Annotated in this window: 53 protein-coding genes and 4 pseudogenes (1 of these 57 running past the window's edge); 16 read left to right on the top strand and 41 right to left on the bottom strand. The window is 34.7% G+C overall.

Features of this window, described 5'->3' with window-relative positions:
- Positions 1–897: the 3' portion of an AI-2E family transporter gene (locus SPD89_RS13085; RefSeq protein WP_336262395.1), read on the top strand. The gene continues 195 nt to the left of window position 1, outside the view; only the last 897 of its 1,092 coding nucleotides appear in the window; its start codon lies off the left edge, out of view; its stop codon occupies positions 895–897.
- Between the two features lie 275 nt (positions 898–1,172).
- Here the strand turns inward: SPD89_RS13085 and SPD89_RS13080 are convergent, their stop codons facing one another.
- From SPD89_RS13080 to SPD89_RS13055, 7 genes are all read right to left on the bottom strand, one after another.
- Positions 1,173–1,622 (bottom strand): YndM family protein, encoded by a 450-nt coding sequence (locus SPD89_RS13080; protein ID WP_336262394.1) that lies wholly within the window; start codon positions 1,620–1,622, stop codon positions 1,173–1,175.
- 267 nt (positions 1,623–1,889) lie between these two features.
- A complete protein-coding gene (locus SPD89_RS13075) occupies positions 1,890–2,390 on the bottom strand; it encodes a superoxide dismutase family protein (RefSeq protein WP_336262393.1) in 501 nt (166 codons plus the stop codon).
- A 171-nt stretch (positions 2,391–2,561) separates the two neighbouring features.
- Positions 2,562–2,756 carry a hypothetical protein gene (locus SPD89_RS23090; RefSeq protein ID WP_442961150.1) on the bottom strand — a complete coding sequence of 65 codons (195 nt, stop codon included), beginning with the start codon at positions 2,754–2,756 and terminating at the stop codon, positions 2,562–2,564.
- A gap of 9 nt (positions 2,757–2,765) precedes the next feature.
- Entirely contained in the window at positions 2,766–3,356 is a 591-nt protein-coding gene (locus SPD89_RS13070; RefSeq protein ID WP_442961149.1) for a DUF4097 family beta strand repeat-containing protein, read from the bottom strand.
- Positions 3,353–3,910 (bottom strand): DUF1700 domain-containing protein, encoded by a 558-nt coding sequence (locus SPD89_RS13065; RefSeq protein WP_336262392.1) that lies wholly within the window; start codon positions 3,908–3,910, stop codon positions 3,353–3,355. Before SPD89_RS13065 ends, SPD89_RS13070 begins: the two co-directional genes overlap by 4 nt.
- Positions 3,903–4,226, bottom strand: coding sequence for a PadR family transcriptional regulator (locus SPD89_RS13060; protein WP_336262391.1), 324 nt, complete (start codon positions 4,224–4,226; stop codon positions 3,903–3,905). The genes SPD89_RS13065 and SPD89_RS13060 overlap by 8 nt, the downstream gene beginning before the upstream one ends.
- A 327-nt stretch (positions 4,227–4,553) precedes the next feature.
- Positions 4,554–5,078, bottom strand: a complete 525-nt coding sequence (locus SPD89_RS13055) for a YceI family protein (protein ID WP_336262390.1) — start codon at positions 5,076–5,078, stop codon at positions 4,554–4,556.
- A 272-nt stretch (positions 5,079–5,350) separates the two neighbouring features.
- Between SPD89_RS13055 and SPD89_RS13050 the strand changes: the two genes are divergently transcribed.
- A complete protein-coding gene (locus SPD89_RS13050; RefSeq protein WP_336262388.1) occupies positions 5,351–6,052 on the top strand; it encodes a YwaF family protein in 702 nt (233 codons plus the stop codon).
- Positions 6,053–6,303: 251 nt separating this feature from the next.
- Positions 6,304–6,441 (top strand): hypothetical protein, encoded by a 138-nt coding sequence (locus SPD89_RS13045; RefSeq protein ID WP_336262387.1) that lies wholly within the window; start codon positions 6,304–6,306, stop codon positions 6,439–6,441.
- Positions 6,442–6,657: 216 nt separating this feature from the next.
- Here the strand turns inward: SPD89_RS13045 and SPD89_RS13040 are convergent, their stop codons facing one another.
- The 3 genes from SPD89_RS13040 to SPD89_RS13030 form a co-directional block, all read right to left on the bottom strand.
- Positions 6,658–7,542: a DMT family transporter gene (locus SPD89_RS13040; RefSeq protein WP_336262386.1), complete on the bottom strand. Its 885-nt coding sequence runs from the start codon at positions 7,540–7,542 to the stop codon at positions 6,658–6,660.
- A 423-nt stretch (positions 7,543–7,965) separates the two neighbouring features.
- Positions 7,966–8,448 carry a DUF4871 domain-containing protein gene (locus SPD89_RS13035; RefSeq protein ID WP_336262385.1) on the bottom strand — a complete coding sequence of 161 codons (483 nt, stop codon included), beginning with the start codon at positions 8,446–8,448 and terminating at the stop codon, positions 7,966–7,968.
- A 483-nt stretch (positions 8,449–8,931) separates the two neighbouring features.
- Positions 8,932–10,029, bottom strand: a complete 1,098-nt coding sequence (locus SPD89_RS13030; protein WP_336262384.1) for a transposase — start codon at positions 10,027–10,029, stop codon at positions 8,932–8,934.
- A gap of 80 nt (positions 10,030–10,109) precedes the next feature.
- Here SPD89_RS13030 and tnpA point away from each other — a divergent pair, with 80 nt between their 5' ends.
- Positions 10,110–10,514, top strand: a complete 405-nt coding sequence (tnpA, locus tag SPD89_RS13025; RefSeq protein WP_336262383.1) for an IS200/IS605 family transposase — start codon at positions 10,110–10,112, stop codon at positions 10,512–10,514.
- Between the two features lie 127 nt (positions 10,515–10,641).
- On the opposite strand, the gene SPD89_RS13020 is transcribed toward tnpA, so the two are convergent.
- Positions 10,642–12,036 carry an L-cystine transporter gene (locus SPD89_RS13020; RefSeq protein WP_336262382.1) on the bottom strand — a complete coding sequence of 465 codons (1,395 nt, stop codon included), beginning with the start codon at positions 12,034–12,036 and terminating at the stop codon, positions 10,642–10,644.
- 315 nt (positions 12,037–12,351) lie between these two features.
- Between SPD89_RS13020 and SPD89_RS13015 the strand changes: the two are divergent.
- The 3 genes and pseudogenes from SPD89_RS13015 to SPD89_RS13005 all read left to right on the top strand — a co-directional run bounded on the left by SPD89_RS13015 (position 12,352) and on the right by SPD89_RS13005 (position 15,106).
- Positions 12,352–13,704: pseudogene (locus SPD89_RS13015) on the top strand (sodium-dependent transporter).
- A gap of 82 nt (positions 13,705–13,786) precedes the next feature.
- The gene (locus tag SPD89_RS13010; RefSeq protein WP_336262381.1) at positions 13,787–14,029 is read left to right on the top strand and encodes a YkuS family protein; all 243 of its coding nucleotides are present in this window, start codon (positions 13,787–13,789) and stop codon (positions 14,027–14,029) included.
- A gap of 183 nt (positions 14,030–14,212) precedes the next feature.
- Entirely contained in the window at positions 14,213–15,106 is an 894-nt protein-coding gene (locus SPD89_RS13005) for a hypothetical protein (RefSeq protein ID WP_336262380.1), read from the top strand.
- Positions 15,107–15,216: 110 nt separating this feature from the next.
- Here SPD89_RS13005 and SPD89_RS13000 read toward each other — a convergent pair whose 3' ends face one another.
- The 4 genes from SPD89_RS13000 to SPD89_RS12985 form a co-directional block, all read right to left on the bottom strand.
- Positions 15,217–15,603, bottom strand: coding sequence for a DUF3887 domain-containing protein (locus tag SPD89_RS13000; RefSeq protein WP_336262379.1), 387 nt, complete (start codon positions 15,601–15,603; stop codon positions 15,217–15,219).
- A complete protein-coding gene (locus SPD89_RS12995) occupies positions 15,600–16,283 on the bottom strand; it encodes a YhfC family glutamic-type intramembrane protease (RefSeq protein WP_336262378.1) in 684 nt (227 codons plus the stop codon). Before SPD89_RS12995 ends, SPD89_RS13000 begins: the two co-directional genes overlap by 4 nt.
- A gap of 87 nt (positions 16,284–16,370) precedes the next feature.
- Positions 16,371–17,690, bottom strand: coding sequence for a GHKL domain-containing protein (locus SPD89_RS12990; protein ID WP_336262377.1), 1,320 nt, complete (start codon positions 17,688–17,690; stop codon positions 16,371–16,373).
- On the bottom strand, positions 17,690–18,424 hold the full coding sequence (locus SPD89_RS12985; RefSeq protein WP_336262376.1) for a response regulator transcription factor: 735 nt from the start codon (positions 18,422–18,424) through the stop codon (positions 17,690–17,692). The genes SPD89_RS12990 and SPD89_RS12985 overlap by 1 nt, the downstream gene beginning before the upstream one ends.
- Before the next feature lie 171 nt (positions 18,425–18,595).
- Here SPD89_RS12985 and SPD89_RS12980 point away from each other — a divergent pair, with 171 nt between their 5' ends.
- Positions 18,596–18,787 carry an SHOCT domain-containing protein gene (locus SPD89_RS12980; RefSeq protein ID WP_336262375.1) on the top strand — a complete coding sequence of 64 codons (192 nt, stop codon included), beginning with the start codon at positions 18,596–18,598 and terminating at the stop codon, positions 18,785–18,787.
- Between the two features lie 442 nt (positions 18,788–19,229).
- A complete protein-coding gene (locus SPD89_RS12975; RefSeq protein WP_336262374.1) occupies positions 19,230–20,384 on the top strand; it encodes an MFS transporter in 1,155 nt (384 codons plus the stop codon).
- A gap of 168 nt (positions 20,385–20,552) precedes the next feature.
- Here SPD89_RS12975 and SPD89_RS12970 read toward each other — a convergent pair whose 3' ends face one another.
- The 8 genes from SPD89_RS12970 to SPD89_RS12935 all read right to left on the bottom strand — a co-directional run bounded on the left by SPD89_RS12970 (position 20,553) and on the right by SPD89_RS12935 (position 30,334).
- Positions 20,553–20,696 (bottom strand): hypothetical protein, encoded by a 144-nt coding sequence (locus SPD89_RS12970; RefSeq protein ID WP_336262373.1) that lies wholly within the window; start codon positions 20,694–20,696, stop codon positions 20,553–20,555.
- 198 nt (positions 20,697–20,894) lie between these two features.
- A complete protein-coding gene (gene srtB / locus SPD89_RS12965; RefSeq protein ID WP_336262372.1) occupies positions 20,895–21,665 on the bottom strand; it encodes a class B sortase in 771 nt (256 codons plus the stop codon).
- Positions 21,666–21,688: 23 nt separating this feature from the next.
- Positions 21,689–22,459: an ABC transporter ATP-binding protein gene (locus SPD89_RS12960; RefSeq protein ID WP_336262371.1), complete on the bottom strand. Its 771-nt coding sequence runs from the start codon at positions 22,457–22,459 to the stop codon at positions 21,689–21,691.
- On the bottom strand, positions 22,449–23,435 hold the full coding sequence (locus SPD89_RS12955; RefSeq protein WP_336262370.1) for a FecCD family ABC transporter permease: 987 nt from the start codon (positions 23,433–23,435) through the stop codon (positions 22,449–22,451). The genes SPD89_RS12960 and SPD89_RS12955 overlap by 11 nt, the downstream gene beginning before the upstream one ends.
- A gap of 33 nt (positions 23,436–23,468) precedes the next feature.
- Positions 23,469–24,359 carry a heme ABC transporter substrate-binding protein IsdE gene (gene isdE, locus SPD89_RS12950; protein WP_336262369.1) on the bottom strand — a complete coding sequence of 297 codons (891 nt, stop codon included), beginning with the start codon at positions 24,357–24,359 and terminating at the stop codon, positions 23,469–23,471.
- Between the two features lie 86 nt (positions 24,360–24,445).
- The gene (locus SPD89_RS12945; RefSeq protein ID WP_336262368.1) at positions 24,446–28,918 is read right to left on the bottom strand and encodes an NEAT domain-containing protein; all 4,473 of its coding nucleotides are present in this window, start codon (positions 28,916–28,918) and stop codon (positions 24,446–24,448) included.
- A gap of 30 nt (positions 28,919–28,948) precedes the next feature.
- Positions 28,949–29,587, bottom strand: a complete 639-nt coding sequence (gene isdC / locus SPD89_RS12940) for a heme uptake protein IsdC (protein WP_336262367.1) — start codon at positions 29,585–29,587, stop codon at positions 28,949–28,951.
- Positions 29,588–29,611: 24 nt separating this feature from the next.
- Positions 29,612–30,334, bottom strand: a complete 723-nt coding sequence (locus tag SPD89_RS12935) for an NEAT domain-containing protein (RefSeq protein ID WP_336262366.1) — start codon at positions 30,332–30,334, stop codon at positions 29,612–29,614.
- 408 nt (positions 30,335–30,742) lie between these two features.
- Between SPD89_RS12935 and SPD89_RS12930 the strand changes: the two genes are divergently transcribed.
- The 4 genes from SPD89_RS12930 to isdG are packed head-to-tail and all read left to right on the top strand — an operon-like array spanning position 30,743 to position 33,801.
- The gene (locus SPD89_RS12930) at positions 30,743–31,696 is read left to right on the top strand and encodes an ABC transporter substrate-binding protein (RefSeq protein WP_336262365.1); all 954 of its coding nucleotides are present in this window, start codon (positions 30,743–30,745) and stop codon (positions 31,694–31,696) included.
- Between the two features lie 2 nt (positions 31,697–31,698).
- Positions 31,699–32,694 (top strand): FecCD family ABC transporter permease, encoded by a 996-nt coding sequence (locus tag SPD89_RS12925; protein ID WP_336262364.1) that lies wholly within the window; start codon positions 31,699–31,701, stop codon positions 32,692–32,694.
- A complete protein-coding gene (locus SPD89_RS12920; RefSeq protein ID WP_336262363.1) occupies positions 32,694–33,473 on the top strand; it encodes an ABC transporter ATP-binding protein in 780 nt (259 codons plus the stop codon). Before SPD89_RS12925 ends, SPD89_RS12920 begins: the two co-directional genes overlap by 1 nt.
- Position 33,474: 1 nt before the next feature.
- On the top strand, positions 33,475–33,801 hold the full coding sequence (isdG, locus tag SPD89_RS12915) for a heme oxygenase (RefSeq protein WP_336262362.1): 327 nt from the start codon (positions 33,475–33,477) through the stop codon (positions 33,799–33,801).
- A 105-nt stretch (positions 33,802–33,906) separates the two neighbouring features.
- On the opposite strand, the pseudogene SPD89_RS12910 reads toward isdG, so the two are convergent.
- The 15 genes and pseudogenes from SPD89_RS12910 to SPD89_RS12840 form a co-directional block, all read right to left on the bottom strand.
- A pseudogene (locus tag SPD89_RS12910) lies at positions 33,907–34,244 on the bottom strand (O-methyltransferase); the annotation flags it as partial.
- 470 nt (positions 34,245–34,714) lie between these two features.
- Positions 34,715–35,596 carry a helix-turn-helix transcriptional regulator gene (locus SPD89_RS12905; RefSeq protein ID WP_336262361.1) on the bottom strand — a complete coding sequence of 294 codons (882 nt, stop codon included), beginning with the start codon at positions 35,594–35,596 and terminating at the stop codon, positions 34,715–34,717.
- A 317-nt stretch (positions 35,597–35,913) separates the two neighbouring features.
- The gene (locus SPD89_RS12900; RefSeq protein WP_336262360.1) at positions 35,914–36,522 is read right to left on the bottom strand and encodes a protein kinase family protein; all 609 of its coding nucleotides are present in this window, start codon (positions 36,520–36,522) and stop codon (positions 35,914–35,916) included.
- A gap of 608 nt (positions 36,523–37,130) precedes the next feature.
- Positions 37,131–37,907 carry an alpha/beta fold hydrolase gene (locus SPD89_RS12895; protein ID WP_336262359.1) on the bottom strand — a complete coding sequence of 259 codons (777 nt, stop codon included), beginning with the start codon at positions 37,905–37,907 and terminating at the stop codon, positions 37,131–37,133.
- 124 nt (positions 37,908–38,031) lie between these two features.
- Positions 38,032–38,589, bottom strand: a complete 558-nt coding sequence (locus SPD89_RS12890) for a DUF5085 family protein (protein WP_336262358.1) — start codon at positions 38,587–38,589, stop codon at positions 38,032–38,034.
- A gap of 33 nt (positions 38,590–38,622) precedes the next feature.
- On the bottom strand, positions 38,623–38,850 hold the full coding sequence (locus SPD89_RS12885) for a hypothetical protein (RefSeq protein ID WP_336262357.1): 228 nt from the start codon (positions 38,848–38,850) through the stop codon (positions 38,623–38,625).
- A gap of 29 nt (positions 38,851–38,879) precedes the next feature.
- On the bottom strand, positions 38,880–39,701 hold the full coding sequence (locus SPD89_RS12880) for a hypothetical protein (protein WP_336262356.1): 822 nt from the start codon (positions 39,699–39,701) through the stop codon (positions 38,880–38,882).
- A gap of 711 nt (positions 39,702–40,412) precedes the next feature.
- Positions 40,413–41,687, bottom strand: coding sequence for an amidohydrolase (locus tag SPD89_RS12875; protein ID WP_336262355.1), 1,275 nt, complete (start codon positions 41,685–41,687; stop codon positions 40,413–40,415).
- A 93-nt stretch (positions 41,688–41,780) separates the two neighbouring features.
- Positions 41,781–43,292 (bottom strand): AbgT family transporter, encoded by a 1,512-nt coding sequence (locus SPD89_RS12870; protein ID WP_336262354.1) that lies wholly within the window; start codon positions 43,290–43,292, stop codon positions 41,781–41,783.
- A gap of 281 nt (positions 43,293–43,573) precedes the next feature.
- Positions 43,574–44,986 (bottom strand): amidohydrolase, encoded by a 1,413-nt coding sequence (locus SPD89_RS12865; protein WP_442961152.1) that lies wholly within the window; start codon positions 44,984–44,986, stop codon positions 43,574–43,576.
- Positions 44,987–45,076: 90 nt separating this feature from the next.
- A complete protein-coding gene (locus SPD89_RS12860; protein WP_336262352.1) occupies positions 45,077–46,327 on the bottom strand; it encodes a M20 family metallo-hydrolase in 1,251 nt (416 codons plus the stop codon).
- Entirely contained in the window at positions 46,320–47,657 is a 1,338-nt protein-coding gene (locus tag SPD89_RS12855; protein ID WP_336262351.1) for a hypothetical protein, read from the bottom strand. The genes SPD89_RS12860 and SPD89_RS12855 overlap by 8 nt, the downstream gene beginning before the upstream one ends.
- A gap of 988 nt (positions 47,658–48,645) precedes the next feature.
- Positions 48,646–48,794 (bottom strand): annotated as a pseudogene (rpsI, locus tag SPD89_RS12850) (30S ribosomal protein S9); the annotation flags it as partial.
- Positions 48,795–48,960: 166 nt separating this feature from the next.
- Positions 48,961–49,638 (bottom strand): ABC transporter ATP-binding protein, encoded by a 678-nt coding sequence (locus SPD89_RS12845; protein WP_336262350.1) that lies wholly within the window; start codon positions 49,636–49,638, stop codon positions 48,961–48,963.
- A gap of 94 nt (positions 49,639–49,732) precedes the next feature.
- Positions 49,733–52,276 (bottom strand): ABC transporter permease, encoded by a 2,544-nt coding sequence (locus tag SPD89_RS12840; protein WP_336262349.1) that lies wholly within the window; start codon positions 52,274–52,276, stop codon positions 49,733–49,735.
- A 165-nt stretch (positions 52,277–52,441) separates the two neighbouring features.
- Here SPD89_RS12840 and SPD89_RS23085 point away from each other — a divergent pair, with 165 nt between their 5' ends.
- A complete protein-coding gene (locus tag SPD89_RS23085) occupies positions 52,442–52,543 on the top strand; it encodes an AAA family ATPase (RefSeq protein ID WP_442961147.1) in 102 nt (33 codons plus the stop codon).
- Positions 52,544–52,682: 139 nt separating this feature from the next.
- On the opposite strand, the pseudogene SPD89_RS12835 reads toward SPD89_RS23085, so the two are convergent.
- Positions 52,683–53,794 (bottom strand): annotated as a pseudogene (locus SPD89_RS12835) (IS4 family transposase).
- A gap of 503 nt (positions 53,795–54,297) precedes the next feature.
- Here SPD89_RS12835 and SPD89_RS12830 point away from each other — a divergent pair.
- Positions 54,298–54,858: a MarR family winged helix-turn-helix transcriptional regulator gene (locus tag SPD89_RS12830; protein ID WP_336262348.1), complete on the top strand. Its 561-nt coding sequence runs from the start codon at positions 54,298–54,300 to the stop codon at positions 54,856–54,858.
- A gap of 143 nt (positions 54,859–55,001) precedes the next feature.
- Positions 55,002–55,877, top strand: a complete 876-nt coding sequence (locus tag SPD89_RS12825; protein ID WP_336262347.1) for a phosphotransferase family protein — start codon at positions 55,002–55,004, stop codon at positions 55,875–55,877.
- A gap of 791 nt (positions 55,878–56,668) precedes the next feature.
- Here SPD89_RS12825 and rpsI (SPD89_RS12820) read toward each other — a convergent pair.
- Positions 56,669–57,061, bottom strand: a complete 393-nt coding sequence (gene rpsI, locus SPD89_RS12820) for a 30S ribosomal protein S9 (protein ID WP_336262346.1) — start codon at positions 57,059–57,061, stop codon at positions 56,669–56,671.
- An 18-nt stretch (positions 57,062–57,079) separates the two neighbouring features.
- Entirely contained in the window at positions 57,080–57,517 is a 438-nt protein-coding gene (rplM, locus tag SPD89_RS12815) for a 50S ribosomal protein L13 (protein WP_336262345.1), read from the bottom strand.
- Between the last annotated feature and the right edge of the window lie 154 nt (positions 57,518–57,671).

The following is a 57,671-nucleotide window of genomic DNA, read 5'->3' as shown; positions in this document are numbered from 1 at the left end:
ATTCCACGATGGGGCACTATTATATTTATCTTCCTACTATTAATCGCTTTCATTTGGGCTGCTATCTCTATTGTAGGTCCGTCCATTACAAAACAAGTAAACAATTTGATAGAAAACGTACCGATGATTGTTCAAGAAGCAAATCAATTCATTATTCAACTATTCCAACAGACTGGAAGCTTACCGAGTCGGTTAAATGATTCCATCGATAGTGCAACCGATAGTGCAACCGAATCCCTAAATAATATTACTGTCCAGCTTGGAATGTGGATTGTCACCTTTCTTCAGTCAATTTTCAGGGGAACTCTCGTTTTAGTTCTCGTTCCTTTTTTCTTATTTTTTATGTTGAAAGATCATGAAAAGTTTTTACCTTTTATTCAGCAATTTTTCTCTGGGGAAACGAAAAAGTGGATTACAAAAACGTTAAAGGATATCGATGAGGTATTAAGTCTATATATTCGAGGTCAAATATTAATTAGTGCAATTCTTGCTACACTTCTTTATATTGGCTATGCAATCATTGGCTTAAATTTCGCATTACTTTTATCTGTATTTGCATTCTTTATGAATGTTATTCCATTTATTGGGCCATGGATCGCATTTATTCCGGCTTTAATCATAGGATTTTTCCAAGATCCAATGATGGTAGTTTGGGTATCCTTAACGACTCTCATTGCTCAACAAACAGACTCTAACTTAATTACACCTAACATTATGGGGAAAACATTAAAAATTCACCCATTAACAATTATTACTATCCTATTCGCCGCAGGAAGTCTCGCAGGATTTTTAGGAATCCTTCTTGCTGTACCTGGATATGCAGTCGGAAAGGCTATTGTTTCCAATATTTATGGCAAAAGAAAAGAGATTAAAGAAACGGCGAATAAAACGGTTTAATAAAAGATACTTCCATTCATAAATAAATCCACTCCTGTAAAAACAACAAAAAGGAGTGATTTTTTAAGGAGGAATATGTTTTGATTCAATTAGAAGCGAACACGCACTGATTAAAAGTGCGATTAATAGTACTGTAATCATAAAAAAGTACTTACGCAAAATAAGCACTCCCTTATACTATTCTCTTCATATCATATATTATCATGAAAATATGATCATTTTTTGACAAAGAAAAAGTTCAGAAGTAAAAACCTCTGAACCTTTTTCGTAAACCATTAAAGCTTGTCCTTATCTACTGGTGGTGGGTCAATTTCTTCTCCAAATTCCGTTTGTAAATTTCGATCGCCCCGTCTACCTCGATCCCTCGTATCATCTTCCACATGTAAAATATGGTTATCGACATATCTATGAAAGAATATTTCACCCACGGAAATAATAAGTGCAGATAGAGCAGCTGCTGTTATAACTGGAAATGTTACGTTAATGAAGTACGCACCATAAAACCAAACTATAGCGAATACCATCAAAAAATCTGCTATCGTTGCACCCCAATTTTCGAATCTGCGTAAAATAAACAAATCTCCCAATATAAATGAAACAGGTGTAAGAATGATACTTAATGTTAAAATATGACCAAAACTGACATTATAAAAAACACCTAGAACTAACCAAAGAACAGCTAAACACATAACAAATTTAATGACCAATGCTTTAACATAATCCAACTATACGTTCCTCCTTTCTGCTTATGCAGTTATTATTTTTATAATGTCCATTTCTTTACATTTCATTCAAAAAGTTAAAAAAGCCTCTCACTTTCTGAAAAAAGCAAGAGACTTGAACAATAATGTTCTCATGGTTTTTTGACATTTTAAGCGGATAAACCGAGAAAATAATAGTTAAATCATATTTTGGCAGTCATTGCCTACGTGGTTGGTACTCGTTTCCGTGATTAAATCACGAATTAACTGAATAATGCATGCTCTGTTAAATCAATATGGATACATCTGTATCACACCGCACCCAATCCTCTTTCCCGAATCTCCTGCTGGCTGAGTCCGGTAATCATCCGGATTTTCATGAATTATCACTGTTTTCCCAATTACTTCTTGGACATTAAATCTGTCTGTAAAAAAAGACATTCTTGCATATCCATTATTAGAAAAAAGTACTGGGAAATCACTAGCATGATGACCATGCGGCTGGTTATCAGGATTCCAATGTTCACCTGCTTCTTTAAAAGGATCATTGGGATCTCCCATTTCACACGTACCATGTTGGTGTATATGGAAGCCATGTGGACCAATAGGATTCCTACCTGCTTCTGCAGGCTTATAGTTTGGCAACCCTTCGACTTCGACAAATACCTCTGACCCGTAAGGTACATCAGTAAAAATTACATATCCCCTTAAATTTGGAGCCAAATTACTTCCTCTTATTTCAGCTAAAGCTCTCATTCCCATTTGGCTATTTTCCGAGTTCATATAATACATTATATTCGAAGACCTCCTCGTATCCTAAAATAATATATGCCATAGCATATGCCTAAAAAGAAATTTTTGTTCTTAATCTGCATAAGTAGCTCCTCAGTTAAAATTAGAACATTTACTTAAAACCGAAAAAACGACCTAAACAGTAAATTACCGTAAAAGTCGCTTTAAATATTAATGTGAATGTGATATCGTAATACTTCCATTATCGGTTGTTAATTTAATTATATTTTCCCCATTGCCAATAACTGTAACCCAATTACTCTCTCCGAAAACACGTACCTTCCCATTATCTGTTTTCAAGTCCAAGATAGCATTCGTTGGCTCTTTATTTGACTGTACATCAATTCGCCCGTTGTCTGTGTTCAATTCAATTGATTAATCTAAATCTTCTGTCATAAATGAAATTTTGCCATTATCCGATTCACCAACTATTTCTCCGTCAATATTTTTCATTTCAATTCGCCCATTACTTGTTTTAGCTTTCACAAGATCAGCAGCAATATTTTTTAATTCAATACGACCGTTATCTGTTTGTACTCCAATTTCTTCTCCATCTATATCTTCTAGTTGGATACGACCATTATTACTTTCAATTTTAATATTCTCATATACTTTTTTGGGGACGTGGACAGTTAGTGATTGAACACTGGAAAATAAATTAAAAGCAAATATTTTTTCCCGTTTTAGTTTTAAATGTACTTTCAGCGTATTATCCGTAACATCTGATGTCAGTTCATATCTCGAATGATTACCTAGTAATTCTACCTTAGCTGTTTCTTCTTTAGTAGGCAGTACAATTATTTCAGCATTATTTGTATAAATATCAATATTGGTAAAGTTTGTTTTTTCTACTACTTCTTCTTTTAGCGTTTCTGCTTGGTTATATTGTGTTTTCATCGTAAAAAGGCTGCCTATAATACCAACAAGCAATAAAATTAGCGCTAAAATCGATAATCTCTTCATCATGCCTTTAACCCACCTTTCACAAGGGTAACATTAAATTTTAAGTAACGTACAAAACCGTAAATGATTGCTCTTGTAGCAAAATACATTCCTATTGCAATAAAAAGCCCTAGACCACATAAACCGATTGCAAAGAAGAGATCAAATAACTTAAATGTTCCCGGATATATAAGCACATTAATGAAAACTAATAATGGCGAAACAGTAAAGGAAATACTAGCAATCCAACCACCAACGAGCACACTAAGAAGTGCAATGAAAGGCCCGAGTACTATAACTAAGTTAAAAATTCCTAACCCAATAACTGCCCACGTTGCGCGTAAGATATTTCCAGCCGATACGTCTGTTTCAATTTTCTCTACATGGTAAGTTGCAACCATTTCTCTAGCTATGTGCTGTGGAGAGCCTAAAGAAGCAGTAATTTCTTCTTCACTCTTTCCTTCTTCCCGACCAATTTCAAAATGCTCAATAAAATCTTGAACAATATCATCCCGCTCATCTTGAGGTATTTTACGTAGGGCTACTTCAAGTTCCTTTAAAAATTGCTCCTTATTCATCTTTAACACCTTCTTTTATTAATTGATTAACTCCTTTAGTGAAATCTTTCCATTCTTGCAGTAAATCATGAAGGTAAGATCTACCGACTTCTGTTAATTGATAATATTTTCGCGAAGGACCTTCTGTCGATTCTTTTAAATATGTTGTAAAATACCCTTCTTTTGTCAGTCGTCTTAACAACGGATAAACCGAACCTTCTGAAATGGAAATTTGATCTGATATTTTCTGTACGAGCTCATACCCATAACGGTCTTGCTTATCAAGTAGTACGAGTACACATAACTCTAAAACGCCTTTTTTAAATTGAACATTCACTTTTGACCACACCACTTTCTTTAGCTTTCGCTACTATATATTATATAGTACTGGACTAAAAATAATACCACATAAATATAATTTAACATATGGTACTGTTTATTGCAAGGTACTAGATATTAATTTTCACTACCGGATTCTGTATAATAACCCAAGCAGTTTTTATCTATAATTATAGTAAAAATCCCCTTAATAATATACAAAAAAACGTGATTCGCATCGATTGCGAGCCACGCTACAAAGAAAGCGGTCATTCATCTCCCCATTGAAATACGGAGGATTCTGACCGCTTTAACTTAAAAACATTAAAGAAATCGCCTTTATTTTTTATGCTGGGTTAACTTGAAGTTCCGCTGTAATTGTAATTTCGTCTCCTACTAATACGCCACCAGTTTCTAATGCTTGGTTCCAAGTTAAACCAAATTCTTTTCTTGAAATTTTTGTTTCTGCTTCAAATCCTACTACATCCACACCCCATGGGTTTTTACCGGCACCAGTTCGGGTTACCTTAAATGTTGCTTTTTTCGTTGTATCTTTTATTGTAAGATCGCCCGTAACATCATACTCATCTTCACCAGTTTCAACAATTTCAGTTGAGTTAAATGTAATTTCAGGATACTTTTCTGCATCGAAAAAGTCTTCTGACCGAAGATGATTATCGCGATCTTCATTATTAGTATTAATCGTTGATGCATCGATGTTAAATGTGATCTTGGCATCCGTTAAATCATTTGGATCGCCTTCAACAGATCCCTCTACTCCTGTAAAATTACCTCTTACATTTGTAACCATCATATGTTTTACTTTAAAACCTACTTCAGTATGCGCTATATCTACTTTCCAATTTGCCATAATAAAATTCTCCCTCCAAATTATCGTTTGTATTTATACTATAATCTATGATTATCTCGAATTCAAGATATTTCACTTAAATATATTTCAATTTTTAAATCTATTTTAGATAAAAGCTCTATTTAAGTACGTATTAACAACTGATACAATAACAATATGCCCAAAATAATAATAATTAAACCAATACAATTAACAAACAGACTGTTTCCTTTTTAGTTAGTTATACTTACAATAGTTATTTATAAAGGTGATCCAATTAAGGATGGGATTTCATGTACAATTGGTTTTATAATCCTGAGATCCAATTTAATATGTGGGGTCTTACTCATATTTTAACTATTATTATTGGTTGCGGATTGATTATTTTTATATTTTTATTCAGAACACCACTTCTACCATATCGTCGCGCTATTCGGCTCACAACAGGCATGTTACTCGTCCTTAGTCGCATTAGTTTAGATATTTGGTATATTAATACGGGAATGTGGGACATAAAGTCTTCTCTACCGTTTGAACTTTGTAGCATTTCGTCTCTAGCCTGTGCGATGATGCTTTTTACAAAAAGTCAGCGGTTATTTGAGGTGTTTTACTTTCTTGCTATTGGCGGTGCTATACAAGCAATTATTACACCCGATTTATCTTTCGGATTTCCTCAATTCCGATATATCCAGTTTTTTGTCGATCATTTTATGCTTCTACTCGCTCCGTTACTAATGATTTGGTTATATCATTTTACGATTCCTTTAAAATCTCTTTTAAAAGCGTTCATAACAATCAATGTCATTGCTGCTATTGTATTCGTCATCGATCACCTTTTATCGGCAAATTATATGTTTTTAAGAAACAAACCTAGTGGTGGAAGTTTGTTAGACTTTTTAGGACCATATCCTTGGTATCTATTATCACTTGAAGCAATTACGCTAGGGATATTTTTTCTTTTATATTTGCCCTTTATGGCTAAAAAATTGGGATGAAAAAAATTGTTTTCTTAGAAAACTTGGCATTCGCCAAGCTTTTAATGGGAATGCCTTAGTTGCACTTACGACGCACTGGACGGGCTAGTACTGGCGTTGCGACAGGACGTCGCGCTTTAGCCAGTGAGCAGTAGGAAGGTTTTATACTTTCCTATCTGCCAAGTAAGAATACGGGTATTTTCTATATAAAGATGTGAAATACTAACCTTTGTAGACATACAGGTTTCAATTCTAAAAGGGAGGAACTGCTAATGAGGGATAATGAAAAGCACAGAGAATTTGAAGTCAATGAAGAAATTATAAATCAAGAAGAGGATTCTGAACAAGGGTCTCAACTGCAATCTAATCAAATGGAACAATCCATGGGGAATAAAAAGGAAAATGATTAATTGAAGTGAACCTCCCCAGCCGAATCCGATAATTTGGAAGGGCTTCCCTTGACTTAACTCAAGACTACGAAGGCTAACTCCCCACTTATTGCCCCCCGCAATTTGAAGGGGACTTGCGCCTTCATCTTTATTTGTTCAGCCTAATAGACTGAAAATACAGCAATTCCAAAAGCTTTCAGAGGATTCATCGTTCATTAGTTTGCCGAACTTCATTTTTCAAGACACATCTTTAAGTTCAGCTTTTCTTTTGATAACAGGCTTTATTTCAGCTATTAAAATTGCCGTCATGATCAGAGCTGCTCCAATTATCATCCGAACAGTCAAAAGTTCATGTAAAAATAGAACCGACAACACCATGCCAAAAAATGCTTCTGTTGATAAAATAATTGCTGCTCTTGTAGCAGTAGTAAATTTAAACGCGATATTTTGCGACAGATACGCAATGGTTGTAGAAAAAATCGCTAAGTATATTAAGGAATATATTGCTCCTTTATCCATTGTCATCAGGATATCTCCTTGAATTAATAAGACAACAACTCCGATAAAAGAAGCCGTCATAAATTGCACTACCGTAAGAGAAATCGCATCTTCTTTTTGTACAAATAAATTCGTATAAAAAATATCAAATGCGAATCCAACCGCACAAGCGAGTGATAATGCATCACCTATATTAATCGTCATGGAACCTTGCAAGGATAAAAAGCCAATCCCAATTATCGCCATAACGGAACCAATCACTTCATGGCGATCAATTCTTCGTTTATAAATAAAGTAAGCAATAATTGGCACAATAACCACATTAACAGCAGTTAAAAAAGCATTTTTAGAAGGGGTCGTATATTCTAAGCCAACCGTTTGGAGAGCAAAAGCAACATATAAAATAGTACCTAGAACTGCTCCCTTCCAAATGACTGAAAAAGTAAATGTCTTAAATTTATAACTAAAAATTAAAGCCAGAATTATTGATGCTAGAACAAATCTACCCGCCATTAACTGATATGCAGATAAATACTTTAATCCAATTGCTGTTACAACAAAACCGCTTCCCCAAACGAATGCTGTAAGTAGGAGCATCCCATCTCCAATATGTTGTTTCTTCATCTTGCTTCACCCTCCACATAAATATTAGGATAGCATAAGGGTAGAAGCAATTATATATCTATTCTTCCAAAGTTTCTTGTTTTTTTGATAAATTCCTAATAAGTAGTAAATTTTTTTATCGCTCGATCCAACAAATATAGTTTGATTGTCATCGATATATGCTCATAAAAAACATGATTTATACCCGTTTTATATGAATTCATGATATCACCGGCATAAACGCTGCAATAATAACAACTAAAACGGTAATTATGTCCACCTTAATGTGTGTAATCTTTTGTAATCATTAGGTTTGCTTTTATTAAACCACAAGTCATGTATAATCTACACCTTAAATTTCCCTGATTTCAGAGGTTTTAGATTTTCGAATATTACTTAATTTTCCCAACAAACGCACCCGTTTACTTAATGAGAATAATTTTATCAATCTTCAACATTCACAATAACATTTCCAAATAACTCTTCCCCAAAATATACCTTTAACTTCCATAAACCTGCATTTGGTAACATCATCATAGAAGGAATATGGTGGTCTGCCCCATTGTTAGGTGCAAGGGAATTGCTCGCTGAATTCTCAAAAACTGTTATTTCTTCATCTGTTTCTTTATTTATTCCTATTACTGTAAAAGGTTGTGTTAATATTTCTTGTTCTCCCCAAAAATGCCACATATGTTTTTGGGACTCTCCTGCTATAAAAGGACCATATTGCCCAATTCCAAGTTTCCCGTTATCTCCGATACGGAAAACAGAATCCTCCGTTTGTCCATCATCAGTAACTACGACTTCTCTTACAAGCGTTGGGCTCTCTTCCCAGTTTTCTTCAGTCTTATTAATTGTCTTTTTTGAACAACCAATGCTACTTATAACAACCAAAAATACAATTACAATAAATAAAGTTTTTTTCACTTAGACCCTCTCCAATCCGTTTATCTATTTGGTCACATTTCTGATCTAAAATCTGCCAGTTTGTTGAAGTGAATGAGCCTATTTAACCAAATTAAGTTGTATGTTTCTTTTTTTATTGAAGTTTCTTGAAATATTGGTTACTTTTAAATCAGCTTGTGAGTACAGCTTAGTGAACCTCTCCACCTAAATCGAAGATTTGGTGGAGCTTCCCTTGACTTAAATACAGCTATACGTCACGCAACTTTAGTATCATTGATACGAAGCGCCTGATGTAAGTTAATTAATGAAGCCAAGGTCTGCTGTGTTCTGGCTAGGAGCTCAGGAACTTTTGCCTGAACTGCTAACCTTTTCTTTTCAGAAAAGGATTAAAGGATTTCTCTAATAAAGTACCTTGCACCGATATTATAGCATGCATTTAAATCTGCATGATAGATCTTACCGCTTTGGAAAGTGGCGAGGTCTCTACTGTTGTTTCGCTGCCCTTCACCGGATCCATCGAAAGCTAGAGCAGAAGTGATTTATTTTTCTGATGCGCATACCGCGGTAATGAGCCATTTCTTCTACCTTGGATTGAATGCCTAATTGACACCAGTGGTGTAGTATGTGACGAAGCTTTTTTGCACCATAAACTCCCTTCGGAAGTTTCATTTTCCCAAGGTATTCGAATACAATGATGTCTGCGTTGTATTCTTCTGCAAATTTTATAATCTCTACTGCGGTATTTACTTTTATATGATTCTGTAGACCATTGATTCTTCTCCAGTAGTTCGGAGCTTCAATGTAACCGGAATTGCGTTGCGCTTTCCTCAATCTGTTCGTTAGAGCTTTCAGTCGGTCTTTTTCTATTGATTGGTTCATAAACTTTCTACCAATGACAGCGCCATCTGAAGTCATTGCTGAACAAGCTGTGGAGTTTGTTAATCCCAAATCTACAGAAATATTCATTTGATCTTTGATTTTAGTTTTGTTTAACTTTATATTTTTTGTATATGAAAAGTTAATAAAATACTTTTTACCTATCTTAACTAAAGTTGGATTATTTTCCTTCCAATCATCGATACCTCTATGCTTAAGGTTTTTATCGTTGAAAGTGACAGTTACCCAAACCCAATCATTAACTTTAATTTTCGCTTGGTTACTTGATAGCCTTTCAAACATATTTTCACGATAAAACACAGGGAAAGCTTCGTGTTCGATGCTTAAAGTAGGAGGTTTTTTCTTAAAGCGTTTGCCTTCTGATTTTGCTTGATGTTTTTCCGCTAACCAATTCTCAAGGTTAGATTTGTAACTTTTTACAATGCCAAACGCTTTAGAAATAGCGGATCTTCTAAAGTAGCTTGGAAACTTATAAAACTTAGTTGTGAAATTATATTTAGGAGAAGGATTTTTCTTTGTTCGATGGATAAAACGCTCGACAAGTCGAGTAACTTCTTTGGTTATAAGACCATCGATGTCTTCCCACTCTTCGTTGATAACATCAACGATAAAACCCAAAGCTTCGCAGAAAATATCTAATGTCGCATCAAACGTTTTACTTCCGTGAGTTACAATTTTTGCATCGATTGTTTTCGTTTGCTCCATCAAATAACCCTCCCTTGATTTTTGTCTTTTTACATACTATAGTTAAATTAGTTGAAATAGTCAATAAGAAGGTGAGTTAAATGCAATATAATAGGAATAGACACGCTGCTTATAAACTAACTTATCATTTAGTTGTCGTAACAAAACATCGTCATCCTGTTATCAATAACCAAATAAAAAAGCGACTCGAAGAAATCGCTCATGACTTGTTTGCAAGATGGAAATGTGAGATTTTAGAAATTAACAGTGAAGAGGATTATCTCCATATATTATTTGATGCACCACCACAAATTAATCTAGCTAATACAATTAATAGTTTTAAAACTGTAACCTCTAGATACATTCGAAAGGAGTTCGAAAAATTCCTTCAGGCTTATTATTGGGAACCTTATTTTTGGAGTAGGAGTTATTTAATTTTAACATCCGGGGAAGCACCTAGATCCGTAATTAAGGAATACATCAAAAATCAAGACCGTGAAAGTTAACCCCTACTAATTGCAGTTGCAATTTGAAGGGGACTTCACCTTCACTTATTGTTCAAAACAACTTCCTAGCTTGTTAGTCATTCTTATTTGGAGTGGAACGTTTTTGTTGTTATCTCAACCTCCATTATTACAGAGAACCTTTAGCTTCAATTGCATTTTTATCATGAAACGTTTTTAGATTCAGTTTGTTTAAAATTCGTGAAGTCAATGTCCCAGTTACCATTGCTCCGTTTACATTGACTACCGTGCGTCCCATGTCAATCAATGCTTCAACCGAGATTAGTAATCCGGCCAATGCAACGGGCATGTTCATTGAGGACAGTACAATTAGCGCTGCAAAAGTTGCTCCTCCACCAACACCGGCCACACCGAATGAACTAATTCCAACGATTAATACCAATTGAACGATAAAGGCTGGTGATAATGGATCAATACCAACTGTAGGTGCAATCATCACAGCAAGCATCGCCGGATAAATTCCCGCACAACCATTTTGCCCCATCGTTGCTCCAAATGATGCTGACATGTTTGCAATTCCTTCATCAACACCAAGCGATTGTCGTTGTGCTTGAATGTTCAACGGAATTGCACCCGCACTTGACCTTGACGTAAAAGCAAAGCCAAGAACCGGAAAGACTTTTTTCAAATATATAAACGGGTTTAAACCAAAAATTGCTACAAGTACTAAATGGATGATAAACATAACTGCAAGAGCTACATAAGATGCGAGTACAAATTTTCCAAGCTGCAAAATTCCTGCAACATCCGTGTTTGCCACTGTGTTTGCCATTAAAGCCAAAATTCCAAATGGTGTAAGTCGTAAAACTAATGTTACTACACGCATAACTACTGCGTAAATAGAGTTTATTATTTTAGTAAACATTTCCGCTTGTTCAGGATTTTTTCTACGCAATCCGAGAACAGCAATCCCAATAATAATGGAGAAGATAACTACTGCAATAACCGATGTAGGTCTTTCTCCAGTCATATCTAGAAAAATATTTGATGGAATGAAATTCAAAATGCGCTCTGGTGTAGACTGTTCTTCAACTTCCGCGAGCCTTTCCTCCATCATAATGCCCCGTTCCGTTTCAGCCTGCCCAACTTCGATCTGGTCGGCATTTAAGTCAAATAACAAAGCAGAACCAATACCAATCAATGCAGCAATCATTGTTGTCGAAATTAATATACCTATAATCCAAGCAGACATTTTACCGAGTGCTGCTGTTTTCTCAAGATTAATAATGGATTGGATAATCGAAACCATGACGAGTGGAATAACAATCATCATTAGCAAACGAATATAACCACTTCCTACAATATTGTACCAACTCACTGTTTCATTCAATACATTCGATCCGGCTCCATAGATTATCTGTAATAGAGCACCCAGGACAATGCCTGCTCCTAGACCCGTGAAAACTCTTTTTGTAAAAGATATGTGCTTCTTTTGCATAAATACAAGCAGCCCTATTATCGCCACTAGAACAGCGATGTTTATTAAAATAAAAATTATGTCCAACTTTATAACCTCCAAATATATTATCATGCACCAGTTCTTCCAGCGCATTTATAATTCATATAAAATTACTACGAATTAAAGTATACAATTGATTTGAAAAAAATCAAGGGGAAATTTCAAATAATCCAATGTATTTTTCATTTAGTAGTTACATCGCTATTTATAATGGATTCAATCGGTAATTGTAATCCTTGAACTATAATATCTGCTAAGGTTATACTTTACTAATGCCAATACAGATAATGTATAATGAGCTTTAATCGTTAAAACAAGCAATGTATCTACATAACTTTATGTGCACAAAGGAGTTAGCTAATGGGACAACATCAGGAACAATGGACATCAAAATTAGGTTTTATATTGGCTACAGCTGGTTCAGCAATTGGACTAGGAGCTATTTGGAAATTCCCTTACATGGCTGGGCTTTCTGGCGGTGGAGCTTTCTTTTTTATCTTTTTAATTTTTACAATTTTCGTTGGGATGCCAATTTTGCTTGCAGAATTTATTATTGGCCGAGGATCACAAAAGAACGCCGTTGCAGCATATACTACTTTTGCTCCTAACACACAATGGCATCTTGTTGGAATACTTGGAATGGTAACCTGTTTTATTCTGTTATCTTTTTACAGTGTCGTAGGTGGATGGATTCTTCTCTATCTTTTTCAAACATTAATCGGAAATTTATCGGGACTTCCAGAAAATGAGTATGGGTTATTATTTAATGAATTTATTGCGGATCCAATAATTGCAATCACTGCTCAATTTATTTTTATGGTGATCACTATTCTTGTTGTTGCTAAGGGAGTACAAAAAGGAATTGAACGGGCCGGAAAAATTATGATGCCGGCATTATTTATCGCTTTTATCATTTAAATTATTCGTTCTTTAACATTAGAGAATATTAGTGAAGGGATTGCCTTTTTCTTATACCCGGACTTTTCTAACTTGAATTCAAAAACAATTCTGTTTGCGTTAGGACAATCTTTTTTCTCTATAAGTGTCGGGGTTTCGGTCATGGTAACTTACAGTTCATATCTGTCGAAAAAAGAAGATTTACCTAAATCAGCTTTTACAATTGTCATGATGAATATTTTTATCTCCCTGTTGGCTGGACTTGCTATTTTTCCAGCGGTATTTTCATTCGGATTTGAACCTGCTGAAGGTCCTGGATTATTATTTGTCGTTCTCCCGGCAGTATTTGACAAAATGCCACTCGGTGCATTTTTTCTGTTTATTTTCCTTTTGTTATTTTTATTTGCAACATTAACTTCAGCGTTTTCTATGTTAGAAATTATTGTCGCAGCTATCACAAAACAGGACGGATCGAAACGAAAAAAGGTAACATGGTTAACCGGGATTCTCATTTTTATCGTCGGTATACCTGCTGCACTATCCTATGGTGTTTTAAGCGACTTTACAATTTTCGACAAAACTATATTTGATCTGTCTGACTATCTCGTCTCTAATATTTTAATGCCTCTAGGAGCGTTGTTAATTTCTATCTTTGTTGCTTTCAAAGTTCCAAGAAAGGTCTTATTAGAAGAAATTAGTGCTGGTTCAACTTACGGTAAAAAAGTTTTTGCAATATGGTTTCTGATCATTAAATATGTAGCTCCAATCGCTATTATTATTGTCTTTTTAGATGCGATTGGTCTATTACGATTATAAAGTGCCCCTTGCCTAATCTAGATGCATGCCCTTTTCTCTTTTGGATAAGCTAACTTAGACTATTCCATAGAGGAGGAAGAGAATGGCCCGTATCGGCGTAGAGCCAACCCTTTCAAATGTAAAAGAATCGTTAATCCGAATGGGACATGAAGTTGTTGATCTTCATTCAGAGGCTGATACAAGTAACTGCGATTTTGCCATTATTTCAGGGCAAGATCAAGATATGATGGGAATTGCCAATGCCACCATGTCGGGGTCTATAATCAATGCTCAAGGTTCAAACACGAATGAAGTCTGTCAAATGGTAAATGAAAGATTGCATTAAATACTCTTGCAACAAATAACCCGCACTATTTAAAGGTGCAGGTTATTTTTTTATAGCCAATTTCATAATATATTTAGTGCTTTATGAACTTTTCCTTTATCATTTAATGCTTTATACTTTAAAACATGCATTTAATGGATTGGTGGGATTACGCTGGAAAAGATAAAAGAAATTGGTGGATTGTTGATAATAACTTTATTTTTAGGTCTCATAACAATATTTTTGATCCTTGAATATAATGAAGAATATGATTTAGTTTCCGCAGAAAAAGAAGAAGTGAGGGTTGTAGAAAAAATTGGTCAAAAAGGTTTGTTCACACAACCAGCTTATTTTGTCCGTGTTTTGTTACCGAACGGGGAAGAAGCAGACTATTTAAATCGTGTTTCTAAAAAAGAAATGAAGAACCTAAATCCGGGAGATACGATCAGTGGATTTTCAACTTCACCTAGTAACTTTTCAACCTTTCGTGACTTTCTTTACGACAGTATGTTCTTTTTATTTGGAATCATCCTGTTTGGATTTATTACCTTTTGTTGTTTGATTGCACTTATCACCCAGATTCCAGCAATCGACCATTTCCTTGAAACAAAAACTTTCTTAGGGCGTACTTCCAAAGGAAATGGAATAAAAATCCTTGCTACTGTAATAGCTATTTTTCTATTTTTTGTTGGTAGATTTTTAATTAATCTGTTCCATAAACTGTTTCCATTTATGAAGACGAAATCGAACGCATTTATAATTGACAAGGAATCCTATATTACTTATCGGAAATATGAAGATTCTTCGTTTCAATTTACTATTTCTTTCCGTAATAAGGACGGAAAAGTAATAAATGTAATCAAAGACGTCACCCAACACACATACCAAAAACATGGGATTGGGGACAAAATTTCTGTAATGTATAAAAACAACAATCCTTATGATTTATTTATTTCAGAAACGACAATAAGCGACGTTTTTTATACAGTTCTTTACATGGAGTTTTTTGTTTATGTTGGTTTGTTAGCAGTCATTATTTTTACAGGGTTTGTACTATGGAAAAACAAGGAGAAGTACCTTAAGAAGAACAAAAAATAATAAGCATTCTTTCGGTTAAAATTTTCTTTTCGTACAAATGAAAATTAACCACTCTTTGTCAAGAGTGGTTAATTATGAATGGCTAGCGAATGATATTCAATTTTACTTTTTTACTTAATAAATAATCCAGCCACTTCATCTTTATCGTTAAAAGTCACTGTGTACGTACGATTTTCTTCACTGTATTTTGCGACTAGCACGACAATAAAATGTCCATCTTTTTCTTCAACAGACGCTTTATCAATTTCTTTAAATTCACCTGACTGGACAATAACGGGAGTCAGCTCTTCCATATCACTTACCGGTAATCCCGTTTCCATTTCTTCATTAAACATTGCATGTACGTCAGTATAGTTTCCTTCATTTAATAATGTCACAATTTCTTCCGCTTTTGTTATATACTTTTCTGCAGTTGCATCATCTACTTTATTTCCTCCGCACGCAACTAGAACAAACACGGTTATTATACTAACCATTATTGGAGCAATTTTTTTCATTGTAAATCTTCCTTTCTTTTTATTCGGATACTATATATGAAAACTGCAAGTGCGATTATTGCTACCATTACTTCCTGGACAAAAAGTAATTTATCGCTTGATATATATAACGGTAAAATCCCAACTGATGCATCTACTAGGCCATGGATAACAATCGCAAGCAAGACGTACATGAAATTTTTTTGCACTACTCCTTGAAGTACAATAATAGAAAGTCCGATATGTAGTATCATTGCAAATAAACGCTCTATCCCACCAACAAACAGCATTTCACTCTGGAAAATCATTGTTTGTGTAAATAATAATGCTATAGCAGGTGCACCAACAATTAACACCGCTTCAATACCACCATGCCCAGCGCCAAACAAAAACCCAGAATACCAATCCCGTTTTGACATCAAAAAGCGCATAAAAATAAAACGAGCAACCTCTTCAAAAATCCCTGCCGATAAACCAATGATTATTGCAAAAATGACAGGTTGAGTTTTGCTAAACATAATAAATTCAGTACTGTTTTTCCCTAAATACTCTAACAAGGGAATACGTAACAACATTTGTGATCCAACAAAAGCTAGAATTCCTAACAGATATGCGGCAAAGTTCTTTCTAAAACATGCGTACACAAGAAAAGCCAGTGGTAATCCAATACTGACAACGATTGAAAAAATAAGACCACTCATCAACCCACCTCTAAATGGCAGTGTATTATATTCACTTTAAAAGGTATATCGTTTTTTCCTATTCGGTTCATTTATATTCATATTTGGTCATGATCGTTTTTTTAATATCAATGTTTGCGAAAAATAGGGAGATTTAAAAGCTGTTTCTAGCGTTGCAGTTTCTATTTTATCTATCATCCGCTTTAACGAAAAAAGTCCATACCCTTCGTTTTCTTCTTTGCTAGAATATCGTTTCTCATACATTTTCTGTAAATCAATATTTTCATGCTGACAACTATTTTTCACAATAAAATATTGCTCCTTTTCCATCTCAAAAAATGCTAGTTGTAACACTTTTTCTTTACTATCAACCGCTTCTTCAATTGCATTATCTACCAAAATAGAGATGACACGGATAAAGGAAATAATCGGCATCGCAATCTCCTTAATTTCTTCTGGTATATCAATCATCACTTTCACTTGTTGTTGTTTGGCAGCGATCACTTTCGCGCTTAACATACTTTTTACCTCGGGAATAGCGATCCGTGATAATTTCACAATTTCCAACTCTCGATTATTTATTAATGTAGAAGTTGGTGCAATGACGTCATAATAAATTTGTTCGATTTGGTTTATATTTTTTGTCCGGACTCCTTCATCTAATGCAAGTAATACATTTATATAATCATGACGAAAACTAGCTAGTTCATCATGCATCAATTCTAGCTTCCTTACATAGTCCAACAATTCCTTGTCTGAACGCTTTTGTTGTTCTTCAAGCATTCTTTCTTTTGTTAGGTGGGAGCCAATCAAAACAATTAATAGCAATAGTAGAAATAAAATAAATGATGCATTAGAGCTTACTTGTCCATACTGTTGATTCAATGTGGACAGTAGTGCGGAAGAAGGCATCGATATAATTAACATCATAATGAGTCCAATGACAAGCAGCACATAACTTATATAATAAAGAGGACTTTCAATAATAAACTGAGCAAATCGTTGAATCGACTTCCGGAAGAGAAGAATGCTTGTAAATATAATGATTGAAACAATAAGTTGAATAATGCTCCCAGTCCATAAATATAAATTGTAAGGTGACAACATAAAAAGCTTCATGCCTAATTCCATTGTAACCAATTTTACTAAAGTAATAAGAACCATACTAACTAATGCAAAAAATACATTTTGCATAAATGTTAGATCGTCCTTCATTAGTCCCAAACTCAATAGAAAAATGAGCAGCATAATTACGTTAAACTCGGGATACCCTGTTACAGTCACGACGATACCGAGCAATATGGTAAAAATGATACTTAAAGAAAACACCATTTTATAAGATAAACGATTGTAACGGATCAACTGAATATATAGCAATACATGACTAACACCAATTAAAACGATCGCAACCAAATCATAGACATACATTACAATTCATCCTTTATTAGCTGCCTGACTTTTCGCACTAAACGCCTAGAGACCGGTATTTGTTTACCACTTTTTAAAACGAGTACCTTTTCTGAAACATTATAGGAAGCCATTTGCGTTTTATTAACAATATACGATTGATGGCAGCGAAATAAACGGTCATCTAATACTTCGATTTCTTTTAACGTCCCATAAAAGTGAATCAATCGATCTCTCGTTACTAATGCTAAACGATGTGGCCTATCTGTCATGATGTATTCTACTTCAGTAAATGGTACCCGTACGGTCGAATGAGAATTTTCCATAATGAAATCATCTGTAGGGATATCCAAATTGTTTCGCTCCTCGTAATGTAACAAGCACTGTTCAAAAGCATGATATCGTTTTTCGTAAGGTAGACCTTTATCTATAAACGTTAAAGCCGATACCATATATTGATAAGAGATCGGTGCAAACTCGGAATGTGTCGTTACAAAGACGATAATGCCATCTGGGTCATACTTTCGAATTTCTTGCGCAACTTCTAAACCTTTTCGCTCTTCATTGTTAATTTCAATATCCAAAAAATAAATTGGTATATAAGTAGTCAAGTGAATTTTTTCAATAATATTTTTACTTCTGCTAGTTACTTCAATAAAGTCATACGCTATTTCATATTTCTCACATATTTCCTTCACTAGCCGCTTCATCTGCTGCGCTTGCATCACATCATCTTCTAAGATAAAAATACTCATCGTCTCACTCGCTTTACATCATCTATAATTAGGATACCACATATGATTTATTCATTGACTAAAATCCTAATACAAGCCCTTTATTTTGGAAAAAGCGAAAGATTAGGAAGAAAATAAAATATGCGTAAACTACATCCAAAGAGGAATAATACATGTAGAGGTGATTGAACGATGGACTATTTTACGATTCGATTAATCATAACGATTATCGTTATGATTGCATTAGCGTATATTCTTATTCGGTTTCGAACCAATAGAAACTCAACAAGAAGTTCCCTTGATATGATGAAATTACGTATGGAAAGAGGCGAAATAACAGAAGAAGACTATAAACGTGCGAAAGAACGTCAAGGGAAAAAATAAAACACCCCTTCCTCATTCCATGTGAGAAAGGGGTTCAAATCTATGGAAACTTGCATGCGCTGAAATTTTTAAGTTTTCGCTGAATTATAAGCATTACCGCTGCATTGTATGTCGTTCGCGCTGAATTATTTGATTAACCGCTGAATCCGGAGCCGATTTCGCTGAATCAATTTTTCTTTCGCAAATAATATTGGTGCAATTTCTCTCACTCTCACAAACATAAATGCTTCTGCAAAAAAATTAAGAAAAATGTCGAACCTTTATTGTGACGTTCCCTTTAGATTGTTTTTTACAAAATAATATCCATTTTGACACAATCTACACCTTGTCCTTCTTTGAAATATTATTTTTTACAAGATACAATTAAAGGAGAGACAAAACTTTAATTTTCTATAATCAAGGGAAATACTAACCACCTATATCCAGAAGGGATGCACAGTTTATGCATTTTCTTTTATATTTACTAATTTTTATATCATTTACAGACCTTTTTGCCCAATTGCCGATAACAAGCACTTATGCACAAAGCTTAAGTGCAGCAACCGGGTTTATCGGTTTTATCGTTGGAGCATATTCACTAACGAATCTATTTAGCAACGTGTTTGCTGGACATTTTATTGACAGTAAAGGGCCTAAAAAAGTCATGATTGTAGGCTTTTTACTGAATGGAATCATTTTATTTTTATATTCTGTTGTGACCTCTCCTGTCCAACTCCTGTTTGTCCGTTTTTTAAACGGAATCACAGCAGGTGTTATTACTCCAGCAGCTTTTACTTATATTACTTTATATAATAAGGACAAAAATAGTGGAAAAACGATGGCCTATGCAGGTGCGGCAGTAGGCTTGGCTGCTATCTGTGGACCTGCCTTTAGTGGGATTATTTCGTCTAAAGCTGGCCCTGAAGTAGTTTTTGTGACACTTGCTGCATTTATGATTTTAGGTGGATTATTAACGTTAATATTAAAACCGCTTCATAAAAAACAAAAAATAGTGGAAAAGATAGACTCATCATTAATAGATTACTTACCTCTATTTAAAAATAAAGGATTAATTGTTTCATTTGTCGGTGCCTTGTCTTTAGCCGCGTCTCAAGGAGTTCTAGCATATATGCTTCCCTTGAAAGTAACATCTTTACAAATGGAAGACCATATTAGTGGAATGTTAATGAGTATATTTGGAATTGTAGCTATTTTAATCTTTGTTTTACCAACCAATCGTATATACGATCGCTATCAAAGTCACAATATTTTAGCCATTGGTTTATTATTCGTTGCACTTTCTCAAACATTTTCAAGTTTAGTTGGCAGTTTACCGCTCTTAATAATTAGCATGTGTATTTATGGAGTCGGTTTTGCGTTTATTTTCCCATCGATGAGTGCATTGATTTCTGAACATTCTACAACGAATACTCGTGGAAAAGCTTTTGGTCTATTTTATGGTTTCTTTTCACTAGGTTCATTTTTAGGTTCATCTATAACTGGGATGTTCTCCCTATCCCCGGATCAGGGATTTGTCAGTATTGCTATATTTTTAATTATCATTAGCATACTTATTTATGTAATGGTTAGAAAATCGAATGTTAACCATGCCAAATAATACGTGATAGTCTAATAGTAAACAAGCGAAAAAACGCTTAGAAAAATTGGCTTATCGCCAAGCCTTTATGGCGAAAGCCAAAGTTGTACTTATGAAGTAAGAAAGTTTTATACTTTCTTACCTTCCAAAATAAAACACTCATTCTCACACAAATTGAGAATGAGTAATCTAACCCTCTAATACTTTATGCGGGCTAATATATTTAGCCTGAATTATTGCCATATCCTTTGTTGATGCTGTTATAACAGCATTCTTACTCATTAACACGAATAGCCCAACCTTAGATAATGTTATAAGCAACCACCAAAACATTTCAAGTGCTCCTTCAATGACAAGTATAAATAAAAATCCATGAATTTCAATAAACGTGTAAATGTTAACGGTGGTGATTTAACAGACGATGGCGAATTTTACTTTATCGGTTTACCTCAAGCCTTCAGAAGAAACAGTTCAAGTAAAAGATGACATTACGCCTCGCAAACATGAAAATTGGTATAGCTGGTAGTCCCGCTATTCTCTCTCTACAAGTTTTGCATGAACCACTAAACGACCTTCATCTGGATCAATTGTATAATCACAAGTAGATAACGTAATAATTTGATCATTTTCAGTTACTTTTACATCTGTTTGATAGATTGATTTTTCATGAATCTCCTCTAACAATAATTTATATTCATCCTTAGATTCAAACTCTGTTTGGATATAATCAAAGTCAGTCGTTGTATAATAAACCGAAAATACTTCAGCATCATAGCCATCATATAAAGTGTCAAAATAAACTTTTGAATGATTTGTAAAAAAATCCTTATCTAAGTATTTCGTTAACTGATTAAACATTGTCTCATCTTTCATGCGATGACCATATAAAACAATATTTTGATTATCGGATAAAAGTTCATTTCGATAATCCATAAATATACTTCCAGCACGGGATTCTTCTTTCTTGTAATTTCTTGTCAAATAATATTCATTATCATTCGTCTGTACTATGGGGTAATTGATTATTGTATCATCAATTGTGATCCAACCAACAATATCTGGATTAATTTCATGCAATTCATGAAACTGCTTACGGACTTCTGTTTTATTACCGTTTGTTTCTTCCTTATCAACCTGTTGGTAAATTTGTTGTACTTCTGCCAACACTTGGCGGTTGTGATAATAATCTAATCCGATATCACTTAATGAATAAATAGAATAAATAAAAACAGTTAAGCAGACAAATGTAAATAAACGTGATATCCCTTTTTTTATTCGATTTGACCCTTTCGTTTTACTCATTCTACTCACCCCATTATTACATGTCAAATCCCAATTGGAATCGTAAATAATCCTGCCTGTTCATCTTCTTTAACAGACACATCTACCCCATATATTTTCTTGATGATGCTTTTGGTAATAACTTGTTCTGGTTTCCCTTGTGTAACTATTTTTCCATTTTTCATTACAATGATGGTATCACTATATCGAATTGCTTGGTTAATATCATGTAATACCATTACAATGGTAAGTGCTTGTTCTTCGTTCAGTCTTTTTACAAGCTCTAATATTTCATATTGATAGTATATATCAAGATAGGTCGTTGGTTCATCTAAAAACAAAAATGGTGTCTGCTGTGCTAATGTCATCGCAATCCAAACACGTTGACGCTCTCCACCAGATAAAGCGTTTATCGTTTTGTTCCTTTTATCTAATAAATTTGTTTGTTCTAAAGCCCATTCGATCGCTTCTTTATCAGTTATTGTATTTGTAGAAAACATTGATTTATACGGTAATCTTCCGTAACTTGTTAGCCTTTCTACCGTCAAATCTGCTGGTGCACTATTATGTTGATGTACTACAGCAATTTTTTTAGCAAGTTCTTTCGGTTTCATCGTTGTTATTCTTTTTCCATCCATTATGATCTGCCCTTTTAAAGGGACATAATTATTAGCCATTATTCCAAGCAATGTCGATTTACCACAACCATTAGGGCCAATAATTGTCGTTACTTTTCCAACATCAATTTTACCACTTACATCATCTAGATGGTTAACTTTATGATCATATGAATATGTAATATTATTAATTTCCATAAATTCGATCACTCTTTCTTAGTAAGAATATAAGGAATGGTCCTCCGATTAAAGCCATGATAATCGATGCTGGAATTTCATTAGGTGCTATAATCGTACGTCCTAACGTATCAGATAATAAAATTAATAGTGCCCCTAATAAACTTGAAAAAGGGATTAACAATTTATGATCTGTTCCTACTAATATTCTACCAATATGTGGAACAAGCAATCCGACAAACAGAAACAAACCCGCTGTTGCAGTTGCAACCGATGCTAATAAAACAGCAATAGCAGAAATAACAAATCGAGCAACATTCACGTTCAGTCCTAAATTTTTAGCTGTTTTATCTTCCAGTGCTAAATAGTTACACCACGAAAAAACAAGAAAAGCTAAAATTAATCCAATGGAACCGTAAATGACCATTATTTCGACATCTGCCCACTTTTTCATGGACAATGTCGATGTCGTCACATCTTGCACCATACTAGATGTGTAACTGCCACGGTAATTAAATGTTTGACTTAAACTTGTAAAAATTGCATTGATTGCTACCCCGATTAAGATCATTCGCAATGGATCAAAACCAGATTTCCATGAAAATGAATAAACGAGGAAAAAAGCTAATGCCCCACCTATAAATGCAAATAAAGGCATGTAAAAGAACAGTGTCGGAAAAATAGACACCATTAACATAGCCATGAACCCTGCTCCTGATGATACCCCGATGATCCCAGGTTCTGCTAACGGGTTTCTCATCACTGATTGCAACAATACACCTGAAACAGAAAGAGCTGCTCCTGCAAAAATTGCGATAATAATCCGTGGTAAACGTAAATCTTTTATTACTTGCACTTCATTATTTGTACCAGTGATTAGCCCTTTCACAAGTTCGGTAAAAGTAACTTGAATACTTCCTGAGGTTACGGAATAAATCGTTGCCACAAATAATAAGACTATTACTATTATAAAACTTATTAATCCTTTTTTATTCATATATGACATCCTTTACTCTTGTACCAATACTGCTTAACCATCTTCTGGATAGAGCATTTCATATAGCTCGTCTAATGCATCTACTGCTGCGATACTAGCAGTCGTTCCAAAAAGAAGTTCATCCAGGTCATATACCCGATCGTTTTTAACAGCATCAAAATGTTTCCATATATCATTTTCTGTGAACTCTTTATCAAACATTTCAATTACTTCATCTGGCATCCCATGTGCTGCTCGTAAAATAATATCTGGATTAGACTGCTGTAAATATTCTGTATTGGATGAAAGATATTCAACGCTTTCTCCGGAAAAAACATTCTCTCCCCCACATCTAGTAACCAAATCACCAATATAGGAACGATCTGTTGCAACTAGATAACTTCCTGGTACTCCCATTAAAATAAGTACTTTTGGTGACTCTTTGTCGGCAATTTTCTCTTCTATTTCTTTTGTTTTTTCTTCAAAGTCTGACACGATTTTTTCTGCCTGTTCTTCCCTATCGTATTGCTTTCCAATACTTAAAATTTCTTCATTCATATTGTCGATACTTTCTAAATTAACGTATCTTGCGTCGATATCTGCATCATCAAAAATAGTTTCCAAATCATATTTTATAGTTGACACCGACATGACTTCCTTTGGTTGTAAAGACATAATAAGTTCCAAGTCAGGACTATGGGCACCGCCAACCTCAGTTATACCATCATAACGTTCTGGTAAAACTTTATAACTCGATGGAATTCCTATTAAATCGATTTCTAATGCATCCATTATTTCTGTAACAGCTACAGTAGTTGCTATTATACGATTATCTTCGGGATCATTATCTTCTTTTGGTTCCGTTGTTACGTCTCCGCTAGAAGAACACCCTATAGTGAAAAGTACAAAGCTAAACATCATAAATAGAATTAATTTATTTTTCATTAATGCTATTTCCTCCTTATGTTAGAGGTTCTAATAAGATAGGGAGTCCTGCTGACTAATTGTCAACAAGACTCTTTACTATCATTTTATTGTGATGCAAATCTCTTTCTCAATTTAACAACTAAAGGAATCATTGATCCAACTAATAACAGAGCAAATAAAATAATTTTAGTTGTATCAGCTGTTTTCGGATTATTACCGTTAGTTTTTCCTTTGTCGTTTTTATCAACATTCTTACCACCATTATCATTTCGGTCAAAACCTAGACCATCCCCATTATCAGTTGGTGGGTTTTTTGGTTCTTTTTGATCATCGTCTCCACCATTATTCCCATCCGTATTAACACCACATTCTTCTAATGGAAGATTAGATGGATCAAAAGCGAAACGAATATCGTATTTATTATCATATTCAAAACCTGGGATTCCTGTAACGATAATATGAACTTTTGCATTTAGAATGTTATTTAGATTCTCGACTCCAAATTGAACAACGCTTGTATCAGTAGCTTTATCTTTACTTACTTCCTTAACGTCTACAAATTTCCCGCCCTGTTCAACTTTGAATTCTTGCCACCATGAACTATCTTTCAACGTAGCCTCAACCGTGAACTTACCATCTTTCACAATTAACTTAGCCGGCTTTTCTAAATACTGATCTGCTACAGATATTTCGTCTTCATCTGCTTTCAATACTCTAAAGGGAAGCTCATATTCACCATCTTTACAGATTTTTTCTTCCTTGTCCCCTGGCTTCGGCTCTTCATCAACATTTCCTGGTTTTGTTCCTGGTTTTGTTCCTGGTTTTGGCTCTGGTTTTGGTTCTGGTTCTGGTTTTGGTTCTGGTTTTACTCCATCATTTAATGGAATACCACTCGTATCAAAGTTAAAGCGAATATCATATTTATTGTTGTATTCGAATCCGGGAATACCTGTAACAATGATATGGACTTTTGCATTTAGAATTTTATCAATATCATCTACAGCAAATTCGACAACACTTGTATCAGCACCAGAATCTTTACTTACTTCTTTTACATCAATAAATTCACCGTTCGATTCCACTTTAAAATATTGCCACCATGAACTGTTTTTCAAGGTTGTTCGAACTGTATACTTTCCATCTTTCACAATTAATTTTGCTGGTTTTTCTAAATAGCCATCTGCTACGGATACTTCGTCTTTATTTGCTTGCCAGACTACAAATGGCAGATTATATTCACCATCTTTATACTTTCCAGTAATTTCTTCAGGTTCACCTGGTTTTTCTGTTTCACCTGGCTCTTCTGTTTCACCTGGCTCTTCTGTTTCACCTGGCTCTTCTGTTTCACCTGGCTCTTCTGTTTCACCTGGCTCCTCTGTTTCATCTTCTTCATTTACTGGTGTCATATTGCTAGGATCTAATTTAAAACGAATATCGTATTTATTATCGTATTCAAATCCTGGAATACCTTTAACGATAATATGAACTTTCCCGTTGATTATTTCATCCAAGTCATCTACGGAAAACTGAACGACACGTGTATCCTCTTTAGCATTTTCGCTAACCGTCACAACTTCTTTAAAAGCGCCTTCAGATTCAACACGGAAATACTCCCACCAAGAACTATTTTTTAATGTCGTTTGCACAGTATATTTACCATTCTTAATTTTGACAGTTGCTGGTTTAACGAAATAGTCATCTGCCACAGATTCTTTATCTTCATCTGCTTTCCATACTGTAAATGGCAAATTATATTCGCCATCTTTATATGGTGCTTCAGGTTGAGGTTCTTCGGGATCCTCTGATTCTGATGGGTCTTCCTCAGATTCTATTACTTGTAAACTATCTTTATCAAATGATAGACGTAATGGCTGGTCACCATTATGTGCTCCTACAGTGTATTGAACTTGAGCATTTACAGTTGATAGTAATTCATCTAATTCATATGTTACTTCTCTTGTATTAGCTCCTTCATTAACCTTTTGATCTTTCGGTTGAATTAGTTTTCCATCTTTTCCAACTTGGAAACCTGTTACCGTTTTATGATCGTTTATCGTTAAGGTTAATAATGTTTTACCGTTAGCTACTGATAATGAAGCTGGATTATCTAAATATTTAGCCATGCCAGAAGCTTTATCTTCTTTTGCATGTAATGCTTCATATTCAATCGTATAATCACCATCTGCTATTTCGATAATCTCTGGCTTTTCTTCTGGTTCTTCTATATCTTCTGCCACTGGAATTTCACTTGTATCAAAGTTAAAGCGAATATCATATTTATTGTCGTATTCAAAACCCGGAATACCTGTCACAATGATATGAACTTTTGCATCCAGAATCTCATCAATATTTTCCACTTCAAATTCTACAACGCTTGTATCAGCATCATTGTCTTTACTTAATTCTTTAACGTCTACAAATTTCCCGTCCAGTTCAACTTTAAAATACTGCCACCATGAACTGTGTTTCAATGTTGTTTGAACTGTATACTTACCATCTTTTACAATTAATTTAGCAGGCTTTTCTAAGTATCCATCTGCTACTGAGATTTCATCTTTACCTGCTTGCCAAACTACAAATGGCAGTTCATATTCGCCCTCTTTATATAAACCAGTAGGCGTTTCCTGTTTAGGATCCTCTTCTTTATCTCCCGGATCTTTAGGGTCTTCTTGTGGATCTTCCTCACCAGGGTCATTTGAACCTTCGTCGGCTTTTTTCACACTATTTCTTTCAAAAAATAACCGAACATCATATTCCCCAGTATAGTTATCTTCTTCAACAAAGACTGTAACTTTAGCATTTACAACTGCATCTAGATCATCGATATCGAATACAACATCACGAGTGTTTGCAGCTTTATCTACGTTAATTACTTCAGCCTGCTTAAATTCCCCGGCTTGTTCTACTCGAAAGTCTTTAACTGCTTCATTGTCTGTTAATGTAAATGTGACTGTATTTTTATCGTCATCAATCGTTAATTGAGCTGGTGCTTTAAAATAATCTCCCATGATTGACTTTTCAAATTCAGTTGCATGTAAAACTCTAAAGTTAATCGTGTATTTGCCATTTTCTATTACGACTGGTTCTTCTGGCTCTCCTTGATCATCTTCTGTAGCTTCTTGTAAGCTATTCTCATCAAACAATAACCTAATATCGTACTCACCAGTGTAATCTAATTGTTCAACATAGACTTTAATTTGAGCATTTAGCACTTCTTTCAAGTTGTCTATATCAAATGTAATAACACGTGAATTAGTTAACTCATTCACACTTACAACTTCGGATGAAATGAATTCACCATTTTGTTCTGTTTTAAAATCTTTAACTGCTTCATTGTCTGTTAATGTAAATGTGACTTTCCCTTTACCATCTTGGACAGAAAGAGAAGCTGGACGTTTAATATAGCTTGAAGCAGTTGAAGGTTTATCCTCTGTTTCATGTAAAACATCGAAATCAATCGTGTAATTTCCATCTTCAATATCGAGTTTTGTATCCTCTTTTGGGTCTTCTGGCGTTGGATCCTCTTCGTCTCCACCTGGCTCTTCTACTTCAGAACCTTTTAAAGGAATTTCACTTGAATCAAACTGTAAACGAACATCATGTGTCATCGTTCCAAATGGTGAATTCGTATCAATTGTTACTTTCCCATTGATGAAGTCATCTAAATTGCCAACAGTAAAACTGACAACTCTTGTGTTGTTTTGTTCGTCATGACTTTCAATGGTTGTATGAACGAACTCCCCATGATTTTCGACAAGAAATTCTGTTATCATATCACTGCTAGACAATGTAAGGTAAACTTTTGCAATACCATCCTTAACTGTTAATGAAGCAGGATCAGATACGTACCTTCCCATCAAAGACGCTTTATCTTCTGTTGCATGTAAAATAGTTAGCGGTACTTCATATTCTCCGTCAGCATAAATACTTTCTTGTGCAGGTTCCCCTTCCTTAGGGTCTTCTTCAGGATCCTCTGATTCTTCTGGGGCTTCCCCTTCAGGTTCTTCACCCGGTTCCTCTGGTGTTGGATTCTCTTCAGGGTTCTCTGATTCTTCTGGGGCTTCCCCTTCAGGGTTTTCTTCACCCGGTTCCTCATCAGCTACTAATGGAATTCCACTCGGGTCAAACTTAAAGCGAATGTCATATTTATTGTCATAATTAAACCCAGGGATTCCGGTTACGATAATGTGGACTTTTGCATCTAGTATTGCATTAAGATCTCCTACTTTAAATTGGACAATTTCAGTATCTGTCCCTTCACCTGATCCTAATTTTGTCACATCTACAAAATCACCACCAGATGCGACTTTAAAATATTGCCACCACGAACTGTTTTTTAACGTCGCTCTAACCGTATATTCTCCATTTTTAACAATTAACTTTGCAGGTTTCTCAAGATAACCATCTGCTACAGATGTTTCATCTTTATCTGCTTGCCATACTTCAAATGGCAGCTCATACTCTCCATCTGCATATACTTTATCGTCGTTCGTTTCCGCCGATATAGATGGTGCAGCTGGAAAAATTGTCGTAAATGTTAATAAAAAGATTAACATTAACGAATAGGCTCGCTTCATCCATTTCACCTCTTTCATTCATTTTCTCTATTATTCAGTTGCTAATTTACGAACTAAAAAGATTCCAGAACCTACTACCATAAGGCCTAGTAATAAAATTGGTGCATTATCTCCTGTCGGTGGGTTTTTTTCTGCTCCTTTTTCTCCACCTTCTTTATTGCCTGCTCCACTATTTGTTCCTTCTTCTTTGTTCGTTTCTCCTGAATCACTACTACCACTCGCTCCAGGAACATTAGACGTATCAAACTGGAAACGAATATCATAATGATTGTCATAATCAATATCAGGAACAATAACATGAATTTTTGATGGAACGATTTGATCTAAATCTTGCACTTCAAACTGAACTAGTCTAGTATCTGCACCAGCATCCTCACTTAAAACAGTTACATCCTGTCCATTCACTTTAAAATATTGCCACCATGAACTATTTTTAATTGTTATCTGAACAAGATTTTTTCCATCTTTTACGACTAGTTTAGCTGGTGATGTAACATAATCATTTGTCATGGAGCGCTCATCACTATCACCTTTTAATACAGTAAATGGAACACTGTATTCACCATCTTCATATTTTGATGCAGCACCAACAGTATCCCCCTGGTTCATTGAAAAGAAAGTCATAATTACAATTAAAAATGGTACGAATATTTTGAAAACGTTTTTCATTAACATTTTCCTCCTATATCATATTTAAGCTTCTTTTTTGCGTCTAGCAATCATTTTCCACAAAATATAAACAAATAAAGCTGTTGCAATAACTAAAATAATAATCATTGTAATTGAAATACTGCCACTTGAAGATTCGTCATCAGCTTGCGTTGTGACAGATGCAACTTCACTTTCGTCTTCTGCATTATCAGTTGAATTGTCCGATTGTTCCATTGGCTCCTGTCTCGGTACAGCATCCTCAATTGGTTCAATTGTGCTTTCATCAAAATCATAACGGACCGTATAGTGGTTATCATATACTGGATCCATTGTTTCAATCAGTACATGCATTTTAAATTCAAGTGGGTCAGTTAAATCTCGATCAAGTAAAAATTCGATTACCCTCGTTGTATCCTCTGGCTTTGTTGTATCCTCTTCATCTGCACTAACGACACCTACATCAACAAAAGAATCGCCAAGAGGTGCTTGTAATTCTTTTATCCAATAACTATGGTTCAACTGAAACTGGATATATTTTTCTCCATTTTCAACATATAAAGTTGCAGGTTTATCAAAATAATCATTTGCAATGGAAACGGAATCATCCTCAGCATGTAAAACAACATACTCTATAGAATAGGCACCATCTTCAAGCTCATCTAAACTTGTTTCAGCAAATGACTTTTTCACTGGTATAAGCATCAATGTACATATACAGCAAAGTATCATGCATACTCCAATTAACCTAGTTGTCTTCTTTTCCAATCACTTCCCTCCTAACTTTATGAAATTAATTGAAATTGAGATTCATTCTCAATGATTGATAAAAAAATAAAAGTCTGACTTAGACTTTATCATTCTATGTATTTTTCATCGTTAAATAAGACCACCCCATTTTCAACCTATGAATCTTCTTTACGACTCAGTAAAGATCTGCTACCCTCCTCTTTTAATCATTTCTTAATATGTTAATAGATAATGAGAATCATTATCATTTGAATTCGAATACTATCATACCCTATTAAAAATAAAAGTCAATACTCTTTTCAAATATTCAATAATTCAATAATTATTCTTTTATTGAAAAATAACGTTGACATTGAGAATGATTTTCATTATCATGATTATATAATTGAGAAACAATCTCATTTAAAATTTAATAGGAGGTTTATGATGTATCATTTTCGCCATTATTTATGCTTATTTCTTTTTATCTCACTGGTTGGATGTAGTTTAAACAATGAACCAACGGATAAAAATACAACAACCGAAGCATCAGATGAACCGTTTCTTTCCATAACGGATTTCTCAAATAGAACAGTCAGCTTCCAACAACATCCAGAAAAAATTGTTGCTCTTGGAAATGGGGAAACTGATATAATTTATGCGTTAGGAGGAGATGTGGTTGGCCGTCCAACTGGGGAAGCGGTCGTAAAAGAAGCGGAGAATGCACTAGAAGTTGGCTCTACTCATAGTGTGGACCTTGAAAAAATAACATCATTAGAACCGGATGTTGTCTTAGGGAATCACCCTATGAATAGTAAAGACATAGATTCTATTGAAAGTATTGGTGCAGAAATGATCTTGACTAGCGCTAATTCTGTTGATGATATCAACAAGCAAATTTCTATGTTTGGCGATTTAATTGGTCAACAAAAAAAGGCAGATGAAATTATATATACAATTAACGAAAAAATTAGTGATTTAGAAGAAACTTCGTCTGAAAACAAAACAAGGGTTCTCTTGATTTATGGAGCTCCAGGAACAAACATGGCAGCACTGCCGAATTCACTTGGTGGAAACATTCTTGAGTTAGCTGGCGGAATAAATATTGCCAGTGACTACCCTAGTTTAGAAACGTATCCACAGTATGCTCAGCTAAATACAGAGAGAATTATTGAAGCAAATCCAGAAATAATTTTATTAATGAGTCATGGGGATCCTGAAGAAGTCAAAGACAGTTTTATTCAGGATATGTCAAAAAATGCAGGTTGGTCTGAATTAGAAGCGGTAAAAAATAACCAGTTTCATATTCTACCTTCCAATCTTTTTGGTACTAATCCGGGAACCAAAGTAATCGATGCACTCGATTATATGCATGAACTATTGGAAGATGTGAACAAATAACTATGTCCATTGAGAAACGTCGTTTACGAAGAAAATTAATGATTATATTTACTCCAATTGCATTAGTCCTCGTAGCTTTTTATGGATTAACATATGGGCCAATCCCAATTACTATGTCAGAGATAGTGAATGTAGTTTTACAAAATGGGGATTCAATTCACGAAAAAATAATTTTAGATGTACGTTTACCTAGAGTACTAATCGGCATTTTTGTCGGAATTTGTTTAGCAGCATCTGGTGCAATCCTACAAGGTGTCATGAAAAACCCTTTGGCAGATCCGGGAATCATCGGTGTTTCCTCTGGTGCTGGATTGGCAGCAGTTATAACCATGGTTCTCTTGCCGCAATATAGTTATCTATTACCGTTTGCCGCTTTTTTAGGTGCATTACTTACATCATTAATCATTTACTTATTAGCATGGGATCAAGAAACATCCCCAGTAAAAATAGTTTTAGCAGGTGTAGCAATTAATGCTTTATTAGGCGCCATCATGAATGGAATCATGGTTGTCTATAGTGACCGAGTTCAATCGGTTCTTCCTTGGTTATCAGGCGGATTAACTGGTAGGGGCTGGCATCATTTTGAATTTTTGGCACCGTATGCCGCAATAAGTATTATACTTTCTTTTTTTGCTATAAGACCTGCTAATCTCTTACTTCTTGGAGACGATAACGCAAAGTTATTAGGTCAGAAAGTAGAATTACAACGATTTTTATTAATCACACTCGCATCCTTATTGGCTGGGGTTGCTGTTAGTGTTGCAGGACTAGTTGGATTCGTTGGACTGATTGTCCCACATTTTATCCGAATGATCATCGGGGATGATTATACTTTCTTACTACCCTTAAGCATGATGAGTGGTGCCATCTTAGTAGTATTTGCTGACACGATCGCACGCACCGCATTTGATCCGATTGAACTTCCTGTAGGTATTTTACTTGCATGTATAGGCGCACCTTTCTTTTTAATGTTACTAAGGAAACGGAGAATGTTTTAATGAATGCGATTCAAACAGATGAAATTACATTAAAAGTAGAGAACTTTCAATTAGCGAATGTTTCCCTAACGATTCCAAATGGAAAAATCACTTCCATTGTTGGACCAAATGGCTCTGGGAAATCTACATTATTAAAAATAATTAGTAGACTGATTACCACAAACAATGGGTCAGTTTATGTACATAACAAAAACAGCAAATTATACAAAACGAAAGAATTCGCTCAAATTATTTCCATGTTACCTCAATCAAAAGATACATTACCTAATTTGACTATCAAAGAATTGATCTCCTTTGGCCGGTCTCCATATAAACCTTTTTTTAATAATCGGTTAACGAAGGAAGATGAATTGATTATCGAGGAAGCAATGGAAATGACAAATACACAAAAACATAAAGACCGTTTATTTTTTAGTCTTTCAGGAGGTGAACAACAAAAAGCCCGTATTGCCATGGCTCTCGCACAAAAGACAAATATTCTATTATTAGATGAGCCGACTACCTATCTTGACATCGCGCACCAGCTCGAAGTTATGGATTTACTAACTTATATTAATGAACGCTACAACTTAACTATTATCATGGTATTGCATGATTTACAACAAGCTGCCTATTATAGCGATTATATGATTGCAGTAAAACAAGGAAAAATTATAGATAAGGGAAGTCCTAAAAAATTACTAACAACTAGATTTTTACGTGAAGTTTACGAAATAAATGCAAAAATTTTATTTGAAGATGGGTATCCATTAATTATTCCAAAAACGAGGAGGAAATAAGATGTATATTGTTACAAACACAACAAAAATTAGAAAAGATGAGGGTAAAAAGTTAATCAATCGATTTAATAAAGTAGGGAAAGTCGAAACGATGGAAGGATTTTTAGGTTTAGAAGTATTAGAAACCCAAAAGCTAACAGACTATGATGAAGTCACCATAGTTACACGTTGGGAATCTGAGGACTCTTTTAGAAATTGGACAAATAGTGAAGCGTTTAAAGAATCACATAGACATAACGGTGGCAGACCAGATTATATAATTGAAAATAAAATTTCGTATTATACAGTACCCATTGTTCGTACTCCAATTACGTCTATTGCAGAATAACAAAAAACTACAATTTTTCGATAATTCTTATAATAAAACAGGTGGGGAAAAACAATATTGTCTTCCACCTGTTTTTAAACTTTCCAAACTGACGACATTTCCAATCTATCTTTTTTTTACTTTTGAAAATATAAACCCGTCGCCAATAGGAATAGGGATAGAATCTAATTGAGGATACTTAGCGACAGTTTTATTGAATCTTCTCATGAACTCAGTATACCGTTTTGGTTCAGAATCCTCTGCTGCACAATACCATTTGCAAGCACATTATCACAAACAATTAACGCTCCATTTTCCGCTAGGTGAAGACAATAATTCAAATAGTTTTCATAATTTTCTTGGTCTGCATCAATAAAAAAATCAAATCGTTTATTTTCACTAATAAGTTTTTCGAGATTTTGCAGTGCCTGTTCGACTATATATGATACTTGATCTTCAAAACCTTATTTACAAATTTACTATTACGTTTTGATAATTGCGGATCTCTACGTGCACCTTTAAGACCGTATCTTTACGTTCAAAAATTATTGGATTTTCATCCCATTTCGTAAAGTCATAATCCTTGATTCATCAGTCTTTATGAATTTTATTATTTCATTAGACTTCATGAGATTTCAGCACAGGGGAGTTAAAAGGGTAGATAGTCGCCATGCTTGGCACACAAAGTAAAACAACTCTTTCTTAACGAAAGTGAGAAAGAGTTGTAAATATACGCTCATTACGCATAGCCATTAAAAGAATATTTGACAGTAATTTGTGCTTCAGAAAATATTAAACGCACTTACCAATTAATCAATTCCCTCATTAAATTAAAAAGAATATTACCGACAAAGAACTTTGCAGCCATTATACTGACTATGATTAAGATTGCGATAAGTGTCCCCTCTCCTTTTTTCCCATTCATATCTCTACACTACTCTTCAAAGGACAAATTTATCGGCTCATCTAAGAGATCAACAGAAAAATCCATATTAGTAGTTGGTACCTTATTATCCACTACCTCGAATTTAAGTTCATCCATCCACACGTGTCCTTTTCCTGCTAATAACACTCCAAAAGCAATTACAGCACTACTTTCAGGCACATCTAAAACGATAGAATAATGATTCCACTCCGTATCTCCAGCAATTGGACGATCACTCATATTATCAAATTGCAGTACATCTCCAAGCGAATCATCCACTCGCATCCACAATCCACAAAACTCATCTACCTTTTCAGATTTAAGAAAACCGGATAATTTTAATCTTTTACCAAGATATTTTTCCGCTTTAAATTGCTGCATAACAGTCGCAAATTCATCTTGAGATTGCACCTGTGTACTCTTTAAATATCCAGATGATGTACCTTTATGAAAAACTTTTCTGTCCAGCCCCATTTTGTAATGAAAAGGATGACTTCCGCTTAACTGCCAACCCTTTACCGCTTGATCTTTATTCATCAAAACTTCCTCCCTCTTCATCGTTAATTTACCCATGATTTTTCGATATTGTCCCGGCGGCAATTCATAATACCTCTTAAATGAGCGTGTAAAAGATTCCTGTGTTTCAAAACGATAATAAACTGCAATATCTATGATCCTCTTATCGGTATATAACAACATATTGGCACTATTAGCGATCCTTCGATAGCGAATATATTCTGCAGCTGTTATGCCTGTCTCTTTTTGAAATATACGATGAAAATGATATTTTGAGAAACCAACATACCGAGCTAATCTGTCTAAAGTTAATTCCTCATGTAAGTTATTTTCAATATACACAATCGCTTGTTGAATGATAGAACTGTTTCCCATTCTTGGACCTCCTTAGTAACAAGTATACCGAATAAAAAAATTGGTTTTTGACTTTTATTGCTCTATTAAACATATCAGAATTGTAAGCTTGAAAACGTACAAGACTTTAGAAAACTTGATTTATCGCTAAGAAAACACACCGACTGACGCAAGACTCAGACGATCTTATTCTGGAGAGTGCAAGCCTTTAGAGCTAAAACAATAAGAATGAATTAATACTTTCTTATCTATTTAAAAAATCCCTTACTCACCTGCTTCAGTGAATAAGAGACATTTCTTTTCCCATGTATAAAAAAGATTTATTCCTATTTTTAAATCTATCTCGGGTAAAATGGTATAAGCCCTTTATTATAAAGCGCGCCGGTTATATTTAAAAACAATGCTGGAATTTTTTTGAAAAAATAATATTTACGATAGAGCTGGTAATACGCTTTCTTTAAATTTTCCCATTGTCTACACTCTTTTTCCTGTCTAAACCTAGCGACATCAATCAATCTAATTTCATTATTATTCGTAATAAAAATGTTACGCAGATGTATATCAGATGGGTTTAATCCTAAATTTCTCGCTAATGATATTGCATGGTCGATCTCTTTAATATGTGCTGATGTTATTATTTTGCCGTTGGTAATGTATTCAAACAATGTTAATCCCTTAATGAAATCGAGGACAATATAATTACTTCCAGAATCATAAAGTGTTGGAAAGTATGAAATGCCCTTAAGTGTCTGATAGATGCTCGCTTCTTCTTTTGCAATAAATGTAAAGGCAGGAAAGAAAACTTTAATTGCTACATTGGATGTCTTTATTTTAAAAACAAATGCACTTCTGCCTTTTCCCACAAGCTTCAATGAATGATCGTAGGAAACCAGTCTATTCTTCTTATTTATTATTATAGTTTTTACAAGTTCTTCATAAGAAACCAAAGGATTACCTCCAAATATTTTTTAAAAAATAATACAAAAAAGACCTCACCAAAAAATCGGTAAGGTCTCGCCAACAACGATCGTTGCCAATAAAGCCGAGGATAAAAATCTCCTGTACTGACGACTTTATTGTAATATAGCTACTCCCCTTAAAGGAGAAATACTTATTAATTTGTAAGCCAATTATATTAGGAATAGGCCAAGGTGTCAATTTATAATGGATATTTAAATACTTCCAATTTAGTTTTTTCCTTCTGTCTTGTAAAATTTCAAGGGGGTTTCTTTCTACAGGGTCTGTAATAATGGTCGGAAACTTTTCTCCTCCTGTTTCTCCCTTATATCTAGCTATTACCTTTGGCAACTGCTTTGTCTCTGTTAACACTCCAGCACTGATCTCATCACAGCGAAAGAAGAAGTGTTATACTATTCAGGAGGATATTGTCGTGATTTAGTGAAGCGCTGGTTAACAGGATCTTAGGGAAGCAATTGAAAATTTAAAGCGTGGAACCTGCCACCCGTTTGGTGATCTTGCTAAATTCACCTTTTTTGGGTATTATACCCTATTCCACCAGCTTTTGGATGCATTTTAGATAAATTTAGTCACGGATTCAGGTGAATGTTACTTCTTGAGGTAACGTACCTTCTTCGATCCAATTTTCAATCAATCGATTAAAGTAAACAGGTTTAAATAATGGAATTCCATGGCCTACTTTAGGAATTATGATTCCAATACAATTCGAATTATCGGCAACTAAATCTTCGGCTGATTTCTTCATTACTGCTTTTTCCTTTTCTCCAACAGTAACTAGTATCTTACTTTCTACTTGATGAAAATTTTCGGGTATCTCAAAAGACATGTTTTCGCCTAATATTCTAATGAGTGTATCTGACTTCATTTGAGAACTTTCCTTGTAATATCTATCAAAGTATTCCTCACTGATATATAGTGTTTTGGCCTGAAGTTTTGCAAATGATTTGTTTCTAACCAAGGGGAAAGACAATCTAATCGTCGGTCGTATCATTTTCTGAATCATCAAATTAGGTCTTACTAATGCACTGTTGATCACTGCATAATCAACTAAATCAGGATCGAGGCTCAACATTTTAATAGCAACCTGTGCACCAAGGGAGAACCCGATGACAATAACTTCTTTTCCTTTTGCCCTTTTCTTTATGATCTCATTAACTTTTTCAGCACTTAATTTGATTGAAAATTTTTCTGTATTTCTACTTGCACCTTGTTCAGGTAAATCTATCGTCATACAATGATAATGTTTGAAATATCGGACTTGATGATCCCACATCCAACTACTTACACCACCCCCGTGTAGAAACACCATCAACGGAGCACTCTTATTCCCATACTCCTGGTAGGCTAAATCCAAACCATTCACCCTCTTCCTTCTATCATCCATTATTCCGCAAAACTTCCCCCTGTTAATTTCAATCATAATCTTTCACAATCTCTATATCAATCATATTGGTTCATTGTAAAATCAAATGCAACAGCTAAATAAATATTTTCATATAGTGATGCAACTCAACAAACTTTTCAGAAGCTTTTTGTTCAAAATCGTTTAGTACACGTGTCATAATCATAGATTCGATTAAAAAGTAACTTCTAAAAAACATCTGCTCTCCTGTGGTGTTCGTGAAGTTCGATTCTTCTATTGGAATGAATATTTCGGCTGTCATTAAGCCGTCTTCTGCTAATTCAATAATCATGGAATAAAAAACATTGCCGGTCGGGTGATAATCATTTTCTACTAATAATTGTACAAAACTATTAATCGTGTGATCCAGTTGATCCGGATGAAAATTATAATACTTAGACACTACATTACGGTATGCTATGCTATAATTCCCAAATATCATCGTAAAAAGCTCCGTTTCTTTAAAGGAACATATAAATCGATAATAATATCCCCTATATATCTCAATTAGAACAACATAATACTTGTCCTCAATCTCTATATTATTAGCTTGTGCATGATCTTTGATAGTTTGATAGGCCGCATGGAAATCAGCTTCCTGATCTGCCTGTCGTAAAACTAAAGCTTCATCCACTTTAAAGTGGGAAATATAATCAAGTGATGCATCTTAATCCAACTCCACCTCTTCATTTAGTGGAAGAAAGTATGTAAAGTGCAGATTGCTATTATCTTTTATTGGTTCTGCAGAGAAGAATATGGAGCCATTTTTATAAAGTTCCAATCCCAACTGAACATCATTCATTATAAAAACGCCATCCTGCCAATCTTCTCTTGGTAATTCTGTTTCATAGGTTAGTAAATGATCAAATTGAAGTGTACGTGTTTCAATTTTCATTTGTAGACCCCCTTTAATTCTACTTTATTCTATTTTTTATACTTTTTATTCTCCAGTCTATCCCCGCTCCCCCAGGGATATAAATGACCTTCTTCTGGAAAATTGAAACTGCGAAATCGCTCCTTGCAATAAATTGCTATGAGGTTCATTGTGATTATATGGATGCCGAAAAAGTAACAAATAATAGCTAGCATCGCCATAAAAATTGCTTCTCCATCGGCTGTCTTTAAATAAGGGATGGAGGTTCCAATAATCAATAATAAACCAGCTCCTCCAAATATGAGTCCAGGTAAGTTTGATATAAACGCTTTATCTTTTTGTACAGTTTCATCATAATTACTCTGATTAGAATGCCTGCTGAAATATCCTGTTTTAATAGCTTTGGATGTTTTATGAACAATCATAAAAAACATACCCACCCCCAATAAGATAAGAGAGACTGCTACCAGAAAATAGATAAAGTCCGGTATATTATTTTCCTGCATAAGCATAAAAATTCCACAGAAGTAAGGTATTGAAATAACATTATTTCCCAAACCTAACGACAATATTCTATATTGAATATGTTCCTGTTTCTTATAAAAATATGGAATAGAATAAATAATAGATAGAATAATAATCACAATCGTAAACAAGAAGACTGTTTTCATCATTCCTTGCTTGAAAGCAACTAGTCTTTCGGCATCTATTGCGGCTCTAAGTAAAATCAAACACATAATTACCTGTGTAATCACATTTACCCATAACCATCTGGCTGCACTTTTCGGGGCCTGTCTTCCTGATTCAAATGACGAGCGAAACAGCCCCAAATCCATTTCAGTAAATTGATCTAACTTCCTTTTCATATACATACGATAATTCTCCTTATCCAAACCATCCTTTTACACTATCAACCCCGCTACGCATCCAACCTTTAGCATGATCAGCCCATGACTTACCTGATTTGCTGTCTTTCCTATTTACCCCCATATTTATAAAGACTTAATTGCCTTTTCGAGCTTTTCTGTATCGGACTCCAATGCTGATAGTTTAGAATCATCATTGGCAATTGCCAAGCTCAAATTACCTTTTTGTCCCTTCAGATTTTGGTATCTTTCATTATAAGGATCTCTTTCTTATATTAGTAGTTGTAGTAAACTTAACTATACAAAAGAAGGTCTTTTTTTTCATGCAAAACACATTTTGCTTTCTACCGTGCTTTGCTCGGTTGCCGCATTATTGAACCCGCACAGCAATGTTGGGAACAGAGCGTACATGTTGAATTGAGAGAGTTTCTAATAACAGTAACAGGTTTAATTTTCATAGAACTTTCATAAACTCAACTATAAATTTTATAGAAATTAGGAGCACCTTTTTTCGTACATCCATTAAAAAGACCCTTTCCACATAAGTGAAAAGAGCCTTGAAATGGAAAATACAAAGGGAACAAAATAGCTATTGCATGTAATTATTCCAGTTAAATTCATTCCGAACTTACTGTATCTTGAAACAAAATAGCAAGTAACAATATCTATTTAAGTTTCAATATTCCATAGTCCACAATTACTTCTTTTGTGATATTTTCACTTACATTTCTTTGCAAATGCATGTAATATCTCAACTGCAGGAAGAAGACTAGCTTCGTCAATGTCAAAACACTCATGATGATGACCAGCAGCAAGTTCAGTACCAAAAATGCAATAAGTTGCTTGTCCACCTTGTCTTTGCACCTCATTTATGAAATAAGTAGCATCTTCCGAGCCAGCACTTAAATCATCATGAACGACAACTTTTTCCATGAAAGGATGTTCTTTTGCAATATTAGCTAATGTTTCTGCTAAATCATCGGAGCAAATAGAATTCAATGCCTCCCCAACTACTTTAATATGATAATCAACACCGTACATCGATGCAGCTCCGGCAACGATATTTTCAACCTGTTCTTTCATGTATTGATTTACTTCACTCGTTTCTCCCCGAGTTTCAGCGATAAGTTCAGCGTGGCTTGCAACCACATTTCTTCCAGATCCAGCATGTAACTCACCAACATGTACTCGGGAATCCCCCGCAGAATGGCGACAAATCGCATGCATATTCAATGTTGCGTTGGCTGCAGCAAGAAGTGCATTCTTTCCTTCTTCTGGACTTCCTCCAGCATGAGAAGCAATACCTGAGAACGTAATATTCAGTTTCGTAGTTGCCATAAAGCCATTTGTTGCTGCTACAAAATGACGATGTGGTACTCCTGTTCCAATATGAGAAGCAATGAAATAATCGACGTCATCAACCACACCAGCTTCTACCATTGCTTTTGCACCGCGAGTACCTTCTTCAGCAGGTTGAAAAATGATCTTCATGACGCCATTTAATTGATCCTTTTCTTTTGCTAACATATTTGCGAGTCCTAATCCAATTGCCGTATGTGCATCATGGCCGCAAGCATGCATCGAACCTTCAACTATTGAACGAAACCCTAATTGTTTAGGAGCGTGATTTAAAGCATCTGATTCCGTAATAGGTAAAGCATCCATATCAAAACGAAAAGCAAGGGTAGGGCCGGGGCGTTTTGTATCTAAAGTTGCAACTATACCAGTATATCCGTTTTTAAAGTAGGCAAGATACGCTTCATTCGCTCCGTTCTCTTTCGCCCAATCATAGTGGGACTCCGTCAATGCATCATCTGGTTTCCCCATACAGGCTTCTTTTTTCATGACATCTTGACCAAGTGCTAATTCAAAGCCTAGACGATCTAATTCCGCAGCAACGATAGACGCTGTACGCATTTCTAAAAATCCTTGTTCGGGATATCGATGAAAATCCCGTCGCCAACTAATTAATCGGTTTGGCAATATTTCCATAAATATGACTCCTCCTTATATGCCGTCCCAAAAATAAAAATAGTACCACCCACATTCTTCAAAAAACAGGTAGACACATATTTCATATTGTTTTTACAAATGTGAATAAATTCCTGGTCCGTATGGAATACCTGCATAAAAGAATATTAATATTATAATGATCCAAGTTAATAAGAAAACAAGTGAGTATGGCAACATAAGTGAAATATAAGTTCCGATACTTGCCTTTTTATCATAACGTTGCATAAACGCTAAAATAATAACCATATAAGGGAATAACGGCGTAATTATATTCGTCGATGAGTCGGCAACGCGATAGGCAACTTGCGTAAACGCTGGATGATAACCTAATTGCATAAACATCGGAATGAAAATCGGTGCTTCAATTGCCCACTTTGCAGAGCCGGACGTAATTAAAAAGTTCAGTAAAGCAGTGAATATAATATATCCAATAATAAGTGGCATACCCGTAAAGTTAATATCTGTTAAGAATTCAGCACCATTTACTGCTACCCAAGTTCCAAGGTTTGACCAATTGAAGTAAGCTGTAAATTGAGCGATTGCAAATACAAGTACGATATAGCTAGACATATCCTTAATAGATTCTGCCATATATTGAGCAATGTCTTTACTTGTTTTAATTTTTCCTACAGTCATACCAAATGTTACACCGATAATGATGAAGAAAAATAGGATAATTGGAATAATTCCATCTAAGAAAGGCGATGGGATAATACCACCATCTTCATTTGCTAGTGGACTGTTAGGAATTATAATTGTAACAAATACAATAGCGATATAAACTAATCCGGCGATTACCGCAAAAATGAAACCTTTTTTAGCATTTGGTAATTCTTCCGCATCTTCTTCTTCTAATGCATCACCTTCATATTTTCCCAATCTTGGTTCGATGAATTTCGTTGTAAGTAGACCACCAACAAACGTTAGAACAAATACTGATACAATGTTGAAATACCAGTTATCAACAGGTGTGACCGTAAATGATTCATCTAAAAATTGTGCTGCTTCAGTAGAAATACCTGCAAGTAATGCATCTGTACCAGCAATAAATAAATTTGCAGTAAATCCTGCACCCGCTCCAGCGAATCCTGCAGTAAGACCTGCAAGTGGATGACGCCCAACTTTATAAAAGACAAGCGCTGCTAGCGGTGGAATCAATACAATGGCAGCATCTGATGCCAAGTTCCCCATAATACCGACAAATACTACCGTATAAGTAAGTAATGCAGGAGGTGATTTCAAAATTGTTTTACGGACAGTATAATCAAGTAAACCTACTTTTTCGGCTAAACCAATACCAAGCATCATAACTAACACTAAACCGAGTGGTGCAAATCCAGTAAAGTTATCAAGCATAGAAGTCAAAATAAATTGCAAACCTTCACCAGAGATTAAACTCTTGATTTCCAGTATTTCACCATCACCTGGATGAACAACCGAAGCATTAAATAAACTGAAAACCCAAGAAATAATTATCATGAAAACTGCAAGTCCGACAAACAACATGAATGGGTCGGGAAGCTTATTTCCAACTCGTTCTACAACGTCTAAAAACCTTTGAAACAACCCTTTTTTCTCTTTCATAAAAATCACATCCTTGTATAGTTATGTTTTGGCGTCTTTCCCACCGAAAATAGATTACTGAACATTACTTTCTAGTGCATAACTAATCTTCGTCGGTATGGAATCTATCAAGTTAAAACTCATTGATGTTACTAAAATAAATACTTTTTCCATTTGGGTCGCTATATTTCTTCACGCTACTACATAGCTTTGTTCACTCGTTTTTACAACTTGTGGCTAACTGCTATCCACTTGCTTAAAAAAGCCAAGCTGTGTAGATTATTCTTGAACAGACAATCACATTACACTTTTTCTCCGCCCAAAGTTGTTGGTTTCACATCTTTAGGAATAGGACTTTTATAAGGATTTTTCGCCTTAAATTGCTCATGTTCTTTTTGAACGTTTGCCAAATTTTCTTTAGACGAAATTAAATCCGCTCCTGTTAACGCCATCGCTGTCGCTGCACGCAACATCCCTTTGTGGGCAAAACTAGATATTCCTTGTGCTGTCATTTGCCATGTATGCAATGGAGTTCCTAACGCACTGGTTGCTGCTGATAATTGTGCTGTTGGTACCACCCAACTTACATCAGCTACATCCGTTGACCCGTAAAATAATTTATCCATTACTTTGTAATCAGAAATCACGTCTGATAAATATTTTCCAGCAAATTCACTTCCATCACCGATGTAACCAAACCCTTCCATTAATTCAACATAAAATTCTTGTTCTTCCTCTGTTAAGGTCTCCCAGATTGACTTCGCATACTCTTCTTCTTCTTCTGTCGGTGTACTTGCTCCAACTTCTTTTTGGTACTTATAAAGTATCTCTTCTAATTTTCGATTTGGAATATAATTGGAACAAGCTTTATTAAATTCAATCGTTAATTCTGTCTCTGTCATTAGCGCAGCCCCTTCGGCAATCTTGCAAACGCGTTGATAGATATTTTCAACTTGATGTATTTTCGGAGCCCGTATCAAATACATTACCGTTGCATTAGGCTGGACAACGTTTGGTGAAAAACCTCCTGTATCAGTAACTGCATAATGAATTCTTGCATCTTGGACTACATGTTCTCGTAAGTAATTAACTCCAACATTCATTAGTTCAACTGCATCCAGTCCACTCCGTCCCAGATGAGGTGAGTTAGCAGCATGAGCAGCTACTCCTTTAAAATGAAATGCAACTTGATAATTTGCCAATGTCGATAAACTAATAATCGAGTTCCCCGGGGATGGGTGCCAAGTCAATGAAGCATCAACATCAGTAAAAACTCCTTCACGTACCATAAACGTTTTGCCTGATCCTCCCTCTTCACCAGGACAACCTAGAAAGATAACCGTTCCGGGAAGAGCACTTTTTTCAAGGTAGGCTTTAACAGCACAAGCCGCTGCAAATGCCCCCGTTCCAAGTAGGTTATGACCACATCCATGTCCAATATGTGTTTCTAACGGTTGATAAGTTGATTCGTTTGGAACTTGACTCAAACCTGGTAGTGCATCAAATTCTCCTAAAAAAGAGATGACGGGTTTACCTTTACCAAATGTCGCTTTAAACGCAGTTGGGATATTAGCGAGATTACGTTCAACTGTAAATCCTTGCTTTTCACATTCTTCCGCTAAAAAAGAGGCGGATTCATATTCCTCAAAACGAGTTTCTGGATGTTTGAATATATATTCAGAAACACTTTGAAAATAACCTTTATGTTTATCCATATATTCTTTAATAAATGTATTCAAATTGAATCCTCCTATATCGTATAATGCAACTTTAACTAAAATCATTAATTCTGTAAGATACAATTTTTATTTTGTTATTACTATTTCTTTCAAGTAAGCAATGAGAACCTTTGTACCAGTCAAAAGATCGTTCATTTCTGCATGTTCTTTTGGATGATGACTAATCCCATCACGACATGGAATAAAAATTAGTCCACTTGCCCATTTTTGTGCCATATTCATCACATCGTGCCCAGCACCACTATCAAGGGTCAATGAGGAGATGCCTAATTTTGAACATGTATCACGAAGTCTTTCCTGGATGGCTTTATCTAACTGAATTGGATCATCATCCACGAGCTTTTCGATTTCGATATTAACGGGTCGTGTTCTTTTTATTTCTTCCAAGAAATCATCGATTGATCTAGTCATTTCTTTTTTCAATGCTGCACTTGTACTACGGATATCGATACCAAGTGTCACTTCACCAGGAATCATATTCATGGAATTTGGACTCAATTGCATTTTACTCACGGTAGCAACAAGTGAATCTTTCTGTCGCTTGTTCATCTCTAGTGCTTTTGTTTCAATAAAATTAATCAATGGTGAGATTGCGACAAGTGCATCACGGCGTTCTCCCATCCGTGTAGTACCTGTATGATTCGTCATTCCTTGACATGTCACCTTAAGCCTTGTAGGACGTGCAATTACAGAAACGATAGCTATTTTCGTATTCGTACTTTCCAATTGTTTCCCTTGTTCGATATGCAGTTCAATAAATTGTTCTAAGTCCCCACTGGAGAGTTTTGCATGTTTAATTTTTTTCCAATTCAAGCCACAATTGTCCACCGCTTCTGCGAGTGTGGTACCATCTAAGTCTTGTAAATGGGCAATACGTTCAGTTTTCAAAATGCCACAAATTGCTTTACTTCCAATCGTTGAAACTCCAAATCGTGCAGACTCTTCGCAAGCAAATGCAATAATAGCAATGTTTCTATTCGGTTGAACACTTTCATCTTTTAGCGCTTTCACAGTTGCAAGTGCTGTAAGGACGCCTGAGACTCCATCATATCCTCCACCGTTATAAACGGTATCTAAATGGGAGCCCAGCGCAATCGTTGGTACCTTTTCATCTACTTTCCAGATAGCCCACTGGTTACCAGCAGAATCTTGATGTGTCTCTAAGCCAAGTTTTTGAGCGATTTTACGGAACTGATGTTGGGATAACTTTTCTTCTTTCGTATAACCCAATCGAGAGAAGCCTTCTTTTTGATTCATATTTGAAACTAAATTGAGTTGTTTCAATGCACGTTCCATCCAGGATGAGAGTTTATCCATCAAAATCCCCTCCTGTTCCGTAAAATAAATCTTTATCAACGAAGCGATAAACATTACTCGGTCTACCTCTTGTTGACGCTTGTACCTTGCCACATACTTCCACGACATTTGCATGCTCTAGTTCTGCTAAAATACGACGTGCATTACGTTTTGTTCCTTCTAGCCATTGAGCAATATCATCCACCATGAATTGTTGTTTGTCATATTTATGCGCATAAAGAGCAATACGCAACACATCACGGAAATTAACATCACTATCTTGAAATCGCTTTCTTAAAACTCTTCTAAGTTCCTCGGTATTTAACGCATTTGCTGAGTCCTTTTGTGTTTTCTGTAATACATTTTCTTTAGATTCTACGACTAGAAGTGTTGGACTTCCATTTAAACTTAGTTGATTTAATCCATAACGGACATTTTGTTCTGCATGATAAACCGTTTGACCATAGCCGATTGCAAAACCGATATCAAGATGATGATCGACTCGGTATATTTCAATACAGTTGAATAATGCTGCTTCCATTTCTTCATCAATCTCGCCTTTAGTCGTAAAAATATAATATAGTCCGTCTGCAACATCAACAAATGAACCACTGGATTTCTTAGCCAACTCTAGCAGACTTCTCTTTAGGTTCAATTCATAATATTTCCAATCAAATATTGAATCATCAATATGTTCACCTACACGAAATACTTTGCAACCTATAACAGCTAATCGTAAGTTTTCATAATGTTTTACCTGTGCTTTCTTTTCAAGTAGTTCAATAGTTAATTTAATTGATAAATAAGAAGGAGTCAGCCGATATACTGGTATATTTCTCTCCTTTAATAAATCATAGACTGCCCTAATTGCTGTAATGACGACTTCTGTTTCTTTCTGTTCATATAACCGTTGATGGAATGTTGCAAATTCTTCTGCTGTTTCATACTCAGAAAATGGAATGGAATGAAATTTTAAGCTATCTAATTCATAAAAAGATAACACTTTATTAATTTCTTTATCTGTGATCGTGTCAATACTAAAGGATGTAAACAAGCGCCGTTCATTTTGTTGAATCTCCAGTAGTTTTCCAAAGAAACTAGATCCATGTAGCAATGGGAAATCTGCTTGCTCAGCATCTACCAAACAGTGCTGTAAAGCATACGAATAATTCATCACACCAGAAAATAGCCATTGATCTACGAGCGGACTCCCTTGTCTTATTAAACGTGGTAATTCCTCTACACTTTTATACGTAAACGGAATGCATCTTGTATTTGAAAACTGTTCTGCGACCTTTAATATCTTATTCACCGATTCTTCTGGTCCTACCACACCAATACTACTCAACACTTTCCTCACCCCCCACAAAAATTATTTACAGTTTATTTAAGGCATTATTCCTTTAACTTTCCTATAATTTAGCATAATTAATTTTTAGTGTCTATATCATTTTTATTTATTTCATTTATATTGATTTAAGGAAATAACCCCCAAAAAAACCGATCATATGGAATCGTACGTTTCCATATGATCGGTTTTTTTCTTTGTATGAACAGGATCTTCTCACCGCTTTAAGGATAGTAACGGGGTAGTAAAATGGAACAACGCATGTAAAAGCATAGTCATGTGATGAAATTAGACCGTACCTTAATAATTGCACTCTTAATCATATACGCGGATGTCGTGTATGATTATTTCTTTTGGTTATTAATTCGAGTATAATTGGCTTAAGATGGTGATTGCTTTGAGTTTATTAAATGAAAGGTATAGCACCTATGAAGAATTTGAATCTGCACGAAAAAAACAGATAAAAGGTTAGAGTTTATTGATGGAGTTATATATATATCCATCTCCTAGTATCAAACATCAAGAGACATCATCTTACTTGCATGGCGAGTTATATAATTTGTTGAAAGGGAGTAAATGTAAAGTTTTTGCAACACCAACTGACATAGTCTTTAAGAATGAAAGTAAAGATGAAAAACGGACCGTTGTCCCCGATCTATTTGTAGTTTGCAACCAAGATTACTTCACCGAAAAATCTTGAGCCTTCAATCAATTGGTTACTTGCACACCATACCCTATACAATTGTCTGGAAAAACAATTAACTGCTATTGACAAACGATTTTATTAATGTAAAATTTATCCAAGAAACAATGTTACTACTCTAGTAGTTGAAGCAGGTGAAGTTATAGTGAGAAGCAGTTCAATTAACATGATTTTCCATAAATCAAAAACAACCCTCTCTTCATATGAGAAAGGGCTGTAATTTGCTAAATAATAGATACGTTTTGAGGACTGTGGCGCACGTCTTGCACCTTTAAGTCCATATTTCTTTCATTCTAGAGTCAGCGTTAAATATCCTTCACGTTTTAAAGTTGCGCGGTAGTCTGGTCTGCTTCAAGTAGTGCGCGAGCAACGCCATGACGAACTGCTCCAGCTTGACCTGTATACCCACCACCATGTACATTTACTAAAACATCATATTGTATCCTTATATTTCTTCACAAATCGAATCTTTAATAACATAGATAGTTAATTTTAATAGGAGGTCTTATCATAGAATTTAAAAATAAAATATTGTAGACAAATAGCTAGTGGAAGAGAAGTGGAGAAAATACTTCCACTAGAAACATTATAGATAGTGCATTACTAATCGATATTTATTAAATAGCCATCTTGCATATAAATCACTCTATTAGCTTTTGAGGCAAATTTTGAATCATGTGTAACATAAATAACGCCACAACCTTTTTCTTGGTTCATGTCAAAAATTAATTTAAAAATGGAGTCACCGGTTTCGGTATCTAAATTACCTGTAGGTTCATCTGCAAGTAACCAATCAGGTTCATGTACAAATGCCCGAGCAATAGCGACTCTTTGCTGTTGACCACCAGATAACTGAGATGGAAAAAAATTTAGTTTATCTGCCAATCCAACTTTCGCTAAAATCTCTTTTGATCGCTCGTTTTTATTATATGATAGTTTTCTATTAAATAAGGGCGTCATCACATTCTCCAAAGCAGTTAAAGTTGGAAGTAAATGAAACTGTTGAAATACGAATCCGATACGCTCAAAACGAAAATCAGCAAGCTCATTTTTTTTCATATCAGCTAATTTCTTATCATCGTATAAAATATCACCGCTAGTTGGTTTATCGAGTGATCCAATTAGACTTAATAATGTTGATTTACCAGAACCAGACGGTCCAACAATTGCAACAACTTCACCCTTATTAAAAGTTAAATTTATATCTCGAATTGCATGTGTAGTAATACCATCACCTTCATAAGACTTATTAATTTTATGGCATACTATTTTTTGAACCATGATTGATTTATTCCCTCCTAATAATTTGAACAAAATTATACTTTACATAATTGTTTGGAGAATATTTTTAAACTCGCTAATAACCTAACTAAAATTAGTTTTTAAGACCTTGAATAGGTTCTATGCGCAATACCCTACGTGAAGGAAGAAGCGCACTAAGTACTCCTATGCATATATTTATAATCAGAATAGAACTGTAGAAGATATATTGTTCAAAGGACAAAACACCGTAGAGTAAGGTCACGACTATCACACCTAATATCAGACTTACAATTCCGGATAATAAGCCCAAAAATGCTCCTTCTATTAACACTGTCATTTGAATATATATATTTCTCCAGCCTAGAGCTTTAAAAAGAGCTATTTCATTCGCACGTTCCAGTAAATTTTGCCAAATCACTTCTCCAGTTGTTAAAATAGCAATCATAAATGATAAGCCAACAGCTATGTAATGGGTAATACCAATTTCCATGGAAACATATTCCCCTAGCCAGCTTGTATATAAAATACCATTTAATCTAAGTGAGATAAACATAAATAAGATTAATAAACTGCCTGGCAAACTTATAGCTAATACGGAAGCAATATTTCGTAACCAATAACCAAAAAGATTGTTCATAACAATACCAAAAATTCCTCTGGTTCTTCCAAAACGTGATGACTTAGTACTAATTTCTCCTTGTTTTAATATTTGTAAAGGAGTGATTTTAGCAATTAAATAACTTGGCCACAAGGATCCAATAATATAAATAAATATAGTCAAAATTAAAATGAATGAGACATGTCCCCACGTAATAACTTCCGTGTTCTTCGATTTTAAAATGAATAATACGATTAAAGAAATAACATTAACAATTCCACTTAGAAGTATTGATTCGGTCAATACCATGCGGATAATTTCTGCATCTTTCCATCCAAGAGCCTTCAGAAGAGCAAATTCTTTTTTACGTGACAAATAATTGATAAAACTTGTGGCAAAGATATAAATAATGGAAACTAAAATCAAACAAATAATTAAGCCTGAATAACCAAGTTTTGTTTCCGTTAAAATATTTATGGATACACCTTTTTTAATCCAAGGCTGTTCAATCCAGCCTAATTCTTCGACACCATCAATCTTCGGAATGTTAATCAATAAGGGCTGTGGCGACGAACCTAAAGTAATATCTGCTTTTAAGCCTGTCTTGTTTTCTATTTCTTTTGCTATAGATTCCAGTTTTTCCTGACTTTTTTCATTTAAGTCTTCGACACCCACCACTTTAACTCTAATTGAGGAAATCGACTTTTCTCCTAAAAACTCTTTCGAGGCATTAATTGTGGTTAGCATTGTTGGTGATTGCATTATATAGCCATAAGGATCTGAAGAAGCGGTTACTTTTTTAGGAGGGTTTACTGGATTACTATTTTTATTCAACACATATGTTGCTGTAGCTGTACGATAAGTTTCCATGGGTACCTGTGTTAAAGGATCTATTGAAATATTCAATTTCTTTGGGTCATACATACCAATAAATTGGGGTTCAATTCTAGGCAACTTTGACATATCTTCATGATAAACCTTTGCCTCTCTATACGTTTTATTATCTGGCGCATCTATCATATACGCAATCGGCCACTGATCCTGGAATGGACTAAAAACAACTTCATAGTTTAAAGGACTAGCTTTCTCTTTTAAAATTAAATAGTCAAAATAACTTCCAGATAAAAAACTATCAATTAATATTTTATGCGCTTCCTCCGCACTAAACGTAATTGAATCTACAGGACTAGCGGATAATTTATCTAGATAATTTCTTCCACCTTCTAATTCAATATCCTTTAAAAACGTTTTTACTTTGTTAGGGGAATCTATAGGTACCTTTAGTTTCTCTATATTAAATGTGTATGTATAATCAACTGAGGGAGTCATACTTAATAAGATTGGTAACTTAGTAACCTCAGCACCAATTCCTTCATGAATATAGGAATCAAAAGAGTCGCTTGATTGAAAATATCTACTATTGTTATTTTTTACAATCGCTTGATCCAACCCTACTAACCGTGCTTCTGCTTGTGGATCTATTGCGGCTAAAAGAATTGTGAAGTCTCCTCGTAATGGAATGACTTCTTGATTTTCAATTAGTAAATCATATTTATTTGCTGCCTCAAATGAATCAATCTCAGTATCAAGATTAATAGCATGATAAGTATTAATATCAATTTTGTAATTTCGAATACCATCATTTTCTACAAATTTATGCTGTAAACGATATATTCCATCTTGTTTAAGTTGGAAGTTTTCAATTATTGGATGGACAGTAGTATAACCTATAATGCTAATAGGAGCTGCAATGTCAACGCCGTCAATATCTTTAATCACATCCAACTCTTTAAAGGAAATTCCACCTGAAAGCCCACTAAGATAATTTGGATCCATATAATTATCCTTTTCTGTAGCACTCTCATTTCCTTTAGGGCGAACAATAATATCATAAGATGCAGTCCATTTTTCCTCTAAAGAATTAATGATAGTTCCTTTATTTGATTCCGATATAGCGATTAATGAAATTAATCCACCACTAATTAAGATTGTTCCAATTAATAAAAGAATAAATCGATTTATATTTCTTAGCCAATTTTTGATGATCATTTTAAACATAAAGTTACACACCTCCATGTTATGGTTTCACTTAGTTTATTTCCTCTTTTAACTTTAGTTTATGCATTAAAATTGAATGATTTAATATCCATATAAGTACAATTCAACATTTTATTTGTTATTTGATAGATCATTAAAATTAATTTAAATAGAAGGGAGAATAGAATGTTTATTTCTAAAATTGAAATAGATAATTTTAGATGTTTTAAAGAAACAAAAGTTAATCTCCATGAAGGAATAAATATTTTGATAGGATATTGGCACTAGCGTTGCATGAATCAATTTTTAATATTCAGTAAATATCCCGTTATTAATTTTGCCAAAAAATCAAATCCCTAATAAAAGGTGATCTGTCAATTTGGAAAAAATATACAATTACAACTTTAGCGGCAGCTGCAATATATGTTTAAGGATCAGCACGTTCATCAAATCTTCGAATCCAGATGTATGCAGGTTTCCAGAGTAATCTTTTTAGCCAACGGCTAATACGAAGTAGCGATTTCTTACTTTTCATCTCCAGTTAGATAAGAACATTTAGACAATAAGTAATCAGTGCAAGGTAGATCTGGTTTTGAATTGCCATTTCACTCATGCCATAAAAATGTTTGATCTTTACATATTGTTTGAGCCATTTAAAAAACAGTTCGATTGCTCAGCGTTGACGATAGATTTGACTAATCTCTTCAGGTCCCATATCGAAGTGATTCGTAATTAATCGCAAAATGTTTCCTTTCGTATCTTTTACTTCAAGTAGGCGAAAAACATTCTCTATACGATTTTGAGTCGAACCGATATAAACCATCCTGTCGGATAGAACGGAGAATCTTCAGGAACTGTAAAGGTTTCTACTTCACGAATGACAGCGTTTTTCTTCAATCTTGATACAAAGAAATAACCATCGTCCGTCATTCGATCAAACCGTTTGTAGTCAATACAGCCACGGTCAAACACGTACATGGCATCCTTATCGTCCACAAGTACTTCCAGTTGATTTCTATCATGTTCTTTAGCCGTTGTAATCGCTGCTTTTTCTGGATACACAGTCTCTTTATCATGAATACAAGTCACAAATGTAGCTTGACGCCTGCCTTTGTTTTGAGAAATTATACCACTTATGGTTCGTCAAGCTTAATGGGAGCGTACTGGAATCAATGATTTTGAGTGGCATATACTTCCCGTTTTTAAAGTGAATCCCTTTTTTTTGATGTACGAGTTCCAATAACAGACGGGAAAGGATGGCTGGATTTACATCATTGTTTTTCCTTAAGAGCTGGGATTTACTGATTGATTCAAAACCTAGGCATCTTGAAATCCATCATCAATCAGTGCATCGCTCCTGTCCTCCAGACTCTCGAATCCTTGTAGTTGGGCAAGCAACATCAACTTTATGAAGGCTTCAGTTGTGAACTTTTTTGTATAATAATCCTGTTTACTTTCTTCAACTTATTTTAAAAGTCTTTTTGTATTTATGGGTTCAACCCATTTACCAAATGATGATTTTAGTGTATTCTTGTTCATATGCGTTATCCTTTACTAATGGATTTGGACAGGAAATCACCTGTATATCCATTGTAAAGGATTTTTTGTTGAATAAACAATAAATTTTTGAACATTATTAGTATTTTGAATCATTGGTATTAATTAATGCAACGCTAGTTCTTAGTGCGATCACACATATTAATCACCTACTTTTTTAGTTCATATTTACATTACCTTCAAAAATGGATATCATTTTAAATTAGTACCAATATGAGGGTATTCTTACCATGGAAAAACAGAAAACACATTGAAAATAAACGACATATAAAGTGATGAAGTCCTCACTGTTTCATCACTAAAATGGAGAGCAGTTACGTACCATCAAAAAATTCCCTTTAAAAAAATTTCAATTCAAATAAAGGGTATTGATGTTAATATGGTAATATAGAAAATCAGTATTAAACAATCAGGCCTTTTGTTGAATAATAAATAGAAAATTATAAATTGTAAAATTTCCCACTTAAACTAACGGATGTACTATGATGACGCTTATTTTAGACAATATAATGTCTAAAATGGAGGGTGAATATGGATATTTACAGAGAACTATTTTTAATGCAGCAAACTTACTTACGCTACCTTATTTTCTCTCGCAAATAAAATCCAGGTTAAAAGGTGACAAGTTCCTTGAACTTATAACATCAAGACAGTATATGGCAATGGTAGCAATTACTCATTTACCTGAAGATGAAAAGACTTTGAATAATATTGCTAGAAAATTAGGTACCACAAAGCAGAGCGTAAAACAGTTAATTACAATTGTTGAAAATAAGGGCTATGTTAACGTAATTCCTAGTAAGAAAAATAAACGTGCGGTTAACTTAAAAATTACTGAAAGTGGAAAAAAAAAATTACTTGTTGTTGCAAAAAAAGGGATCTACCTTTTGGAAGAAACTTTTAAAAATTTATTAGCTGAAGAGTTGGAAACAATGTGGGACCTTTTAAAAAAACTTTATAGTTTTGATGGTGAAGAACACGATGGATTTGAGGAAGAGGGCAACTTAATCTATCGTGATTCACCTTATTCTTTTATTCGAAAATAAAGAAACTGAAATCAATTCTTAATAAATATGTAAAGCGAAAAGTTAACTTGTGATTTTTAAACAAATCTATTAAAGGTAGTGTCAGTAGAAGAACATTTAACCATTTTTAAACGAGCCAATTAACGGAAAAGTAGGGATGCTACATGGAAAGAAAAGAAAAGGCGCATACATATATCAAACGGATAAGAGAAGTTTATCCGGAACTAGAGGTTTATTCTGCCGAATTCAATCATATTGGACAGAACAATGATGTGTTAATTGTTAATAATGAGATTGTTTTTCGATTTGCAAAATATCAGGATGGTGTGGAGCGATTAGAAAAGGAGACAAAAATTTTAAATATGGTTGGCCAGTATGTTTCCTTACCAACACCCAAACCAATTTATCAACAATTACAAACAAAAACCATCGGTAAAGCGTTTATCGGGTATAAGATGATTGAGGGAAAGCCACTGTGGAAGTCGGTTTTGAACAATAATGACCAACCATCTATATTGGCTAAGCAACTTGCAACTTTTTTAAGGGAGCTGCATGCTATTCCTATCGAAAATGTGTCTTTGAATCTTACGCATGAGGATCCCCATAAAGAATTTACTAACTTGTATGTTAATTTTAAGGAAAAATTATTTCCTTTCATGCGACAAGGTGCCCGGCATAATGTTTCAAAGCGTTTCGAATCCTATCTTGGAAATGCCACACATTTTGAATTTAAACCCTGTTTGATTCATGGTGATTTTGGCCCCTCAAATATTTTGTACAGTATTTCCGATAACAAAGTAACTGGTATCATTGATTTTGGAGGTTCGTGTCTTGGTGATCCGGCTTTTGACTTTGCAGGAATCCTGTCCGGTTATGGAGAGTGTCTTTTAGAAAAATTACTTAATTATTATCCCGGGATAGAACGGGTTATCGAACGGATGAGATTTTACAAAAGCACATTCGCCCTACAAGAAGCTCTATTTGGACTTGATAATAACGATCAAGAAGCCTTTCAAAATGGTATTAAGGACTATTTGTAATGTACGATTTAAACGAAAATATCATTTATCGATCGTGCACGGCTGCGGAAGATCATAGGACTAAAATGTTTAAACGTTTTTATAAAACCCATGGGAGAAATCTGTATTGACTACCCATGATTTTCTTTCATATAAAGACAGAATTGAAATAAAAAAATGATTCCGTCATACTTGAGACAACTAAATGATAAATTATGGTATGTTAATGATGATTTAATAGATTATTCAGCTCTAAACGAAAGACAACTATAAATGCTTTTTTAGACCTAAATAAAATTGGTAAAGGTTATGGAAAGCTAATTTTGAAGTCTTTAATTAATGAGTATAATGTTAGCACTGTTGATGTAAATAAAGATACAAGCTAACAAGTACGTTTTATTTAAGAAACAGCTTTTCCATTGTTTACGAATCCATCCAACAAAGACAATGAAGGTCGCCCCTATCCAATTTTACATTTGAAAATATACCTTATTGATGCTTTCTCAATTAAAAGGTTAATAATGCCCTTTCACTTGCCAAGTTCATTAAAAGGCATTCTGACCTGCCTAGGATCACAGTTCACGCCATAAAATCTGCACAGGCACGATTAGGACATAAAGATATACAAACCACGATAAATATCTATACGCACGTTTCGGATATTATGAAAGAAAGTGCAGCAGATACCATTAATGATGTTCTCGATTTTTAACCAAAGGGTATTCAAGGGGTATTCAGTTCTATTTTTTAAATGAAAAACCCCTTCCCTTTTCTCTCGGGAAGAGGCTGTAAACGTTGATATAATAACGAAATTATCGCTTAGAGAACTGCGGCGCACGTCTCGCGCCTTTAAGACCGTATTTCTTACGTTCTTTCATTCTAGGGTCACGTGTTAAGAATCCTGCGCGTTTTAATGTTGTGCGGTAGTCTGGGTCTGCTTCAAGTAGTGCGCGAGCGACACCATGACGGATTGCTCCAGCTTGGCCAGTTAATCCTCCACCGTGAACATTAACTAACACATCATATGTGCCTTCTGTTTCCGTTGCAACTAATGGTTGTTTTAAAATGAGTCTTTGTGTATCATATGGGAAATATTCTTCCGCATCACGATTGTTTATAACAACTCGGCCAGATCCCGGTACTAAACGTACACGTGCAGTTGATTCCTTACGGCGACCTGTTCCATAATATTGTACTTGTGCCAATTAATTAACCTCCCTTTCTTATCCTTTAAGCTCGTAGACTTCTGGTTTTTGTGCTTGGTTTTTATGCTCTGGTCCACGGTAAACATGTAATTTCTTAAACATTTTACGTCCAAGCGGTCCTTTTGGAAGCATTCCTCTGACTGCAATTTCAATCATTTGCTCTGGGTGGTTTGTTTTCATTTCATATGCATTACGCTCTTTAATTCCACCGGTATAACCAGAGTGACGGTAATACTTTTTATCATTTATTTTGTTTCCAGTTAGTTCAATTTTCTCTGCATTTACAATAATCACATGATCTCCTGTATCTACATGCGGTGTGTATGTTGGTTTATGCTTTCCACGAAGGATGGTAGCAATTTCAGAAGCTAGACGTCCAAGTCTTTGGCCTTCTGCGTCAACAACATACCATTTGCGCTCAACAGTACTATCATTTGCCATGAAAGTAGTACGCATTTCTTTCCCTCCAAAATTTCAAATCTTAAGTTATCATCTATATTCACACAATTAGTTTCCGGGGCTAATTATGGATTAGAAATAATTTGCCATACACCATAATATATCAAATGTATGAGGTTTGTCAAGCAATACTATCAATCATCCTCATACT

Origin of the sequence: Pseudogracilibacillus sp. SO30301A, from assembly GCF_037072025.1 — a bacterium.
GTDB lineage: Bacteria > Bacillota > Bacilli > Bacillales > Amphibacillaceae > Pseudogracilibacillus.
The sequence above is the reverse complement of the archived record's forward strand: the minus strand, read 5'-3'. Positions and strand labels throughout refer to the sequence as shown.

Excerpts from the sequence above, each read along its gene's own strand:
- SPD89_RS13075 (WP_336262393.1), bottom strand. The coding sequence starts at position 2,390 with ATGTATTATATGAACTCGGAAAATAGCCAAATGGGAATGAGAGCTTTA.
- SPD89_RS13070 (WP_442961149.1), bottom strand. The coding sequence starts at position 3,356 with ATGATGAAGAGATTATCGATTTTAGCGCTAATTTTATTGCTTGTTGGT.
- SPD89_RS13065 (WP_336262392.1), bottom strand. The coding sequence starts at position 3,910 with ATGAATAAGGAGCAATTTTTAAAGGAACTTGAAGTAGCCCTACGTAAA.
- SPD89_RS13055 (WP_336262390.1), bottom strand. The coding sequence starts at position 5,078 with ATGGCAAATTGGAAAGTAGATATAGCGCATACTGAAGTAGGTTTTAAA.
- SPD89_RS13050 (WP_336262388.1), top strand. The coding sequence starts at position 5,351 with ATGTACAATTGGTTTTATAATCCTGAGATCCAATTTAATATGTGGGGT.
- SPD89_RS13045 (WP_336262387.1), top strand. The coding sequence starts at position 6,304 with ATGAGGGATAATGAAAAGCACAGAGAATTTGAAGTCAATGAAGAAATT.
- SPD89_RS13040 (WP_336262386.1), bottom strand. The coding sequence starts at position 7,542 with ATGAAGAAACAACATATTGGAGATGGGATGCTCCTACTTACAGCATTC.
- SPD89_RS13030 (WP_336262384.1), bottom strand. The coding sequence starts at position 10,029 with ATGGAGCAAACGAAAACAATCGATGCAAAAATTGTAACTCACGGAAGT.
- tnpA (WP_336262383.1), top strand. The coding sequence starts at position 10,110 with ATGCAATATAATAGGAATAGACACGCTGCTTATAAACTAACTTATCAT.
- SPD89_RS13010 (WP_336262381.1), top strand. The coding sequence starts at position 13,787 with ATGGCCCGTATCGGCGTAGAGCCAACCCTTTCAAATGTAAAAGAATCG.
- SPD89_RS13000 (WP_336262379.1), bottom strand. The coding sequence starts at position 15,603 with ATGAAAAAAATTGCTCCAATAATGGTTAGTATAATAACCGTGTTTGTT.
- SPD89_RS12995 (WP_336262378.1), bottom strand. The coding sequence starts at position 16,283 with ATGAGTGGTCTTATTTTTTCAATCGTTGTCAGTATTGGATTACCACTG.
- SPD89_RS12990 (WP_336262377.1), bottom strand. The coding sequence starts at position 17,690 with ATGTATGTCTATGATTTGGTTGCGATCGTTTTAATTGGTGTTAGTCAT.
- SPD89_RS12985 (WP_336262376.1), bottom strand. The coding sequence starts at position 18,424 with ATGAGTATTTTTATCTTAGAAGATGATGTGATGCAAGCGCAGCAGATG.
- SPD89_RS12980 (WP_336262375.1), top strand. The coding sequence starts at position 18,596 with ATGGACTATTTTACGATTCGATTAATCATAACGATTATCGTTATGATT.
- SPD89_RS12975 (WP_336262374.1), top strand. The coding sequence starts at position 19,230 with ATGCATTTTCTTTTATATTTACTAATTTTTATATCATTTACAGACCTT.
- SPD89_RS12970 (WP_336262373.1), bottom strand. The coding sequence starts at position 20,696 with ATGTTTTGGTGGTTGCTTATAACATTATCTAAGGTTGGGCTATTCGTG.
- srtB (WP_336262372.1), bottom strand. The coding sequence starts at position 21,665 with ATGAGTAAAACGAAAGGGTCAAATCGAATAAAAAAAGGGATATCACGT.
- SPD89_RS12960 (WP_336262371.1), bottom strand. The coding sequence starts at position 22,459 with ATGGAAATTAATAATATTACATATTCATATGATCATAAAGTTAACCAT.
- SPD89_RS12955 (WP_336262370.1), bottom strand. The coding sequence starts at position 23,435 with ATGAATAAAAAAGGATTAATAAGTTTTATAATAGTAATAGTCTTATTA.
- isdE (WP_336262369.1), bottom strand. The coding sequence starts at position 24,359 with ATGAAAAATAAATTAATTCTATTTATGATGTTTAGCTTTGTACTTTTC.
- SPD89_RS12945 (WP_336262368.1), bottom strand. The coding sequence starts at position 28,918 with ATGAAGCGAGCCTATTCGTTAATGTTAATCTTTTTATTAACATTTACG.
- isdC (WP_336262367.1), bottom strand. The coding sequence starts at position 29,587 with ATGAAAAACGTTTTCAAAATATTCGTACCATTTTTAATTGTAATTATG.
- SPD89_RS12930 (WP_336262365.1), top strand. The coding sequence starts at position 30,743 with ATGTATCATTTTCGCCATTATTTATGCTTATTTCTTTTTATCTCACTG.
- SPD89_RS12925 (WP_336262364.1), top strand. The coding sequence starts at position 31,699 with ATGTCCATTGAGAAACGTCGTTTACGAAGAAAATTAATGATTATATTT.
- SPD89_RS12920 (WP_336262363.1), top strand. The coding sequence starts at position 32,694 with ATGAATGCGATTCAAACAGATGAAATTACATTAAAAGTAGAGAACTTT.
- isdG (WP_336262362.1), top strand. The coding sequence starts at position 33,475 with ATGTATATTGTTACAAACACAACAAAAATTAGAAAAGATGAGGGTAAA.
- SPD89_RS12905 (WP_336262361.1), bottom strand. The coding sequence starts at position 35,596 with ATGGGAAACAGTTCTATCATTCAACAAGCGATTGTGTATATTGAAAAT.
- SPD89_RS12885 (WP_336262357.1), bottom strand. The coding sequence starts at position 38,850 with ATGAAAATTGAAACACGTACACTTCAATTTGATCATTTACTAACCTAT.
- SPD89_RS12880 (WP_336262356.1), bottom strand. The coding sequence starts at position 39,701 with ATGTATATGAAAAGGAAGTTAGATCAATTTACTGAAATGGATTTGGGG.
- SPD89_RS12875 (WP_336262355.1), bottom strand. The coding sequence starts at position 41,687 with ATGGAAATATTGCCAAACCGATTAATTAGTTGGCGACGGGATTTTCAT.
- SPD89_RS12870 (WP_336262354.1), bottom strand. The coding sequence starts at position 43,292 with ATGAAAGAGAAAAAAGGGTTGTTTCAAAGGTTTTTAGACGTTGTAGAA.
- SPD89_RS12865 (WP_442961152.1), bottom strand. The coding sequence starts at position 44,986 with ATGGATAAACATAAAGGTTATTTTCAAAGTGTTTCTGAATATATATTC.
- SPD89_RS12860 (WP_336262352.1), bottom strand. The coding sequence starts at position 46,327 with ATGGATAAACTCTCATCCTGGATGGAACGTGCATTGAAACAACTCAAT.
- SPD89_RS12845 (WP_336262350.1), bottom strand. The coding sequence starts at position 49,638 with ATGGTTCAAAAAATAGTATGCCATAAAATTAATAAGTCTTATGAAGGT.
- SPD89_RS12840 (WP_336262349.1), bottom strand. The coding sequence starts at position 52,276 with ATGTTTAAAATGATCATCAAAAATTGGCTAAGAAATATAAATCGATTT.
- SPD89_RS23085 (WP_442961147.1), top strand. The coding sequence starts at position 52,442 with ATGTTTATTTCTAAAATTGAAATAGATAATTTTAGATGTTTTAAAGAA.
- SPD89_RS12830 (WP_336262348.1), top strand. The coding sequence starts at position 54,298 with ATGACGCTTATTTTAGACAATATAATGTCTAAAATGGAGGGTGAATAT.
- SPD89_RS12825 (WP_336262347.1), top strand. The coding sequence starts at position 55,002 with ATGGAAAGAAAAGAAAAGGCGCATACATATATCAAACGGATAAGAGAA.
- rplM (WP_336262345.1), bottom strand. The coding sequence starts at position 57,517 with ATGCGTACTACTTTCATGGCAAATGATAGTACTGTTGAGCGCAAATGG.